General features: G+C 71.8%; 54 protein-coding genes and 2 pseudogenes (1 of these 56 only partly in view). 33 read left to right on the top strand and 23 right to left on the bottom strand.

Annotation, left to right across the window (positions count from 1 at the left end):
• Both RV983_RS25070 and RV983_RS25075 read left to right on the top strand, forming a co-directional pair.
• A protein-coding gene (locus RV983_RS25070) for a DUF475 domain-containing protein (protein WP_475987979.1) crosses the window boundary here: on the top strand, window positions 1-838 show its 3' portion. 311 nt of this gene lie to the left of the window's left edge; the window shows 838 of its 1,149 coding nt (coding positions 312-1,149); the start codon falls outside the window, past its left edge; the stop codon is at window positions 836-838.
• 85 nt (window positions 839-923) lie between these two features.
• Window positions 924-1,655, top strand: a complete 732-nt coding sequence (locus RV983_RS25075; protein ID WP_475987980.1) for a TerD family protein — start codon at window positions 924-926, stop codon at window positions 1,653-1,655.
• Between the two features lie 28 nt (window positions 1,656-1,683).
• Here the strand turns inward: RV983_RS25075 and RV983_RS25080 are convergent, their stop codons facing one another.
• Window positions 1,684-2,628 carry a TerD family protein gene (locus RV983_RS25080; RefSeq protein WP_475987981.1) on the bottom strand — a complete coding sequence of 315 codons (945 nt, stop codon included), beginning with the start codon at window positions 2,626-2,628 and terminating at the stop codon, window positions 1,684-1,686.
• Between the two features lie 215 nt (window positions 2,629-2,843).
• Here RV983_RS25080 and RV983_RS25085 point away from each other — a divergent pair, with 215 nt between their 5' ends.
• Genes RV983_RS25085 through RV983_RS25095 form a run of 3 tightly spaced genes read left to right on the top strand, consistent with a single transcriptional unit; the run spans window position 2,844 to window position 7,284 of the window.
• A complete protein-coding gene (locus tag RV983_RS25085) occupies window positions 2,844-4,010 on the top strand; it encodes an HpcH/HpaI aldolase/citrate lyase family protein (protein WP_475987982.1) in 1,167 nt (388 codons plus the stop codon).
• A 29-nt stretch (window positions 4,011-4,039) separates the two neighbouring features.
• Window positions 4,040-6,463 (top strand): phosphoribosyltransferase, encoded by a 2,424-nt coding sequence (locus tag RV983_RS25090; protein ID WP_475987983.1) that lies wholly within the window; start codon window positions 4,040-4,042, stop codon window positions 6,461-6,463.
• Window positions 6,460-7,284: an HAD family hydrolase gene (locus RV983_RS25095; RefSeq protein ID WP_475987984.1), complete on the top strand. Its 825-nt coding sequence runs from the start codon at window positions 6,460-6,462 to the stop codon at window positions 7,282-7,284. The genes RV983_RS25090 and RV983_RS25095 overlap by 4 nt, the downstream gene beginning before the upstream one ends.
• Here RV983_RS25095 and RV983_RS25100 read toward each other — a convergent pair.
• Window positions 7,265-7,900 (bottom strand): nucleoside/nucleotide kinase family protein, encoded by a 636-nt coding sequence (locus tag RV983_RS25100; protein WP_475987985.1) that lies wholly within the window; start codon window positions 7,898-7,900, stop codon window positions 7,265-7,267. The genes RV983_RS25095 and RV983_RS25100 overlap by 20 nt on opposite strands.
• A 25-nt stretch (window positions 7,901-7,925) precedes the next feature.
• Here RV983_RS25100 and RV983_RS25105 point away from each other — a divergent pair, with 25 nt between their 5' ends.
• Together RV983_RS25105 and RV983_RS25110 are read left to right on the top strand one after the other, a co-directional pair.
• Complete coding sequence (locus tag RV983_RS25105) at window positions 7,926-8,585, top strand: O-methyltransferase (RefSeq protein WP_475987986.1); 660 nt, start codon at window positions 7,926-7,928, stop codon at window positions 8,583-8,585.
• 20 nt (window positions 8,586-8,605) lie between these two features.
• Window positions 8,606-8,824, top strand: coding sequence for an FmdB family zinc ribbon protein (locus RV983_RS25110; protein ID WP_319662584.1), 219 nt, complete (start codon window positions 8,606-8,608; stop codon window positions 8,822-8,824).
• Between the two features lie 9 nt (window positions 8,825-8,833).
• Here the strand turns inward: RV983_RS25110 and RV983_RS25115 are convergent, their stop codons facing one another.
• The 3 genes from RV983_RS25115 to RV983_RS25125 all read right to left on the bottom strand — a co-directional run bounded on the left by RV983_RS25115 (window position 8,834) and on the right by RV983_RS25125 (window position 12,578).
• Window positions 8,834-10,078 carry a hypothetical protein gene (locus RV983_RS25115; protein ID WP_475987987.1) on the bottom strand — a complete coding sequence of 415 codons (1,245 nt, stop codon included), beginning with the start codon at window positions 10,076-10,078 and terminating at the stop codon, window positions 8,834-8,836.
• Between the two features lie 89 nt (window positions 10,079-10,167).
• Entirely contained in the window at window positions 10,168-10,938 is a 771-nt protein-coding gene (locus RV983_RS25120; protein WP_475987988.1) for a DUF4097 family beta strand repeat-containing protein, read from the bottom strand.
• A 218-nt stretch (window positions 10,939-11,156) separates the two neighbouring features.
• Window positions 11,157-12,578, bottom strand: a complete 1,422-nt coding sequence (locus tag RV983_RS25125; protein ID WP_475987989.1) for a family 2B encapsulin nanocompartment shell protein — start codon at window positions 12,576-12,578, stop codon at window positions 11,157-11,159.
• A 537-nt stretch (window positions 12,579-13,115) separates the two neighbouring features.
• Here RV983_RS25125 and RV983_RS25130 point away from each other — a divergent pair.
• Together RV983_RS25130 and RV983_RS25135 are read left to right on the top strand one after the other, a co-directional pair.
• Window positions 13,116-13,787 carry a DedA family protein gene (locus tag RV983_RS25130; protein ID WP_475987990.1) on the top strand — a complete coding sequence of 224 codons (672 nt, stop codon included), beginning with the start codon at window positions 13,116-13,118 and terminating at the stop codon, window positions 13,785-13,787.
• A gap of 106 nt (window positions 13,788-13,893) precedes the next feature.
• Window positions 13,894-14,523, top strand: a complete 630-nt coding sequence (locus RV983_RS25135; RefSeq protein WP_475987991.1) for a hypothetical protein — start codon at window positions 13,894-13,896, stop codon at window positions 14,521-14,523.
• Between the two features lie 14 nt (window positions 14,524-14,537).
• On the opposite strand, the gene RV983_RS25140 is transcribed toward RV983_RS25135, so the two are convergent.
• Window positions 14,538-14,804 carry a DUF2087 domain-containing protein gene (locus tag RV983_RS25140; protein ID WP_475987992.1) on the bottom strand — a complete coding sequence of 89 codons (267 nt, stop codon included), beginning with the start codon at window positions 14,802-14,804 and terminating at the stop codon, window positions 14,538-14,540.
• 97 nt (window positions 14,805-14,901) lie between these two features.
• Between RV983_RS25140 and RV983_RS25145 the strand changes: the two genes are divergently transcribed.
• The 3 genes from RV983_RS25145 to RV983_RS25155 all read left to right on the top strand — a co-directional run bounded on the left by RV983_RS25145 (window position 14,902) and on the right by RV983_RS25155 (window position 16,320).
• The gene (locus tag RV983_RS25145) at window positions 14,902-15,222 is read left to right on the top strand and encodes an antibiotic biosynthesis monooxygenase family protein (RefSeq protein ID WP_475987993.1); all 321 of its coding nucleotides are present in this window, start codon (window positions 14,902-14,904) and stop codon (window positions 15,220-15,222) included.
• Between the two features lie 112 nt (window positions 15,223-15,334).
• The gene (locus RV983_RS25150; protein ID WP_475987994.1) at window positions 15,335-15,808 is read left to right on the top strand and encodes a hypothetical protein; all 474 of its coding nucleotides are present in this window, start codon (window positions 15,335-15,337) and stop codon (window positions 15,806-15,808) included.
• Entirely contained in the window at window positions 15,805-16,320 is a 516-nt protein-coding gene (locus tag RV983_RS25155; protein WP_475987995.1) for an HAD domain-containing protein, read from the top strand. The genes RV983_RS25150 and RV983_RS25155 overlap by 4 nt, the downstream gene beginning before the upstream one ends.
• A 10-nt stretch (window positions 16,321-16,330) precedes the next feature.
• Here RV983_RS25155 and RV983_RS25160 read toward each other — a convergent pair whose 3' ends face one another.
• Window positions 16,331-18,394, bottom strand: coding sequence for an MFS transporter (locus RV983_RS25160; protein WP_475987996.1), 2,064 nt, complete (start codon window positions 18,392-18,394; stop codon window positions 16,331-16,333).
• 182 nt (window positions 18,395-18,576) lie between these two features.
• Here RV983_RS25160 and RV983_RS25165 point away from each other — a divergent pair, with 182 nt between their 5' ends.
• From RV983_RS25165 to RV983_RS25185, 5 genes are all read left to right on the top strand, one after another.
• A complete protein-coding gene (locus tag RV983_RS25165) occupies window positions 18,577-19,473 on the top strand; it encodes a peptidoglycan-binding domain-containing protein (RefSeq protein ID WP_475987997.1) in 897 nt (298 codons plus the stop codon).
• Between the two features lie 99 nt (window positions 19,474-19,572).
• Window positions 19,573-20,085, top strand: coding sequence for a hypothetical protein (locus RV983_RS25170; RefSeq protein ID WP_475990448.1), 513 nt, complete (start codon window positions 19,573-19,575; stop codon window positions 20,083-20,085).
• A 250-nt stretch (window positions 20,086-20,335) separates the two neighbouring features.
• A complete protein-coding gene (locus RV983_RS25175) occupies window positions 20,336-21,283 on the top strand; it encodes an SDR family NAD(P)-dependent oxidoreductase (protein WP_475987998.1) in 948 nt (315 codons plus the stop codon).
• A gap of 116 nt (window positions 21,284-21,399) precedes the next feature.
• Window positions 21,400-22,059 (top strand): HAD-IA family hydrolase, encoded by a 660-nt coding sequence (locus tag RV983_RS25180; protein ID WP_475987999.1) that lies wholly within the window; start codon window positions 21,400-21,402, stop codon window positions 22,057-22,059.
• Window positions 22,060-22,124: 65 nt separating this feature from the next.
• Window positions 22,125-22,859: a Mut7-C RNAse domain-containing protein gene (locus tag RV983_RS25185; RefSeq protein WP_475988000.1), complete on the top strand. Its 735-nt coding sequence runs from the start codon at window positions 22,125-22,127 to the stop codon at window positions 22,857-22,859.
• Between the two features lie 471 nt (window positions 22,860-23,330).
• On the opposite strand, the gene RV983_RS25190 is transcribed toward RV983_RS25185, so the two are convergent.
• Window positions 23,331-23,912 carry a TMEM165/GDT1 family protein gene (locus RV983_RS25190; protein WP_475988001.1) on the bottom strand — a complete coding sequence of 194 codons (582 nt, stop codon included), beginning with the start codon at window positions 23,910-23,912 and terminating at the stop codon, window positions 23,331-23,333.
• A 555-nt stretch (window positions 23,913-24,467) separates the two neighbouring features.
• Between RV983_RS25190 and RV983_RS25195 the strand changes: the two genes are divergently transcribed.
• The 4 genes and pseudogenes from RV983_RS25195 (at window position 24,468) to RV983_RS25210 (ending at window position 29,166) form a co-directional block, all read left to right on the top strand.
• Window positions 24,468-25,139 carry an HNH endonuclease family protein gene (locus RV983_RS25195; protein WP_475988002.1) on the top strand — a complete coding sequence of 224 codons (672 nt, stop codon included), beginning with the start codon at window positions 24,468-24,470 and terminating at the stop codon, window positions 25,137-25,139.
• A gap of 113 nt (window positions 25,140-25,252) precedes the next feature.
• A pseudogene (locus tag RV983_RS25200) lies at window positions 25,253-26,886 on the top strand (alkaline phosphatase D family protein).
• A 21-nt stretch (window positions 26,887-26,907) separates the two neighbouring features.
• Window positions 26,908-27,543: a helix-turn-helix domain-containing protein gene (locus tag RV983_RS25205; RefSeq protein ID WP_475988003.1), complete on the top strand. Its 636-nt coding sequence runs from the start codon at window positions 26,908-26,910 to the stop codon at window positions 27,541-27,543.
• A 504-nt stretch (window positions 27,544-28,047) separates the two neighbouring features.
• Entirely contained in the window at window positions 28,048-29,166 is a 1,119-nt protein-coding gene (locus RV983_RS25210) for a ricin-type beta-trefoil lectin domain protein (protein ID WP_475988004.1), read from the top strand.
• A 75-nt stretch (window positions 29,167-29,241) separates the two neighbouring features.
• Here RV983_RS25210 and RV983_RS25215 read toward each other — a convergent pair whose 3' ends face one another.
• On the bottom strand, window positions 29,242-30,438 hold the full coding sequence (locus RV983_RS25215; protein WP_475988005.1) for an epoxide hydrolase family protein: 1,197 nt from the start codon (window positions 30,436-30,438) through the stop codon (window positions 29,242-29,244).
• Between the two features lie 258 nt (window positions 30,439-30,696).
• On the opposite strand from RV983_RS25215, the gene RV983_RS25220 reads away from it, so the two are divergent.
• Window positions 30,697-33,501, top strand: a complete 2,805-nt coding sequence (locus RV983_RS25220; RefSeq protein WP_475988006.1) for a helix-turn-helix transcriptional regulator — start codon at window positions 30,697-30,699, stop codon at window positions 33,499-33,501.
• Window positions 33,502-33,531: 30 nt separating this feature from the next.
• Here RV983_RS25220 and RV983_RS25225 read toward each other — a convergent pair whose 3' ends face one another.
• Window positions 33,532-35,205 (bottom strand): substrate-binding domain-containing protein, encoded by a 1,674-nt coding sequence (locus tag RV983_RS25225; protein WP_475988007.1) that lies wholly within the window; start codon window positions 35,203-35,205, stop codon window positions 33,532-33,534.
• Between the two features lie 292 nt (window positions 35,206-35,497).
• Window positions 35,498-37,603, bottom strand: a complete 2,106-nt coding sequence (locus RV983_RS25230; RefSeq protein ID WP_475988008.1) for a restriction endonuclease — start codon at window positions 37,601-37,603, stop codon at window positions 35,498-35,500.
• 335 nt (window positions 37,604-37,938) lie between these two features.
• On the opposite strand from RV983_RS25230, the gene RV983_RS25235 reads away from it, so the two are divergent.
• Window positions 37,939-38,226 (top strand): hypothetical protein, encoded by a 288-nt coding sequence (locus RV983_RS25235; protein WP_475988009.1) that lies wholly within the window; start codon window positions 37,939-37,941, stop codon window positions 38,224-38,226.
• 131 nt (window positions 38,227-38,357) lie between these two features.
• Here RV983_RS25235 and RV983_RS25240 read toward each other — a convergent pair whose 3' ends face one another.
• The 5 genes from RV983_RS25240 to RV983_RS25260 all read right to left on the bottom strand — a co-directional run bounded on the left by RV983_RS25240 (window position 38,358) and on the right by RV983_RS25260 (window position 41,953).
• On the bottom strand, window positions 38,358-38,927 hold the full coding sequence (locus tag RV983_RS25240) for a GNAT family N-acetyltransferase (protein WP_475988010.1): 570 nt from the start codon (window positions 38,925-38,927) through the stop codon (window positions 38,358-38,360).
• Window positions 38,928-39,244: 317 nt separating this feature from the next.
• On the bottom strand, window positions 39,245-39,517 hold the full coding sequence (locus RV983_RS25245) for a hypothetical protein (RefSeq protein WP_475988011.1): 273 nt from the start codon (window positions 39,515-39,517) through the stop codon (window positions 39,245-39,247).
• Between the two features lie 867 nt (window positions 39,518-40,384).
• Window positions 40,385-40,972 carry a hypothetical protein gene (locus RV983_RS25250; RefSeq protein ID WP_475988012.1) on the bottom strand — a complete coding sequence of 196 codons (588 nt, stop codon included), beginning with the start codon at window positions 40,970-40,972 and terminating at the stop codon, window positions 40,385-40,387.
• A complete protein-coding gene (locus RV983_RS25255) occupies window positions 40,969-41,484 on the bottom strand; it encodes an RNA polymerase sigma factor (RefSeq protein ID WP_475988013.1) in 516 nt (171 codons plus the stop codon). Before RV983_RS25255 ends, RV983_RS25250 begins: the two co-directional genes overlap by 4 nt.
• A gap of 136 nt (window positions 41,485-41,620) precedes the next feature.
• Window positions 41,621-41,953 carry a hypothetical protein gene (locus tag RV983_RS25260; RefSeq protein WP_475988014.1) on the bottom strand — a complete coding sequence of 111 codons (333 nt, stop codon included), beginning with the start codon at window positions 41,951-41,953 and terminating at the stop codon, window positions 41,621-41,623.
• A gap of 319 nt (window positions 41,954-42,272) precedes the next feature.
• Here RV983_RS25260 and RV983_RS25265 point away from each other — a divergent pair, with 319 nt between their 5' ends.
• From RV983_RS25265 to cutA, 5 genes and pseudogenes are all read left to right on the top strand, one after another.
• A complete protein-coding gene (locus RV983_RS25265) occupies window positions 42,273-43,931 on the top strand; it encodes a YVTN family beta-propeller repeat protein (protein ID WP_475988015.1) in 1,659 nt (552 codons plus the stop codon).
• Window positions 43,932-43,976: 45 nt separating this feature from the next.
• Window positions 43,977-44,345 (top strand): annotated as a pseudogene (locus RV983_RS25270) (putative phage holin); the annotation flags it as partial.
• A 127-nt stretch (window positions 44,346-44,472) separates the two neighbouring features.
• Window positions 44,473-45,000, top strand: a complete 528-nt coding sequence (locus RV983_RS25275; RefSeq protein ID WP_475988016.1) for a hypothetical protein — start codon at window positions 44,473-44,475, stop codon at window positions 44,998-45,000.
• A gap of 959 nt (window positions 45,001-45,959) precedes the next feature.
• Window positions 45,960-46,406 carry a hypothetical protein gene (locus tag RV983_RS25280; protein WP_475988017.1) on the top strand — a complete coding sequence of 149 codons (447 nt, stop codon included), beginning with the start codon at window positions 45,960-45,962 and terminating at the stop codon, window positions 46,404-46,406.
• Window positions 46,407-46,540: 134 nt separating this feature from the next.
• Entirely contained in the window at window positions 46,541-46,873 is a 333-nt protein-coding gene (cutA, locus tag RV983_RS25285) for a divalent-cation tolerance protein CutA (RefSeq protein ID WP_475988018.1), read from the top strand.
• Window position 46,874: 1 nt separating this feature from the next.
• On the opposite strand, the gene RV983_RS25290 is transcribed toward cutA, so the two are convergent.
• Together RV983_RS25290 and RV983_RS25295 are read right to left on the bottom strand one after the other, a co-directional pair.
• Window positions 46,875-47,183, bottom strand: a complete 309-nt coding sequence (locus RV983_RS25290; RefSeq protein WP_475988019.1) for a hypothetical protein — start codon at window positions 47,181-47,183, stop codon at window positions 46,875-46,877.
• Window positions 47,184-47,312: 129 nt separating this feature from the next.
• Window positions 47,313-48,167: a twin-arginine translocation signal domain-containing protein gene (locus RV983_RS25295; RefSeq protein ID WP_475988020.1), complete on the bottom strand. Its 855-nt coding sequence runs from the start codon at window positions 48,165-48,167 to the stop codon at window positions 47,313-47,315.
• 231 nt (window positions 48,168-48,398) lie between these two features.
• Here RV983_RS25295 and RV983_RS25300 point away from each other — a divergent pair, with 231 nt between their 5' ends.
• The 4 genes from RV983_RS25300 to RV983_RS25315 all read left to right on the top strand — a co-directional run bounded on the left by RV983_RS25300 (window position 48,399) and on the right by RV983_RS25315 (window position 50,864).
• Window positions 48,399-48,761 (top strand): recombinase family protein, encoded by a 363-nt coding sequence (locus RV983_RS25300; protein WP_475988021.1) that lies wholly within the window; start codon window positions 48,399-48,401, stop codon window positions 48,759-48,761.
• A 181-nt stretch (window positions 48,762-48,942) separates the two neighbouring features.
• Window positions 48,943-49,920: a radical SAM protein gene (locus tag RV983_RS25305; RefSeq protein ID WP_475988022.1), complete on the top strand. Its 978-nt coding sequence runs from the start codon at window positions 48,943-48,945 to the stop codon at window positions 49,918-49,920.
• The gene (locus RV983_RS25310) at window positions 49,917-50,093 is read left to right on the top strand and encodes a hypothetical protein (protein ID WP_475988023.1); all 177 of its coding nucleotides are present in this window, start codon (window positions 49,917-49,919) and stop codon (window positions 50,091-50,093) included. Before RV983_RS25305 ends, RV983_RS25310 begins: the two co-directional genes overlap by 4 nt.
• Window positions 50,094-50,168: 75 nt before the next feature.
• The gene (locus tag RV983_RS25315; RefSeq protein WP_475988024.1) at window positions 50,169-50,864 is read left to right on the top strand and encodes a hypothetical protein; all 696 of its coding nucleotides are present in this window, start codon (window positions 50,169-50,171) and stop codon (window positions 50,862-50,864) included.
• Window positions 50,865-51,317: 453 nt separating this feature from the next.
• On the opposite strand, the gene RV983_RS25320 is transcribed toward RV983_RS25315, so the two are convergent.
• From RV983_RS25320 to RV983_RS25340, 5 genes are all read right to left on the bottom strand, one after another.
• Window positions 51,318-51,656, bottom strand: a complete 339-nt coding sequence (locus tag RV983_RS25320; RefSeq protein ID WP_475988025.1) for an Imm51 family immunity protein — start codon at window positions 51,654-51,656, stop codon at window positions 51,318-51,320.
• A gap of 257 nt (window positions 51,657-51,913) precedes the next feature.
• A complete protein-coding gene (locus RV983_RS25325) occupies window positions 51,914-52,153 on the bottom strand; it encodes a hypothetical protein (protein WP_475988026.1) in 240 nt (79 codons plus the stop codon).
• 269 nt (window positions 52,154-52,422) lie between these two features.
• Window positions 52,423-52,872 carry a hypothetical protein gene (locus RV983_RS25330; protein WP_475988027.1) on the bottom strand — a complete coding sequence of 150 codons (450 nt, stop codon included), beginning with the start codon at window positions 52,870-52,872 and terminating at the stop codon, window positions 52,423-52,425.
• A 339-nt stretch (window positions 52,873-53,211) separates the two neighbouring features.
• Window positions 53,212-53,418 (bottom strand): Imm32 family immunity protein, encoded by a 207-nt coding sequence (locus RV983_RS25335; RefSeq protein WP_319133891.1) that lies wholly within the window; start codon window positions 53,416-53,418, stop codon window positions 53,212-53,214.
• Between the two features lie 416 nt (window positions 53,419-53,834).
• On the bottom strand, window positions 53,835-54,149 hold the full coding sequence (locus RV983_RS25340; RefSeq protein WP_475988028.1) for a hypothetical protein: 315 nt from the start codon (window positions 54,147-54,149) through the stop codon (window positions 53,835-53,837).
• 307 nt (window positions 54,150-54,456) lie between these two features.
• Between RV983_RS25340 and RV983_RS25345 the strand changes: the two genes are divergently transcribed.
• Window positions 54,457-55,626, top strand: coding sequence for a tyrosine-type recombinase/integrase (locus RV983_RS25345; protein ID WP_475988029.1), 1,170 nt, complete (start codon window positions 54,457-54,459; stop codon window positions 55,624-55,626).
• Window positions 55,627-55,632: the final 6 nt, after the last annotated feature.

Consider the following 55,632-nt stretch of genomic DNA (forward strand, 5'->3'; position numbering starts at 1 on the left):
CGCGGACAAGTACGAGCACCTGGTGACCTCCGCGCACCCGGCGATCGCCGCGTTCGGCGGGATGTTCCTGCTGATGATCTTCCTTGACTTCATCTTCGAGAGCCGTGAGCACACCTGGCTGTCCTGGCTGGAGCGCCCGCTGTCCAAGCTCGGCAAGCTGGACATGCTCTCGGTGGTCGTCGCCCTGGTCACGCTGCTGGTCGCCGCCACCACCGTGGCCACCGCGGTGGCCCACGGCGGCGGCGACAAGACCTCCACCGTGCTGCTCGCGGGCATCGGCGGTCTGATCACCTATCTCATCGTCGGCGGCATCTCCAGCTACTTCGAGGACCGCCTGGACGAAGAGGCGGACGAGGCGGACCAGGAGCTGGAGGAGGTGGCCGGCGGCGGCAAGCCGAGCGGCAGCGGCTCCAGCGCCGTGGGCCTGGCCGGCAAGGCGGCCTTCTTCCTGTTCCTCTACCTCGAGGTCATCGACGCCTCGTTCTCCTTCGACGGCGTCATCGGCGCGTTCGCCATCTCCAACGACATCTTCATCATCGCGCTCGGCCTCGGCATCGGCGCCATGTACATCCGGTCGCTCACCGTCTACCTGGTCCGCAAGGGCACCCTGGACGACTACGTCTACCTGGAGCACGGCGCGCACTACGCCATCGGCGCCCTGGCCGTCATCCTCCTGGTCACCATCAAGTACGAGATCAACGAGGTCATCACCGGCCTCGTCGGCGTCGTCCTGATCGGCGCCTCCTACTGGTCGTCGGTGGTGCGAAACCGCCGTCTCGGGGAAAGCTCCGAGCAGCGGGACGACAACGACAAGACGGAAGTGACGAGCGGGGTCTGAGCCCCGGCGCACGACCGGTCCGGGCCGCCGCCCTCCGCCCGCCGGGCGGAGGGCGGCGGTACGTCAGGGGAGGGGCGGAGCACACATGTGGAACTTTCTGCGGCCCAGCGGCGGCTTCGACGTGCAGTTCGACATCGCGAACGTGCACACCATCGAGCTCACCCGGCGCCATCAGGTCGTCTCGCTCACCAAACAGGGCGCGGCCGTCGGCAATCTGCGGATCAACCTGTCCTGGCAGATGCGCACCTCCGACACCGGTGGCTGGAACCAGCGCGGCGGCTCCTGGCTGAGCCGCCAGATGCATCTGTTCAAGCCCGAGCCGGTGCAGGCGGCCGGTCCCGCCATGGTCAACGTCGACCTCGACCTGGCCTGCATGTACGAACTCGCCGACGGCACCAAGGGCGTCGTCCAGCCGCTCGGCAACTTCCTCGGGGACCTGGACGCCCCGCCGTACATCCAGATGAGCGGGGACGACCGCTTCGGCGGCTCCTCGGGCGAGACGCTCTACATCAACCTCGACAAGCGCGACGAGCTCAAGCGCATGCTCGTCTTCGTCTACATCTACGACGGCACGCCGGCCTTCGACCGCACCCACGCCAAGGTGGAGATCTTCCCCAGCTCCGGACCGCGCATCGAGATCCCGCTCAACGAGCGCGAGCCGCAGGCCCGGTCCTGCGCCGTCGTGCTCATCGAGAACAAGAAGGGCGACCTGACCGTGCGCCGCGAGGTCAAGTACGTCTACGGCTTCCAGGCCGAACTCGACCGGCTCTACGGCTGGGGGCTGCAGTGGGGCCGCGGCTACAAGAGCAAGGTATGACGCGGCCCGCCCCGGCGGCGGCCCGCGGTCAGCGGCGCTCCTGGAACTGCGGGCCCTGCGGGGGCAGTGTGACGTCCCGCCGCGGCTGGGGATATCCGTAGGCGGGGCCGGGCGCGGCCGCTGTGGCGGCCGGCTGCTGCGGGTAGCCGTAGGCGGGGGCGGGCACGGTGTGCTCGGGCTGCTGCGGGTAGCCGTAGGCGGGAGCCGGCAGCGTCGGCTGGGGCTGCTGCGGGTAGCCGTACGCCGGCTGGGCGGCCTGAGTGGCCTGAGTGGCCTGGGTGGCGGGGGCCGGGGCCTGCAAGGTGTAGGCCTCGGGCTCGGCGGTCATCCGGACCGTGGGCGGTACCGGCACCGGCTGCGGCAGCGAGGTCACCTCGCCGTCCGGCCGCGGCTGCTGCTGCGGCGGGGTCTCGACCAGGTCGCCCTCGTCCACGGCGATCCCGAACTCGGTCGCCAGGCCCTCGAGCCCGGACACGTACCCCTGCCCCAGCGCGCGGAACTTCCAGCCGCCGGAGCGCCGGTACAGCTCGCCGCAGATCAGCGCCGACTCGTCACCGGTGTCCGGGACGACGTCGAAGAACGCCAGCGGCTCGCCCTCGGAGCCGGCCGTCGCGGCGACGTCGTACAGCAGAACCCGCAGGTCCGAGACGAGCGCGAAGGGACCGCCGTCGGAGGAGGCCGCGATCACCACCCGCTCGACGCTCGGGTCGAGCGCGGACAGGTCCACCTCGACCGCGTCGGTCAGCCCGGCCGGCTCGCTGCGCTTGGGCAGGTGCCGCGCCACGCCCGCCGGGTGCCGGGGCTGGTTGTAGAAGACGAAGTCCTCGTCCGAGCGCACCCGCCCGTCCGTCCCGACCAGCAGCGCCGACGCGTCGACGTCCGGAATCCCCGCGCCCGGGCTCCAGCGCAGTACCGCCCGCACGCCCGAAGCCGGCACGGGGATGTTCGAGCCCTTTACCATCGCCTGCGTCATGCCCGTCATCCTGCCCTCCCAAGGGCCGCGGTCACAACGCGGGGCACGGCGGCGCCGCCCGTCACGGGTGGGCCGACATCCCGCAGACTCGATGGGGTTACCTGATTTTCATATGCGACGGGAACGACCCGGGTGGCCTCACACGTACGATAATCGGCCACGGCGTCGGGGGACGCTTCCCGCCCCACCACCCACCACCTGCCACGGGGGAACGTATGCGCCACTTCGCGCACCTCGCGCCGGACGTACGGAACGAACTCTTCCACCGGGAGCCCGGAGAGTTCACCGCCGACTCGCCGGCCGCCATGCTTGCCGTCGCCCTGGGGGCTACCCTCTACAGCCCGGCGACCCGTGCGAGCCTTGCGGAGGACATCCTCAAGCAGTCAGCCCGCGGGGTCGTCTCGATGGTGCTGTGCCTGGAGGACTCGATAGACGACGGCGAGGTCGTCGCGGGCGAGGAGAACCTGGTTCTCCAGTTCGGCGCGCTGGCCGCCCGCATCGGCGACGCCGACCCGCCCCTGCTCTTCATACGCGTCCGCACCCCGGAGCAGATCACCGACCTGGTGCGCCGCCTCGGCGACACGGCGCGCCTGCTCTCCGGGTTCGTGCTCCCCAAGTTCACCGAGGAGTCCGGCGTCCCCTTTCTGGAGGCGCTCGCCGTCGCCGAAGGCCTGTGCGGCCGCCGTCTGTTCGCGATGCCGGTGCTGGAGTCGCCGCAGCTGCTGCACCTGGAGTCGCGCACCGAGACGCTGTACGGGATAGCGCGGACCGTCGACAAGTACCGCGAGCGGGTGCTCGCGCTGCGCCTGGGCGTCACCGACTTCTGCTCCGCCTACGGGCTGCGCCGCTCGCCCGACATGACCGCCTACGACGTCCGCATCGTGGCCTCCGTCATCGCCGACGTCGTCAATGTCCTCGGCCGCGCCGACGGCACCGGCTTCACGATCACCGGCCCGGTGTGGGAGTACTTCCGGCACTCCGAGCGGATGTTCAAGCCGCTGCTGCGGCACAGCCCCTTCGTGCCCGAGGCCGTCGACCTGCGCGACGCCCTCATCCAGCGCGACATGGACGGCCTGCTCCGCGAGATCGAGCTCGACCGCACCAACGGACTGCAGGGCAAGACCTGCATCCATCCCTCGCACGTGCAGCCCGTGCACGCGCTGAACGTCGTCTCCCACGAGGAGTGGACCGACGCCGCGGACATCCTCCACGAGGACCGCAGCGGCGGCGGCGTCCTGAGGTCGGCCTACACCAACAAGATGAACGAGGTGAAGCCGCACCGCGCCTGGGCCGAGCGCACCGTGCGGCGTGCCGAGGTCTTCGGCGTGGCGCGGGAGGAGACCAACTTCGTGGAACTCCTGGCCGCGTGCGTGCCGTCATGACCGGCGCCCACCGGGAAAGGGCCGTCCCCATGGCAGCAGAGTCCGTCTGGTCCGGGCAATGGGTCGCCGACCGCCTCGGTATCGCCCTGCGCGGTGAGGGACTGAGCGGTCTGCTGGGCCTCGCCCTGCGCCGCAACCCCAAGCGCGCGCACCTGCTCGTCTCCAATGTGCTGGGCAAGCACGTCCCGCAGCGGCCCGGGGCCGTCTACGCGGCCGGGCACGGGCTCGGCGTGCGCGTGCGCGAACTGCTCGGGGCGGACGCGGCGGCGCGCGCGGTCGTGCTCGGCTACGCGGAGACCGCGACCGGCCTCGGCCACGCCGTCGCCGACGGCCTCGGCACCGCCCCCTACCTGCACTCCACCCGGCGCCCGGTGCCCAAAGTGACCCCGGTGGGCGGATTCGAGGAGGAGCACAGCCACGCCACCTCCCACCTGCTGCTGCCCGAGGACCCCGCGCTGCTCGCGGGGGACGGGCCGCTGGTCCTCGTCGACGACGAGTTCTCCACCGGGCGCACCGTGCTCAACACGGTCCGCGCGCTGCACGCGCGCTACCCGCGGGACCGGTACGTGGTGGTGGCCCTGGTCGACATGCGCTCGCCCGCCGACCGGGACCGGCTCGCCGCCGTCGCCGCGGAATTGGGCGCCGCGGTCGACCTGGTCGCTCTCGCCTCGGGCGGCGTCGAACTCCCCGAGGACGTGCTGGAGCGCGGCCGGGCCCTGGTCGCCGAGCACGGCGGGGACGCCCCCGCCGCGCACCCGGCGGCGCCCGGCGGCCGCCCGCTGCCGGAGCGCGTACCCCTGGACTGGCCGGCCGGCGTGCCCGACGGCGGCCGGCACGGCTTCACGCCCGCCCACCGCGCGCGCCTGGAGGCGGCCCTCCCGGCGATGGCCGCCCCGCTGGCGGCACGGGCGGCGGGCGCGGCGGCCGGCGGGCGGATCCTGGTGCTGGGCAACGAGGAGCTGATGTACGCCCCGCTGCGTCTGGCCCAGGCCCTTCAGGAGGCGCTGCCGCACGCGGAGGTCCGCTTCTCCACCACCACGCGCTCGCCCGTGCTCGCGGTCGACGACCCCGGGTACGCGATCCGCACCCGGATCGTCTTCCCCGACCACGACGCGCCCGCCGACGGCCCCGGCGAGCGCTACGCGTACAACGTCGCCGGCGCCGGCTTCGACACGATCGTCGCGGTCGTGGACAGCGCAGCGGACACGCCCGCGCTGCACGCCCCCGAAGGGCTGCTCGCGCGGCTCGCCGAACACACAGAAAGGCTCCTGCTCGCCGTGGTGCCCAGTTACGAACCCCGCACCTCCCCGGGGCTCCCGGAGCCGCTGCGCGGCCCCGCGTTCTCCTCCTACGCCCCCGAAGAGGTCGGCTGGCTGCTCAAGGACCTGTCGGACGTGGAGCTGGAGGCCCCGACCGAGGAACGCGAGGAGGCCATCCAGAGCGGCGGCGCCCACTACGCGGAGTCGCTGCCCGAGGAGTACCTGCCGAGCGCGGAGTACCAGGAGCTGTTCCGGGCCGCCCTGGAGGAGTCCGCGGACCGGATCGCCCGCGCCGTCGGGGCCGTCACCGACCTGGTGCTCGCCGAGCGCGGCCCGGACGCGGTACTGGTGTCGCTGGCCCGCGCGGGCACGCCCGTCGGCGTGCTGATGCGCCGCTGGGCCCGGCACGCCCACGGCCTGGAACTGCCGCACTACGCGGTCTCCATCGTGCGCGGCCGCGGCATCGACACCACCGCGCTGCGCTGGCTGGCCGAGCGCCACGACCCGGCGCGGGTGGTCTTCGTGGACGGCTGGACCGGCAAGGGCGCGATCACCCGCGAACTGGCCGAGGCCGTCGCCCCCTTCGGGAACTTCGACCCGGAGATCGCGGTGCTCGCCGACCCCGGGTCCTGCGTGCGCACCTACGGCACCCGGGACGACTTCCTGATCCCGTCCGCGTGCCTCAACTCCACCGTCTCCGGCCTGATCTCGCGCACCGTGCTGCGCTCCGACCTGATCGGCCCGGACGACTTCCACGGCGCGAAGTTCTACCGCGAGCTGGCCGGCTCGGACGTCTCCACCCTCTTCCTCGACACGGTCGCCGCCCGCTTCGGCGACGTGGCCGAGGACGTGGCCCGCGACCTCAAGGAGCTCCAGGCCGCCGACCGCACGCCCACCTGGGAGGGCTGGAAGGCCGTGGAGCGGATCAGCGAGGAGTACGGCATCGGGGACGTCAACCTGGTCAAGCCCGGCGTCGGCGAGACCACCCGGGTCCTGCTGCGCCGCGTGCCCTGGCGGGTGCTCGCCCGCCGCGGGGCCGGCGCCGACCTGGCCCACATCCGGCTGCTCGCCGAGCAGCGGGGCGTCCCGGTGGAGGAGGTGGACGACCTGCCGTACTCGTGCGTAGGGCTGATCCACCCGCGCTTCACCCGGGGCGCGACCGGTACCGACGGAAAGGCCGTGACGGCCCAGTGAAGCAGCGTCCGGACCAGCGCACGCTCGTCGCGAGCGACCTCGACCGCACCCTCGTCTACTCCCCTTCGGCGCTCGCCCTCACCGTGCCCGACGAGGACGCGCCCCGCCTGCTGTGCGTGGAGGTCCACGAGGGACGGCCGCTGTCCTTCATGACCGAGACCGCCGCCGGCCTGCTCCAGAAGCTGGCCGCGGTCGCCGAGTTCGTCCCCGCCACCACGCGCACCCGCAAGCAGTACCGGCGGATCAACCTGCCCGGCCCGGTGCCGCGTTACGCGATCTGCGCCAACGGCGGGCACATCCTCGTCAAGGGCCACACCGACCACGAGTGGAACGCCGAGATGCGCCGCCGCCTCGCCGAGGGGTGCGCGCCGCTGGACGAGGTGCGGGCATACATGGCGCGCACTTCCGACGAGTCCTGGCTGCGCAAGGAGCGGGTGGCCGAGGACCTGTTCGTCTACCTCGTCGTCGAGCGCTCCCTGCTGCCCGAGAACTGGGTGAAGGAGCTGGCCGAGTGGGCCGAGGAGCGGGGGTGGACGGTGTCGCTCCAGGGGCGCAAGATCTACGCCGTGCCCCGGCCGCTCACCAAGTCCGCCGCGCTGGCCGAGGTCGTCCGGCGCACCGGCGCCGAGCACGTCCTGGCGGCAGGCGACTCCCTCCTGGACGCGGACCTGCTGCTGGCCGCGCACACCGGCTGGCGCCCGGGCCACGGCGAACTCGCCGACTCCGGCTGGTCCGCCCCGCACATCGACGCGCTCGCCCTGGCGGGCGCGGCAGCGGGCGAGGAGATCCTGCGCCGGATGCTCAGCGTGTCCCGTCGCTGAGCCGCAGCACCCGGGTGGCCGCGCTGCGCGTCGATTCGACGCGCAGCGCGTTCGGCCGCTCGCTGGCCTCGATGAAGGCCCGCGCCTCGTCCTCGCTGCGACCCCCCGTCACATGCCGTACGAGCAGCCGCTCCTCGCGCACCGCCGGCTCGGTCTCCAGGAACCACAGCTCGTCCAGCAGGTCCCGCACCTCGTGCCAGCCCGGGCCGTCGTCGGCGAGGTAGTTCCCCTCGGTCACCACCAGCCGGACGCCCTCCGGCACCGCGATGCCCGCCGCCAACGGCTCGTCCAGCGCCCGGTCGAAGTCCGGCACGTAGACCGTGCGGTCCTGTGCCGCGCGCAGCCGCCGCAGCAGATGGACGTAGCCGTCCACGTCGAAGGTCTCCGGCGCGCCCTTGCGCCCGCGCAGCCCCAGCCGGTCCAGCTGGGCGTTGGAGAGGTGGAAGCCGTCCATCGGGACCTGCGCGGCCGTGCCCGCGCCGAGCCGCGCGTTCACCCCGTCCACCAGCGACCTGGCCAGCGTCGACTTGCCCGCGGCGGGAGCCCCGGCAACGCCCAGCAGCACCCGCCTGCCTGGCATGCTGGGCACCAAGGCGACGGCGTCATCCACGTACATGCCCGCCACCTTAAGAGGAGCAGTCGTGAACGAGACCAAGAACCCCCCTCTCACCCCCGAGCTCTACGCCTACGTGCTGGACCACAACCCGCCCCTGGACCCCGTCCAGCGCGAGCTGGTCGAGGTCACCCACCAGCGCTTCGGCGGCGCGGCGGGCATGCAGTCCGCGCAGGAACAGGGGCCGCTGCTGGCCTTCCTGGTCTGTCTCCTGGGCGCCCGGAACATCGTCGAGGTCGGTACCTTCACCGGCTTCTCGGCCCTGTCCATGGCGCAGGCACTGCCCGCAGGGGGACGCCTGCTCGCCTGCGACATCTCCGAGGAGTGGACGGCCGTCGCCCGCGAGGCGTGGGCCAAGGCGGGGGTGGAGGACCGCATCGACCTGCGGATCGCGCCCGCCCTCGACACGCTCCGGGCGCTGCCCGAGGAGCCCGCGATCGACCTGGTCTACCTGGACGCCGACAAGGAGAACTACGTCGCCTACTGGGAGGAGCTCGTGCCCCGCATGCGGCCGGGCGGGGTCATCGCGGCCGACAACACCCTCTTCCACGGCCAGGTGGCCGACCCCATCGCGGTCGGCGCCGCCGCGGCCATCCGGGCGTTCAACGACCACGTCGCGGCCGACCCGCGCGTCGAGGCCCTGCTGCTGACGGTCGCCGACGGGCTGACCTTGGCGCGCAAGCGGTGAGCTCTGGCTAACCTGTGCTCATGCCCCGATACGAATACCGCTGCCGGTCCTGCGGCACCACCTTCGAGCTGAACCGGCCCATGGCCGAGTCCTCCTCCCCGGCGCAGTGCCCGTCCGGGCACGACGACACCGTCAAGCTCCTGTCGGCCGTCGCGGTCGGCGGTACCGCCTCCGCCGCGGGAGCCGCCACCGGCCCGTCCGGCGGCGGTGGTTGCTGCGGCGGCGGTTGCTGCGGCTGACGCTTCGCGTCAGCCGCGGCCGGCGGCGCGGTCCTCGCGGATGGCGGTGACGACCTGCGCGGCGGCATCGCGTACGGCCGCCAGTTCCTGGAGGAAGTGCCACCAGTCCGGGTGGCGGCCCTCCAGAGCGGCGACCGCGCGGTCGAGGCGGGCGACGGCGTCGTCGAGAGGGCGCGCGTGACGCGCTTCCGGGGTCGTGCGCCCCTGCATGGCCAGGCGCTGGGCGTCGCGGAGGGCGAAGCGGGTGCGCTCGATCTCGCCCTGGGGGTCCTTGCTGACCTCGTTGAGCCGGCGCAGCCGGTCCCCGGCGGCGGAGACGGCGCTGTCGGCGTTGTCGAGCTGCGCCCGCACGGTCGCCAGGAGCGCCGTGGCGTCCGGCCAGCGCTGCTCCTCGCGGGCCTTCGCGGCCTCCACGAGTTTCTGCTCGGCGTGCCCGACGGCCTCGGCGGCCCGCTGTGGGACCTGCTGGAGGTCCTCCCAGCAGGCCATGGAGAATCGCCGCCGCAGCTCGCTGAGGACCGGTGTGACGCCCTCGCTGCGGGTGGCCAGCGCCTGTGTACGGGTGCGCAGCGAGACAAGGCGCTTGTCGATCTCGCGGGCCCGCTCGGGGAGCCGTTCGGCCTCGGCGCGGATGCCCTCCGCGGTACGCAGGACCTCGTCGGCGCGGCGGATCGTCTCCTGGACGCCGTGCCGGCCGGCGCCCTGGTTGAGTTTGGTCAGTTCCGGGCCGAGCGCGGCGAGCCGGGCGGCCAGGTCGTCCGCGCGCAGCCCGGACGCGCGTACCGCGTCCAGGGCGTTGGAGGCGGCCAGCAGGGCCTGCCGGGCGCGCTCGACCGCCGGGGCGAGGCGGGCGAGCTGGGTCTCGGCCTTCTCCAGCAGCGGCGTCAGGTTGCGGGCGAAGGTGTCGAGGTCCGTCCTGGCGCGGGTCAGCTCGTCCTTGGCGCGGGTCAGCTCCGTGCGGGCACGGGCCGCGGTCGAGGCGTCCAGCTCGTCGTGGTCCAGGTCGTAGGCGTCGACGGCCGCGATGTAGCCGGCGCTGACCTCGTCGATGCGTTCGCCCAGCGCGCGGAAGTCCGCCACGGCGCGCCGGGCGGCCGGGGTGTCGTCGACGGCGGTGACCGTCTCTATGGAGATCACGAGGTCGCGCTGAGCGGTGTCGAGCTCGTAGAAAGCCTGCGCGGCGGCGTCCTTCGCGGCCTGGGCGTCGGCGCGCAGATTGTCCCCGCGCCGCCACCACGAGCGTGCCGTCGTCACAGTCGCCCTCTCCCGCAGGTCCGCCGCCGGTGGTTGTCCGCTCCAGTCTCCCACCCGGCAGGGACGAATACACGGGCCGGTCGGTTGCGTCAGCCGGCGGGTGCCTCGACGACGTTCACCGAACCGTCGGAGGTCCGGATCGTGACCTTGCGGGGGCTGCTGTCGTCGCGCGGCACGGCGACACGGACGTGCCCGTCACCGGAGCCGGCGCTGACCCGGTAGGTCTGCTTGGGGAGGGACACCCGGACCGCGCCGTCGCCGCTGGCGGCCTCGACGCTGTCGGGGGCCCGCACGAACGCCAGCGTCAGCGAACCGTCCGAGGTGTGCGCGGTGACCCGGCGGGAGCCCAGGCCCGTCGCCTCGATCCGCCCGTCGCCGCTGGACAGCTCCAGGGGGCCGGTCACGTCGCTGACCCGGACCGAGCCGTCCTTGGTGCTGAGCGTGAGCGGGGTGCTGAAACCACTGGCCTCCACGCGGCCGTCCCCGTTGGTCACCGTGACGGTCACACCGCGCGGCACCAGTACCTCGTGCCGGGCGGAGCAGTTGTCCATCACGCCCCGGCAGTCGGCCCGGAACTTGAGGGTGTGGCCGTCCATCGACCAGGTGGCCTTCGGGGTGTCGCCGAGCACGGACCAGCCGTCGAACCAGCGGGTGACCTCGATGTTTTTGACGTCGGCGGGCCTGACCACGACCGCGCTGTCCGCGGCGTCGATGGTCAGCCGGCTGCCGGAGAGCGCGAAGTCGCGCTTTTCTGGCCGGGTGTCGTCGGAGGCGTCCGCGCAGGCGGAGGCCGTCATGGCGAGTGCCACCGCGCCGGCGGCGGCGGTCAGGGTCCTGAGGGTGCCGTTGCGTTTCGTCATGTCAAAAACGGTACGGAGAGCGCCGCGGAGCCGGAATCAGGCCGCCCACCGGATGCGGGGTGGGGCAAACCCCCGCCCGGCGCGGGGGCCAACGGCCGTGCGCGCGGCGGACGGTGGGCCGCGTGGGGCCACCGTCCGCCGCGAGCACGCGCCGCCGCTCCCGGGGACCGCGGTCGCGCGGTCCCCGGACGCCGGCAGGGCGGGTGGGCCGGTGCCGCCTACTCCCCGCGGCGGGCGATCTCGACGTTCTCCAGGACGCCGAGGGCGTCGGGGACCAGGACGGCCGCCGAGTAGTAGGCGCTGACGAGGTAGGAGATGATCGCCTTCTCGTCGATGCCCATGAAGCGGACGGACAGCCCCGGCTCGTACTCGTCCGGAAGTCCCGTCTGGTGCAGGCCGATCACGCCCTGGTTGTCCTCGCCGGTGCGCAGCACCAGGATCGAGGTGGTGTTCTCCTTCGTGATCGGGATCTTGTTGCACGGCAGGATCGGCAGGCCGCGCCAGGAGGGCACATGGTTGCCGTGCAGATCGACGGTGTGCGGCACGAGGCCGCGGCTGTTGAACTCGCGGCCGATGGCGGAGATGGCGCGCGGGTGCGCCAGCAGGTACTGGGCGCCGCGGCGGCGGCTGATGAGCTCGTCGAGGTCGTCCGGGGTGGGAGCGCCGGCGTGGGTGGTGATGCGCTGCCGGTAGTCGGCGTTGTTCAGCAGCCCGAACTCGCGGTTGTTGATCAGCTCGTGCTCCTGGCGCTCGCGCAGCGCCTCGATGGTGAGCTTCAACTGCTGCTCGACCTGGTTGTAGGGCTGGTTGTACAGGTCGGCGACGCGACTGTGCACCCGCAGCACGGTCTGCGCGACGCTCAGCTCGTACTCGCGCGGTGAGAGTTCGTAGTCCACGAACGTGCCGGGCAGTTCGTGCTCGCCGATGTGGCCGGAGGCGAGGGCGATCGCCTTCTCGCCGTACTTGTTCTGTGCCTGCTGGGTGCCGCTGACAAAGCCGGCGACGTGCTCGCGCAGTCCGTCGGACTGCTGCATCAGGGCCTGGAAGGCCTGGCGCGGCAGCGCGAGTGCGGTCACGGTGGTGGCGGCCTTGGCGGTGTAGTCCCAGGTGGCGTCGGCGCCGGCCAGCCCCTCGGAGCCGAAGTGGTCGCCGTCGGCGATGGTGCCGACCACGCCCTGGCCGTCCCACTTGGTGGGGGCCAGCTTGTTGATCTTTCCGTGGGCGACCAGGAAGACGTGGTCGGCCGGCTGCCCGGCGGAGACGATCACTTCCCCGGGCGCGAACTCCCGTTGCTCGAACTGACCGGCCAGCGCCGCGAGCACGGCGCCGTCGTCGAATCCGCGCAGCAGGGGCAGTTCGCCGAGCTCCGCGGGGATCACCCGCACCTGGGGGCCGGTCTGGACGAAGTCGACGCGCCCGTCACCCACCGAGTAGCTCAGCCGCCGGTTGACCCGGTACGCGCCGCCCGCCGCCTGGACCCACGGCAGTACCTTCAGCAGCCAGCGCGAGGTGATTCCCTGCATCTGCGGCGCGGATTTGGTGGTCGTCGCCAAATTCCGCGCCGCAGCGGTGCTCAGACTCTGCTGAGACTGGTCGTTCCCTGTCGCCGACTCCGACGCGACACCCGGCTCAACCGTCATGAATGGTCCTTCCCTTGCGGCCTCATGGCCCACGCGCTCAAATGCGTGGTTAATGCAAACAATTCACCGTGAAACGACGTTCTCTGTGGAAGCCCCCCTGCCCTCGGCCGCTGTCCTCACGGAAGCTACCCAGTGGACAGAGCGGACTGCACTCACTCGAATGGATGAGAATCCGGAATGAGTGACTTGGGTAGATCTGTGGGCTTCCGGTCGTCCTTCAGCCCTCGGGCCGCCACATCGCGACCGCGGACGGGGCCGCACCGGGCGGCGGAGCATCGGTTGAGGTCAGGGCCTCGCGGCAGGCCCGCGAAACGGGGAGATCCCAGGGTGATCAAGCTGACTCCCCGGTAATTCGCGTGCTATTCCCCAACCCCGCCATCGATGATGAGGAAAACGTCACGCGCCCCCGGGGGGATCCTCGGAGCGTCTCTGGCGTACGCTGTACGGCTGAGGGCGGGTCGCAGAAGAACCGCTTCTGCGCGATACCGCCACACACCCCGGAGGGCGCCGCGCACCAGAGGGAGAGAGGAGAACGCGGTGCTGACCGGAGCGGGCTCGCTGTTCGACTCACCGTGGATCTACGCCCTGGTCGCCGCGTCCATCGTGCTCGATGTCTTCGTGCCGGTGATGCCCAGCGGTGTGCTGCTCATCTCGGCCGCCACCGCCGGTACCGCCGCCGGAGGCACCAACGGCATCCTCGGCGTGATCGTCCTGCTGCTGTGCGCCGCCACCGCCTCCACCCTGGGCGATCTGGCCGCGTACCGGCTGGCCTGGCGCGGCGGCGACTGGCTCGACCACCGGGTCGCCAACTCCCGCCGGCTGTCCACCGCCCAGGAGGTCCTCGGCGCGGTCCTGGCCCGCGGCGGCGGCACGCTCGTCGTGCTGGCCCGCTTCGCGCCGGCCGGCCGTTCGGTGGTCAGCCTCACCGCCGGTGCCTCGCACCGCAGGGTCCGCGAATTCCTGCCCTGGTCCGCCCTGGCGAGCCTGGTCTGGGCCGCGTACAGCGTCGGCCTCGGCTACGCGGGCGGCCAGTGGCTCGGCGCCGGCTGGCTCGGCACCGCCACCTCCGCCGTGGCCCTCGTCGGCTCCGGCTCGATCGCCGCGTACGTCTTCCAGCGCGAGCGCCGCACCCATCCCGTGGTGCCCGTCACCCTGCCCGTCCAGGCCACGGCCACCCCCGACCGGACGGCGGTCGCGGAGGCCCACTGAGGCCCCGTCCGCCGATGGCGACGCCCTGGCACCCGTGCAAACATCATTACGGGCATCGCCGGTGCCGGGGGCGGCAGCAGCACGGATGCACGGACGGAGGCCCCGGATGCGATTCGGGCCGCTCAACGGCCTGGTGGCCGTGATCCTCGCCGCCATCGCCTTCGCCCTCCAGGGGGACACTCCCGGCGTCGGCAGTTCCGGCTTCACGGTCCGCCTCTTCTACACCCGGCACGACACCGCTCAGGGCGTCGGCCTGTACCTGCTCCTGGTCGCCGGGATCTTCCTGGTCTTCTTCGCCGGGAGCCTGCGCCACGCGCTCGCCACGACCGACCGCTCCGGCTGGCTGCCCGACGTCGCCCTCGCCGGCGGCGCGCTCGCCGCCCTCGGCTTCTGGATCAGCGCCGGGCTCACCCTCTGCCTCGTCGAGGCCGCCGGCGAGCAGATGGTCGGCGGCGGCGCGCTGCAGGCACTCAACGTGCTCAGCGGCGACCTGTTCATGCCGTTCCTCGCCGGGGTGGGCGTGATGCTGCTGGCGGCCGGGCTCAGCACGGCCCGCTCCTCAGGGCCGCTGCCGCACTGGCTGGGGTGGATCGCCTTCGTCCTCGGCGTGCTGATGTTCATCCCGTTCGCCGGCTTCATCGGCCTGTGCCTGGCCGGTCTGTGGATCATCGCGGTGAGCGTCTGGCTCGCCGGGCCGCCCCGGCCGCGTCAGCCGCGGGCCGAGCCGGCTCGCTGACGGGCCGGGGCGCTCTAGCGGATCCTGCGGTAGACCGTGCCGTCCGCGGAACGCTCCAGCCGGCCGTCGACGACCAGGTACCGCCGCAGGGCCGCGCAGTCGTCGTGCACCGTGCGCAGCGCGTCGTTGACCTCGGTCTCGTCGTAGTCGCGGCCGGGCCGGAACAGCGTCTCGGCCAGGTGCCGCAGCAGTTGCTCGCGGCGCGCCGCGCGACGGGGGACGACGGTCAGCCGTCCGTCGCGGAACAGGGCGGACACGGCGTGCGCACCGGTCTCGGACACGGCATTCTCCTTCGTACGGACGATTCGGGGACCGCTGCGCAGCCTGACACGCCCGCCCCGGCCCCGGCACCCGAATTCCGGCTGGCACGATGAGGGCATGAGCATCGTGAAGATCAACGCCCTCACCGTCCCGGCGGAGCAGCGCGAGGTCCTGGAGAAGCGCTTCGCCGCCCGCGCGGGCGCCGTGGAGAACTCCGACGGCTTCGAGTGGTTCGAGCTCCTGCGCCCCCTGGAGGGCACCGACCAGTACCTGGTCTACACGCGCTGGCGCAGTGAGGAGGACTTCGAGAACTGGATGTCCGGCTCCATGCGCGAGGCCCACCAGGGCGGCGGCGAGGGCCGCCCGCAGCCCGCGGCGACCGGCTCGACGCTGTGGTCCTTCGAGGTCGTCCAGCAGGCCGCCCCCAAGCAGCCCTGAGGGGCCGGTGCCGTCGCCGCGCCCGCGGTGGTCCCCGCACAACCACCCGGGCCCGGCGCACGGAGCCGGGTCGGTGCCGGACGGGTGGGGATCGTGAGGAGGGGCGCCCGGGATGAGGGTGCTGGAGAAGACGCGGGAGCGGTCGCGGGGCTTCCTGGAGCAGGGGGAGTCCGTCCGGCAGGTGGTCGTGGCCCAGGGCGGGCTGTCCCCGTGGGGGGTCACGGGGATGTTCGCGGGCGCGGGCGCGGGCGCGGTCGTGCTCGGGATCATGGCGCGCGGCCTCGCAGGCGAGGCGCCGTGGCTCGCGTTGCCGTGGCTGCCGATCGGGGGGATCGCGGGGATCGCGGCGGTCCTGGTGACGACGCGGCGCGTCGTGCTGGTGACCGACCGGGCGGTGCTGGTCCCCGCCTGCGGGGGGTCCGGGCCGGCGCGGCCGAAGCGCGTGGTGGCGCGCCTGCCGGACGGGACCCGCGTCGGGCCGCTGAGCGGCACCTACGCGAAGGTGGCGCTCGGCGGGGAACGCCTGTGGATCCACAAGAAGTTCCACGGCGGCGCGACGGCCTCCGGACCCCGGCCCCGCCGGTGAGCGCGTCCTCGGCCCGGCCCCTGCTGTATCTGGACGTGGACGGGCCGCTCAACCCGTACGCGGCGAAGGCGGGCCGCCGGCCGGACGGGTACACCACGCTGCGCGTGCCGCCGGTGGGCCTCGCGACAGGGCCGCTGCGGGTGTGGCTCAACCCGGCGCACGGCCCCGCGCTGCTGGCGCTCGGGTACGAGCTGTGGTGGGCGACCACCTGGATGGCGGAGGCGAACACCTGGATCGGCCCGGTGCTCGGGCTGCCGAGGCTGCCGTACGTCGACTTCACCGACGTGCTGTTCGCGTACCGGCCGGACCTCGTGCACTGGAAGACGCAGACGCTGGTGGCCCACGCCGCCGGCCGCCCGTTCGCCTGGGTGGACGACGAGCAGAGCGCGGCGGACACGGCCTACGTCGCCGAGCACCACGCCGCGCCGGCCCTGCTGCACCACGTCGATCCGCGGGCCGGCCTGCGCGAGCCGGACTTCGCCGCGCTGGCCGCCTTCGCGGAGGACCGCTGACGACGCGTCGTCATGCGGCCCGGCCCGGGTCGTGCCCGGGGCGGTCCCGGTCCTGGCCGCACAGTTCGCCGGTCAGCCGGGTGAGCAGGGCCGCCAGATCGTCATGGCGTTCGGGGTCCCAGTCGCCGAGCAGGTCGGCGAGGAGCTTGCGGCGTGCCTCCGTCAGCAGCGCGGCGACCTCTTGGCCGCGTTCGGTGAGCACCAGCGGGTTCCCCTCCCGCACGGCCAGTCCACGCTCCTCGACCTCCCGGGCGGCGCGCTCGAGGGCGTCCGCCGGGACGGTCGTCTGGCGGGCCAGGTCCACGGGGTCGGCGCTGCGGGCACGGGCCAGGTAGAGCAGCAGCCAGCTGGAGGCGGGTTGCAGGTCGAGCCCGGCCAGCCGGGTGATGCGGATGTACAGGTCGCGGCCGGCCTGGCGGCCGCCGAGGACGCTCAGGCAGCGGGCGATCTCGTCGAGCGAGGAACGGCTGACGGGGTTGGTGCCGATGGTCTCGCTGGCGTCGGGCACGGTGACGGACCGCCGCAGCGGCTCCTCCTTGAGGAACCAGGCCAGGACGAACGCGACCGCGCACACCGGCACCGCCCACAGGAAGATCCCGGTGATGGCGGTGGAGTACGCGTGCAGCACCGGCCCACGCAGGGCGGCCGGGAGCGCGGCGACCCCGCGCGGATCGGCCTGCACGACCGCGGGATCGAAGCCGGGCGGCAGCCTGCGGCCGGAGAGCGCGGCGGTGATCCCGCGGGCCAGGCTGGTGGTGAAGATCGTTCCGAAGATGGAGACGCCGAACGACGCGCCGATGGAACGGAAGAAGGTCGCGCCGGAGGTGGCGGTGCCCAGGTCCTGGTAGCCGACGGCGTTCTGCACGGCGAGGATCAGCACCTGCATCACCAGGCCCAGCCCGAAGCCGAACACCAGCAGGAAGGTGCTCAGCACCCAGACCTCGGTGTACTCGTCGAGCCGGTGCAGCAGGAACAGGCCGACGATGGTGACGCCGGTCCCGGCGATCGGGAAGACCTTGTAGCGCCCGGTGCGCGAGACGATCTGGCCGGAGCCGGTGGAGGCCACCAGCATGCCGATCACCATCGGGATCATGTGCACGCCGGACCAGGTCGGCGAGTAGCCGTGGACGACCTGAAGGAACGTCGGCAGGAAGGTCAGCGCGCCGAACATGGCGAAGCCGACGACGAAGGAGATCACCGAGCAGAGCCAGAAGGTGCGGATCCGGAACAGCCGCGGCGGCAGCACCGGTTCCTCCGCCCGCCGCTCGACAGCCACGAACACCGCGACGAGCAGCACACCCAGCACGGCGAGCCCGATGATCCGCCACGAGTCCCAGGCCCAGGTGGTGCCGCCGAGCGAGGTCACGAGCACCAGGCAGGTCGCCGCGGCCGCCACCACCGCCATGCCCCAGTAGTCGATGCGGTGCGAGGTGCGGCGGACCGGGATGTGCAGCACGGCGGCGATCACGGCGAGCGCGACCAGCCCGATCGGCAGGTTGACGTAGAACACCCAGCGCCAGCTGAGGGTGTCCACGAACAGCCCGCCGAGCAGCGGCCCGAGCACACTGCTGGCGCCGAACACCGCGCCGAAGACGCCCTGGTAGCGCCCGCGTTCACGGGGCGGCACGATGTCGCCGACGATCGCCATCGACAGCGCGATCAGGCCGCCGCCGCCCAGGCCCTGCAACGCCCGGAAGGTGATCAGCTCGCCCATGCTGCGGGACAGGCCGCACAGCGCCGAGCCGATCAGGAAGATCACGATGACGGCCTGGAAGAGCTTCTTCCGGCCGTACATGTCACCGAGCTTGCCCCACAGGGGGGTCGCCGCGGTCGATGCCAGCAGGTAGGCGGTGACCACCCAGGACAGGTGGTCCAGGCCGCCGAGGTCGCTGACGATGGTCGGCAGCGCGGTGGACACGATCGTCTGGTCCAGGGCGGCCAGCAGCAGGCCGAGGGCGAGAGCGCCGATGGCCAGGCGCACCGCCCGCCTGTCGGTGATCTCGGCGGGACCGGCCGCGGCCGGTCCCCCGGGGGCTTCGGTGTCCTCAGTGTCCTCGGTGTCGTCCTGCGCCATGTCACTCCGCTCGGGCACCGGGTGCCCGGCACCGCGTACCCATTACATTTTCACAAAGATTCACACCCATTCCACATCATTCGCGCACTTTGTACGACCGGCGAAGCCCGAGGCGGCTGCGTGGGTGCGGCGGCGTGTCTGCATAATCACTGCGACTGTCAGGACGTCGGGAGGGGGCGCCGGTGGCGTCGCAGGGGCCGGGTTCTCCGGAGGACGAGCACGAGTACGAGTCGCTGCGCGTGCGGCCGTACGTTCCGGGGCCTGACCCCGACGAGCCAGGCGGGGACCCGGGGCCCCTGCCCGCGGCGCTGCGCGAAGCCGCCGAGGAGGACGTCGACTTCATCGACCTCGGCACGGTCTCGTCCTCCGACCGGCTGCCCGTGCCGCTGCCGACGGCCTCGCGTGAACTGGAGCCGTACATACCGGCAGAGGCCGCCACCGCGGCCGGTACCGCACGGCGGGCCGGCCACCGCCGCGGCGCGGGGTCACGCCGGGCAGCGGTGATCGCGGGTGCCGCGGCCGCCGCGGTCGTCCTCGCCGTCGGCGCCGTCCTCCTCACCGGGCACCTGACCCGGGTTCCGGACCGCACCGAGGCCGCCCCGGACCGCGGCGCCTCCGAACCCGCTCTCGAACTGCCGCCCAGCACGCGGCCGACCCCGGCGGCCACCTCGTCGGCGTCCGCCCCTCCGAGCGAGACGCCGTCCACCCTGGCCGCGACCAAGGGGCTGAACTCGGCCGCCGAGTACCAGCCCAGCGCCACGGCGACACCCTCCCAGCCGGACGCCCCGGCCTCCGCCTCCGTGTCCGCCTCGGCCACCGGCGGGGAGCCCGAGCCGCCCAGCAGCACGCCCCCCTCCGTCCCCGCCACGCTCCGGCCCGGCGACACCGGGCCCGCGGTCGTCGAGCTCCAGAACCGTCTCCGCCAGGCCGGCATGTACTACCGCGACGCCGACGGCGAGTACGACCAGGGCGTGAGCCACGCGGTCTCCCGCTTCCAGTACTTCCACAACGTCAAGGGCGACCCCGAGGGCGTCTACGGCCCGAACACCCGCAAGGCCCTGGAGGAGGCGACCGGCTGACCCCCCCCGCGCGCCCCGGCGCGCGGGACTGGCAGGATCTCTCCCGTGGCGATCGACGACTTCGGACTGCTGGGCTTCCAGCTCGTGCTGCTGCGCCGGATGGCCGACCACCGGCCCGAGCTGGTCGAGGAGGCGCTGCGCACGCTCGGCGTGAGCCGCACCGACATGCGGGAGGCCAACCGCCGCTGGCAGGCCTGGGGCCACGCACGCGGCTTCCCGCGCGGGGAGCGGCGCTACCGTGCCGTACTGGGCCCGCCCGAAGCGGTCGCCCAGCGCCGCGTCGGCGACCTGCTCTGCCCTGCCTCCCTGTGGCCCGTGCCGCTCTGGCCGACGCTGCGCTTCGAGGTCCTGTGCGCGCCCGGCGGCAACGCGGTGTGGAACGAGTGGCTGGTGCGCGCCCCCGGCGAGGCGGGCCCGCGGCCCGCCACGGCCGCGGAGATCGAGCCGTGGTCCTGCACGGTCGACGAACTGGCCCACGCCTTCCCGCCCGCGACGCCTCTCGAGGGCGACGCGCCGACGCGGTGGCGGCTGGCGTTCACGGATCCCCTCGACGGGGGGACGCGGATCGCCCACTTCACGTACGGACTGGTGCAGTCCGTGGACCGCGTCTAGGTTTTTCCCCGCCCTCCCGCCCGTGTGCCCTGTGAAGTCCGGGCGCCCCGGCACCCCACGAAACGCGCGCCCCGGCGCCCTGACCGCGCCGGGCGCACGGGAGGGCGGGCGGGAGAAAGTCCGGGTACCCCGGAGGGGGCCTGGCAGGACCCCGTTGCGCGGCCCCCCGGGCCGCCCCCGGTGGTTGCCTGGAGAGCGCGGCCGGGACGCGAAGGACGCCCCCCGCGCATCGTGGAAAGGCACCCCCCTCATGACTGAGACACCCCGTATCACCACGCCCTTCGACGGCCGTTCGACCGCCGCCGAGGCGATCGCCGGCATCGACCTGACCGGCCGCCGCGCCGTCGTCACGGGCGCGGCCTCCGGCATCGGGGCCGAGACCGCCCGGGCGCTGGCCGGGGCCGGCGCGGAGGTGACGCTGGCGGTCCGCGACACCGCGGCGGGCGAGCGGGCGGCGAAGGACATCCGCGCGTCGGCCGGCGACGCCCGGGTGCGTGTCGTACGGCTGGACCTCGCCGACCTCGCGTCGGTCGCGGAGTTCACCTCCGCCTGGCAGGGCCCGCTGCACCTGCTGGTCAACAACGCCGGCGTGATGATGACGCCCGAGACCCGCACGGGGTCCGGCTGGGAGCTGCAGTTCGCGACCAACCACTACGGCCACTTCGCGCTGACGACCGGGCTCCACACGGCACTCGCCGCGGCCGGCGGTGCGCGGGTGGTCGCGCTGAGTTCGGTCGCGCATCTGCGCTCCGGTGTGGACTTCGAGGACCCGCACTTCCTCCGGCAGGCGTACGACCCGTCCGTCGCGTACGCCCGCTCCAAGACGGCCAATGTGCTCTTCGCCGTCGAGGCGCAGCGGCGCTGGGCGGACGACGGCATCACCGTCAACGCCGTGCACCCCGGCGCGATCCTGGAGACGGGGCTGAGCCGCCATCTGAGCCAGGAGGCCCTGGACAACGCGGTCGCGCACGGGGGTTACACCTTCAAGAGCCGCGAACAGGGCGCGGCCACGTCCGTGCTGGTCGCGACCTGGCCGGCGCTCGACGGGATGGGCGGCCGCTACTTCGAGGACGGCAACGAGGCGCTGCCGCACCGGCCCGGCATGTCCGGCGGGGTCGCCGCGCACGCCCTCGACCCGGAGGCGGCCGCGCGGCTGTGGGAGATGTCGGCGGACGCGGTCCTGCCGGCCCTGACCTGAGGGGCCCCCTGGCGCGATACCCGTACGGTTTTGTATCGTGTAGAAACAAAGTGGTTCCGCCCGTTTCCCCTGACCGGCGGGCGGGCCACTTGTCCTGTTCTTCCGAGGGAGCCTTCATGCCGTCGTCCACCACAGTCCCCGCCCGCGCGCTGCTGCTGGACATGGACGGGACCCTGGTGAACTCCGACGCGGTCGTGGAGCGCTGCTGGCGCCGCTGGGCCGCGGAGCACGGCCTGGAGGGCGACGCCGTGATGCGGGTGGTCCACGGCCGTCAGGGCTACGCCACGATGGCCGTGCTGCTCCCGGAGCGCCCCATGGCGGAGAACCTCGCCGACAACAAGCGGCTGCTCGCCGAGGAGACCGCCGACGTCGACGGCGTCGTGCCGATCGCCGGTGCCCCCGCCTTCATGGCCGCGCTGCGGGATCTCCCGCATGCCCTGGTCACCTCGGCGGACGACGCGCTGGCCCACGCCCGCATGGGGGCGGCGGGGCTGCGGCTGCCCGACGTCATGATCACCGCCGAGCGGGTCGGCGCCAGCAAGCCGGACCCCGAGGGCTTCCTCAAGGGCGCCGCGGAGCTCGGCTTCGGCCCGGAGGACTGCGTGGTCTTCGAGGACTCCGAGGTCGGCATCGCCGCCGCCAAGGCCGCCGGCATGCGCGTGGTCGGCGTCGGCCCGCGTGCCGCCGTGCACGCGCCCACCGTGCACGTGGACTCCCTGGAGCAGGTGCGCGTCGAGACCGCCCCGGAGGGCGGCCTCGTCCTGCGCATCGGCTGACGTCCCGGAAGACGCGGCCGGAAAACCTGCGTGTGATCCGTGCGGCGCGGTGACATGCTGGCCGGGTGAGCGGGCCGGAGATCGGGATCAGTTTCGCCTCCGGGCTGCGGCTCTTCGCCGCGGCCCCACGGCGTGAAGGACGTACCAGCGTGGTCACCGACGGGGTGTCCTCGCTCGGGCATGTGGTGGAGTCGCTGGGCGTGCCCCTCACCGAGGTGGGCAGCCTGGTGGTCGACGGCCGCGAAACGCCGTTCTCGCACGTGCCGCGCGCGGGGGAGCATGTGGAGGTCTGCCCCGTCGCCCGGCCCCAGGCGGTGCCGGGCGCGCCCTTGCGCTTCCTGCTCGACGTGCATCTGGGCACCCTGGCGCGGCGGCTGCGGCTGCTCGGCGTCGACGCCGCGTACGAGAGCGAGGACATCGGGGACCCGGCGCTCGCGCGGCGGTCGGCCGCCGAGCGACGCGTGCTGCTCTCCCGGGACCGCGGGCTGCTGCGGCGGCGCGAACTGTGGGCCGGCGCGTACGTCTACAGCGACCAGCCCGAGGAGCAACTGCGCGACGTGCTCAGCCGGTTCGCCCCGGAACTGGCGCCCTGGACGCGCTGCACCGCCTGCAACGGGGAACTGGAGGACGCCGACAAGCACGCGGTCCTGGAGCATCTGGAACAGGGCACCCGGCGCACCTACGACGTCTTCGCGCGCTGCACGGCGTGCCGGCGGCTGTACTGGCGCGGCGCCCACCACGCCCGCCTGGAGGCGATCGTCGAGGACGCGCTGAGCGAGTTCGGCCGCCCGGCCGCCTGACCGCGTCGCGGCCGCGCGCGGCCGGCACCTGCTGAGCACCGCGGCCCACCCCGGCTGCACACGCACCAACCTCCAGACCGCAGGCGCGAGTCTGGGACGCCGGACGCCGGATGCCGGACACCGCACCGGCCGAACCGGTACTCCGCGCCCTCAACGCTGCGCTGCCCTCGCAGGGCGTCGAGCCCGACCGAGCCGCTGCTGTACGCGGCGACCGGCCCCGACGCGGTCGCGGGCGGCTACTACCAGGCCGGGCCGGCGCCTGGGCCTGGTCGGTCCCACGGCCCCGGCCCGCATCACCCGCCGGGCTCAGGACCCCGCGGTCAACACCCGCCTGTGGGCCGAGGCCGAGCGTCTGACCGGTGTCGCCCTCCCCGCCCCGGCCGCCGGGACCGGGGCGCGGAACCGCTCCGGGAGGTGATCCGGGGCCCGCGCCCGCGGTGCGGGCCCCGGGCCGGGGGCCCGGCGCGGGACTCAGCCGGCGAACGCCTCGTACAGGCTGAAGCCGGCCAGCAGCAGCATCACGACCGCCGCGACCTTGGTGATCAGCCGCAGGGGGATGTGCTTCATGAGCGTGCGGCCGCCCAGGATGCCGATCGCGCCGACGGCCCACAGTCCCAGCACGGCGCCGAGCCCGACAGCGACCGGGTCGTCGTAGCGGGCGGCGAGGTTGGCGGTCATGATCTGCGTGAGATCACCGAACTCGGCGACCAGGATCAGCATGAAACCGGCGCCCGAGACCTTCCAGAAGCTCTGGTCGGCCGGGGCCTTGACCTCCTCCTCGCCGTCGTCCTTCTTGAACAGCAGCACGGCCGCGCCCGCGAGGAAGAGCAGGCCCACCACTCCCTGCACCCAGCGGTGGGGGAGCAGGGTCAGCACGCTGCCGGCGGCGATGGCCAGTGCCACGTGGACCAGGAAGGCGGCGGCCACGCCGCAGAAGACGTACGAGGCCCGGTAGCGCGTGCCGAGCATCAGGCCGGCCAGCGCGGTCTTGTCGGGCAACTCGGCCAGGAAGATGACGCCGAAGGTGATGGCGGCGACGGTGAGGCTGAACAACGGACTGTTCCTCTGGGTTCGGGCCGCACCGGGAACTCCGTGAAAGGGGTCGCTTCGGCACGGCAGTGTCTGACACTGCGGCCGAAGGTCTCGCTGGCCCGGTCCGCCGTCGTGCCCTGCGGGCGACGATGACGCGTGTACCGGGCTCCGGGCGCCGGCCTGGCCGTCATCCGTTGTGCCTGAGCACATTCCACCGACTGGTGGACGGGCGACGGACGGGCAGTATGTCGACGGTCCGGCGAGGAGCTACTCCCCTTCTGCTCTCACAAGTCTACCGCTTGCCGGGCGGTGCCCTCCGGGGCGGCCCGGCGGGGGTGCGGGGCCAAGGGGCGGGTCCGGGGAGGGGGTTGGGCGCGGGGCGCGCGGGCTCCGGCCGCCGGTCGGTGTGACCGACACCACATAGGGGCGAGGGGAGCCCGCTCCCGTCACACCCCTCGACATGACGTGTCCATGTCGGCAGGCTGTTACCTGTCGCACGCCCCCACGCAACGTCGCGACACAAGGATGGCCGTCGGCTCCACCGGCCGAACACCCCCACATCCAAGGGAGTTGTCCATGTCCCGGATACGTCTCGCCCTCACGCGCCGCGATGTCTACGCGCGTCGATACGTTGGCCTGCTCGCCGCTCTCACCAGCCTCTTCGCCACCCTCGGCACCCTCAACGGCCCCGCCGCCCAGGCCGCGCTCCCCACGCCCGTCAGCGCCGCCACCGCCCGCGGCTACCTGGCCTCGCTCAAGGTCGCCACCGAGAACCGCGCCGGCTACGACCGCGACCTCTTTCCGCACTGGATCACCATCAGCGGCGCCTGCGACACCCGCGAGACCGTCCTCAAGCGCGACGGCAGCGGCGTGGTCACCAACTCCTCCTGCTCGGCCACCAGCGGCAGCTGGTACTCGGTCTACGACGGCGCCACCTGGACCGCCGCCTCCGACCTCGACATCGACCACCTCGTGCCGCTCGCCGAGGCCTGGGACTCCGGCGCCTCGGCCTGGACCACCGCCCGGCGCCAGTCCTTCGCCAACGACCTCACGCGCCCGCAGCTCATCGCCGTCACCGACAACGTGAACCAGTCCAAGGGCGACCAGGACCCGGCCACGTGGATGCCGTCGCGCACCGCTTACGCCTGCACCTACGTCCGCGCCTGGGTCCAGGTGAAGTACTACTACGGCCTGTCCGTCGACACCGCCGAGAAGAACAAGCTCACCAGCGTCCTCAGCGGCTGCTGACCCCCGCGCCCGGCCGCCGTCCCCCCACCGCCCGGCCGCCGGGACCGCGACCGGGAACTCAGGCCTTCCCTCCGACGTCGGTACCCAGTGACGACGGAGGGGAGGCCGACCGCATGGCAGAGCTGCGCCTGGGCCCGCTGCTCAGATACGTGGACGAGGACACCGCGACCGTCTGGCTGGAGGCCGACCGCCCCGCCACCGCCGAGATCCGCTGCGACGACGGCTCCGCCGGCAGCGAGCGCACCTGGCAGATCGCCGGGCACCACTACGCCATCGTCACCGTCACCGGGCTGCGCCCCGGGGGCAGCACCCCGTACCGGGTCCTGCTCGACGGCCGCGAGGTCTGGCCGCTGCCCGGGTCCTCCTATCCGCCCAGCACCATCGACACCCCCGCCGGCATGAGGACGGCGAACTCCGCGTCGCGTTCGGCTCCTGCCGCTGGGCCGCCGCGCCGCCCGACGAGCCCGACCCGATCGGACCGGACGCGCTCGACACCCTCGCCCACCACATCGCCGGGGGCACCGCGCCCCGCCCCGGGCTGCTCGTCCTGCTCGGCGACCAGATCTACGCCGACGAGACCTCCGCGGCCACCCGCGCCTGGCTCGCCCGGCGCCGCGACCTGAGCGAACCGCCCTGGGACCAGGTCGCCGACTACGAGGAGTACACCCGCCTCTACTACGAGTCCTGGCTCGACCCCGACATCCGCTGGCTGCTGTCCACCGTGCCCAGCTGCATGATTTTCGACGACCACGACGTCATCGACGACTGGAACACCTCCGACACCTGGCGCGCCGCCATGCGCGACACCGCGTGGTGGCACGAGCGCATCGTCGGCGGCCTCGCCTCGTACTGGGTCCACCAGCACCTGGGCAACCTCAGCCCCGCCGAACTCGCGGGCGACGAACTTTTCGCCGCGATACGGGCCGAGGACGACGGCACCGAGGTGCTGCGCGCCTTCGCCGCCCGCGCCGACGCCGACCCCGCGCACAACCGCTGGAGCTACCGCCGCGACCTCGGCCGCACCCGGCTGCTCATGGTCGACTCCCGTGCCGCCCGCGTCCTCGCCGAGGAACGCCGTGCCATGCTCGACCCGGGCGAACTCGACTGGCTGCGCCGGCAGACCCGTCCCGACGGCGCGTTCGACCACCTCCTCATCGGCACGTCGCTGCCCTGGCTGCTCCCGCACGCCGTGCACGACGTCGAGGTCTGGAGCTCCGCCCTCGTCCGCGGCAACCGCGGCCACCGCTGGAGCCACCGCGGCGAACGGCTGCGCCAGGCCGGTGACCTGGAGCACTGGTCCGCGTTCCCCAACTCCTTCGACGACCTGGCCGGCATGCTCACCGCCGCCGCCGACCACCCCGACGCTCCCGCCACCATCTGCGTCCTGTCCGGCGACGTCCACCACGCCTACACCGCGGAGGCCCACCGGCCCGGCACCCCGCTGCCGTCGCGGGTCCTCCAACTGACCTGCTCCCCGGTGCACAACACCATCCCCGGCTTCATGCGCGTGGCCTTCCGGCTCGCCTGGACCCGCCCCGCCCGTCTCCTCGGCCGTGTCCTCACCCGCCACGGGCGCGCCCCCGCGACCTCCCTGACGTGGCGCAAGCTCGGCGGCCCCTGGTTCGGCAACCAGTTGATGACGCTGACCCTGCGGGGACGCAGCGCGCGGCTGCGCCTGGACCAGACGCGGGGCAAGGAGCCGAAGGCGCGGCTGGAGACGGTGCTGGACACCCGGCTCACGGACTGAACGGCTGTAAGGCGAACGGCATTGCCGTTCCCGGGACGGGCGCGGTGGAATGGAGTCGCGGACCAGCCACCCGCGATCGCCGACACCCTCGCCGAGGTGGGCCCCCGGCTCAAGCGCCTGCGCACCCGGCGGGGTGTCACCCTGGCCGGACTGTCCGAGGCCACGGGCATCTCGAAGAGCACGCTGTCCCGGCTGGAGACCGGCGGTCGCCGCCCGAGCCTGGAACTGCTGCTGCCGATCGCCAGGGCACACCGTGTGCCGCTCGACGAGCTGGTCGGCGCCCCCGCGCCGGACGACCCCCGTGTGCGCCTGACCCCGCGCCGGGTCAACGGCAGAACCGTCGTCCCCCTGACCGGCCGACCCGGTGCCCTGCAGGCCTGGAAGGTGATCATCCCCGCCTCCCAGGACGAGCCGGACCCGCGGGTGCACGAGGGGTACGAGTGGCTTTACGCGCTGGCGGGGCGGCTGCGCCTCGTCCTGGCCGACCACGACGTGGTCCTCGGCGCCGGCGAGGGGGCCGAGTTCGACACCCGCCGGCCGCACTGGTTCGGCAGCGCCGGCGATCACCCCGTCGAGATCCTCAGCCTCTTCGGCCGCCAGGGCGAGCGGATGCACGTCCGCGCCGCCCCGCGCCGCCCCGGGCCAGGCGGCGGCTGAACCCGCCTTCCGATCCCGGCGGTCCGTTACGTCCGCTGCCGTGCGCCCCGTTGACGGAGGCCGGCGCCAGGACGGTGTGACACGTGGGCCGTTCCCCTCCACACCGTGGTATCGGGTACGGGGACCGGCGCCGCCCCGGTCTTCGCCTCCCGGCGCGCTCTTGATCCTGCATCACGCCTGTTCGCCGGGGAGATGAGACTACAGTGGCCCGGTCGTGGGACGGAGTTCAGTGGTCGAACACCCTCCCACACCGTGTCAGCGAGCGCCGAGTGCTAGGGTCCCTGTGGCGCTCCCCGAGGCGCCGTATTCCAAGGCACAAGGCGCAGCACGGGCTGGCGTCCCTCGCCGTATCCGCGTCCCCCGGGCAGGAGGGGTCCTCGAACGCCGCCCGGCCGTCCGCGGCCGGCCAGTTCGCCGGCGCGGGGTGGCCGGGACGGATGAGGCGGTGGATCCCCGTCCGTGCGGCCGGCTTCTTCTCGCCACTTCTGATCCTGGAAGGACGCAATGACGGCTTCTCCCAACGACGGGACGGCGGCGGCCGACGAGACCCGGGCGACGCGGTCCGCAGGCTCCACGCCGCTGCCCCGCCGGACGCAGAGGACGACCGCTATCGCCCGGGCAGCCGCCAGTACGAGTGCGACGCCCGCGGACTGGCCGGACGGCCGGACCGCGACGGAGCGCTCCCGGCGGGCCGCGGAGATCCCCGAGGAGCCAAAGGATCCCTCGGGGGAGTCCGGGTCCACGTTCGCCGACGGGTTCGCGGCGGGGCTCGCGTTCGCGCCGCGCCCGGCCGGCGATGAGGCCGGTGACGCCGCTGACGCGGGACCGGCCCGGCAGGCGGGCCCGGCCGCGGCCGGGGACACCGTGGCGCGCGGCGGCCGTCGCGCGCGGTCGCGCAGGAGCGTCCTCATCGGCGTGGTCCTGACCGTGGGCGTCCTCGCCTGCGTCCCGTTCGCCGTGCGCGCCGTGCAGGAGGACAGCCGGGGCGCGGAGTCCGTCGCCATCACCGACGTCGCCTCGGGCGAACAGGCCCCCGGGGAGGCCACGGCCCCCGCGGGTCCGACCGCCCCGGTGTCGCCCTCCGCCACGAACAGCCCGCGGCACTCGCCGGGGGACAGCGCGAACGCCCAGGACAGCGGCGGCGTCACCCCGTCCCCGGACCCGACCATCCAGAAGGCGGGAGGCGCCGGCGGGCTCGGCGGCACCGCGCACCAGCCGACGTCGACCGCCTCGCCGTCCGACACCGTGCCGGACGGGGCCATCCTCAACCCCGCCTCCGGCCGCTGCGTCGACAACAGCACACCGAACAACTCGCCGCTCCAGCTGTGGGACTGCACGGGGAGCGCCCAGCAGACCTGGAAGGTCATGCCCGACACGAGCATCCGGTCCGTGGGCCGGTGCCTGGACGTCGTGGGCGGCTCACGGGACGACGGGGCGGGGATCCAGCTCGCCGACTGCAACGGCACCGGCGCCCAGCAGTTCCGGTTCGACTCCGCGCATCGGCTGGTCAATCTGCAGGCCGACAAGTGCGTCGCCCTCCAGGACACCCCGGGCGTCAACGGCACCAGGCTGCACCTGTGGACCTGCAATGGCACCGCCGGCCAGAGGTGGACCGCCAACTGACCGTCGGCACGCACGCCGAGCACGCCGGGCCCCGCCACGACACTGTGGCGGGGCCGGTGTGGCGGGGCCGGTCGCTTACCGCAGCGATCGCAGGCCGGTGCGGACCTCGTTCACGAAGAGCTCCGGCTGCTCCCAGGCGGCGAAGTGTCCGCCCTTGGGGAGCCGGTTGTAGTGGACGAGGTTGGGGTAGGCCTGCTCGGCCCAGCTCTTGGGCGCCTGGTAGAGCTCGTCGGGGAAGACGCTCACGGCGACCGGGAGCTTGACGCCCTTCACGCCGAAGAACGGTGACGTGTTCTCCGCGTAGAGACGGGCCGCGGAGACCGCGGTGTTCGTCAGCCAGAACAGCGTGATGTTGTCCAGCACGTCGTCCCGGGACAGTCCCTCGGTCACTCCGTCGAAGGCCCGGGTGATCATCGCCAGGCTGGCGGCGTCGTGGTCGAGCATGAAGGCGGCCAGACCGACGGGGGAATCCGCCAGCGCGGTCAGCGACTGCGGGCGTGAGCCCATTATGTAGGCGTAGTAGACGTGCCGGTACACGAAGTCCAGTTGCCCGACGGCCGCCTTCTCCTCGTCGTTGGCGAGAACGACGTCCGCCGGCAGCGGGTTGCCGGCGATGATCGCGGCCTCGATGGCCGGCGGGATCACCTTGGGCATGTTGGTGTGGATACCGACCAGGCCCTCGGGCTCCTGCACGCCCATGAGGTCCGTGACGACCGCGCCCCAGTCGCCGCCCTGCGCGGCGTACTTGGTGTAGCCCAGGCGCTTCATCAGCTCACCCCAGGCGCTCGCGATGCGCTCAGGACCCCAGCCCTTCGCGGTCGGCTTGCCCGAGAAGCCGTAGCCGGGCATCGACGGGATCACCACATGGAAGGCGTCCGACGCGTCCCCGCCGTGCGCGGTGGGGTTCGTCAGCGGATCGATGATCTTCAGCTGCTCGATGATCGAGCCGGGCCACCCGTGCGTGACGATCAGCGGCAGGGCGTTCTCGTGCCGGGAGCGGATGTGGAGGAAGTGGACGTCCAGCCCGTCGATCTCGGTGATGAAATGCGGCACGGCCTTCAGCTTCGCCTCGACCTTGCGCCAGTCGTAATCGGAGGCCCAGTAGCGTGCGAGCTCCTGAATCGTCGAGAGCTGCGTGCCCTGCGACTGATCTGCGACGGTTTCCCTCTCGGGCCAGCGCGTCGCCACGATCCGCGCGCGCAGGTCCTCGAGTGCCGCGTCGGGGAACTCGAACGTGAACGGGCGGATCGCCGTCTCGGGGGTCACAGGCATGTGTTTCTCCTTGTAGTCGTCGGCGGCTCGATGCCGCCGACCTGTCCACGATGGAGCGGGCCGGTGCGTGTCGCCCCAGGGGAAACCCCGGGGTCTGCCCCGGGGCCGGATCCCCGGGAGCAGGAGGGCCCCCGGCCCCGACAGCGGACGAATTGCACAAGGGGAATAAAATGTGCGTATCGGGCGAGCCTGCACGGGTCCGCCCGGCCGGCCGCATCGGCCGTACCAGGCACCAGGAGCGGATCAGGAAGTCGATCCATGGCCGCACCCGTCATCGATACGCAGGTCGCACTGCACGGCCGGGGCCCGGAGCTGGCCGCACTGGAGCGAGCGCTGACCACGGCAGGGGCGGGTAGCAGCGCCGTCCTGGTGCTGCGCGGCGAGGCGGGGATCGGCAAGACCGCCTTGCTGGACCATGCCGCGCGGCGGGCCGCCGGGTTCCGTACCGTCGGGGTGGCAGGCGTCGAGTCGGAGATGGAGCTCCCGTTCGCGAGCCTCCACCAGTTCTGCGCCCCCGTGCTGGACCGGCTTCGCGAGCTGCCCGGACCGCAGCGGGACGCCTTGTCCGTGGCGCTCGGTCTGCGGGAGGGCGAGGGGGAGCGGAAGGGGGCGGCGCCGCACCGGTTCCTGGTGGGCCTGGCCGTACTCGACCTCCTGGCCCGGGCCGCCGAGGACCGGCCGCTGCTCTGCCTCGTCGACGACGCGCAGTGGCTGGACGACGCGTCCAGGCAGGCCCTGGCATTCGTCGCCAGGCGGCTGAAGGCCGAATCGATCGCCCTGGTCTTCGCCGTGCGGGAGCCCGACGGCGACCGCGCCCTGGCCGGTCTGCCGGAGCAGTTCGTCGGGGGTCTCAGCGAGCGCGAGGCACGGGCCCTGCTCGCCTCGGTCGTGAACGTGCCGCTGGACCCGCTGGTACGGGACCGGATCGTCGCCGAGGCGCACGGCAACCCCATGGCCCTGCTGCAATGGCCCAGCGCACTCGCTCCCGCCGAGCTGGCGGGCGGATTCTGGCTTCCCGATTGGCGACCCGTGGCGAGTTGCATCGAGAGCGCCCTCCACCAGCGGGTCCGTTCCCTGCCGCAGGACAGCCGGAGGCTTCTGCTGACCGCTGCGGCGGAGCCGACCGGCGACGTGGGCCTGCTGTGGCGCGCGGCCGCTCTGCAGGGGATACCGGCGGACGCCGCCGCCCCCGCCGAGACCGCGGGACTGGTGGTGTTGGGCGCCAGGGTGCGGTTCCACCACCCCCTGGTGCGTTCGGCCGTCTACCGGAAGGCGCCCGTGCCCGATCGCCGGGCGGTGCACCGGGCCCTGGCCGAGGCCACCGATCCGCTTCTCGATCCCGATCGCAGGGCGTGGCACCGCGCGTACGCGGCCGCCCGGCCCGAAGAGAGCGTCGCCGTCGACCTGGAGCGCTCGGCGGACCGCGCCCAGGGGAGGGGCGGAGCCGCCGCGGCCGCCTCGTTCCTCCGGCGGGCGGCGGAGCTGACTCCGGATCCCGCCCGCCGTGGCGCCCGCGCGCTTGTCGCCGCCCAGGCCGCCATCGACGCCGGCGGTGCCGACCAGGCCCACGACCTGCTGGCGGTCACGGAGGCGTGTCCGCTCGACGACCTGCAGCGCGCCCGGCTGGAGCGGCTGCGGGCCCGGCTGGTTTTCTCGCAGGTACGGGGCGGCGACGCACCCGGGCTGCTGCTCGCCGCCGCAGAACGGCTCGCGCCGCTCGACACCGCCCTGGCTCGTGACACCTTGCTGGAGGCGTTCGGTGCGGCCATGTTCGCGGGCCGGCTGAGCGCGGGACCCGGGCTGCGCGAGGTGGCCGAGGCGGCCCGCGCGGTACCGCCGCCGTCGTCCCCGCCGCGGGTGGTCGACGTCCTCCTGGACAGCATGGCCGGCCTGATCATGGAGGGGCGCACCGCCGACGCCGAGGCTGTCCGCCGTACGCTGCACGCCGTTCGGCAGGAGCAGGGGGCCGGCGCCGCGGATCCGGACAGACGCTGGTTGTGGCTGGCGTGCCGGGTGACACCGGAGCCCCTCGCGCCGGAACTGTGGGACGACGACGCGTGGCAGGAGCTGGCCACCGGGACCGTGGGCATCGCCCGCGAGGCGGGGGCGCTCGCCGTCCTCCCGATGGCGCTGACGTACCAGGCGTGCTTCCACGTGTTCACCGGCGAGTTCGACACCGCGGCGGCCCTGATCGACGAGGCGACGACGATCTCGGAGGCGGTGGGTGGCGTGCCCATGATGTACACCTCACTGCTGCTCGCCGCCTGGCGCGGCCACGAGTCCCCGGCACGGGACCTCATCCGGGTCACCGCGGAAGAGGTGGCCGCCCGCGGCGAGGGACGCGCGCTCAGCCTGACCGAGTACGCCACCGCGGTTCTCGACAACGGCCTCGGCCACTACGAGGCCGCCCTCGCCGCGGCGACGCACGTCTGCCGGTACGAGGACCCGGGATTCTTCGGGTGGGCCCTGTTCGAACTGATCGAGGCCGCCGCCCGCAGCGGGCGACCGGAGGCCGCCGCGTCGGCGCTGGACAAGCTCTCGCAACGCACCCGTGCCGGCGGCACCGAGTGGGCGCTCGGCGTGGAGGCCTGCTCACGCGCGCTGCTGAGCGACGACCGGGCCGCCGACGCGCTCTACCGGGAGGCGACCGAGCGCCTCGCGCACTGCCGGATCGCCGTCCATCTGGCCCGCGCCCGTCTGTTGTACGGCGAATGGCTGCGCCGCCAGAACCGCCGCCAGGAGGGCCGCACCCAACTGCGCTCCGCGCACGAGACGTTCAGCCGGATCGGTGCTCAGAGCTTTGCCGAACGCGCCCGCCGGGAGCTTCTGGCGACAGGGGAGACCGTACGGAAGCGGGCCGTCGGCACCGCCACCGAACTCACCAGCCAGGAGTCCCAGGTCGCCGGGCTGGCCAGGGACGGACACACCAACAGCGAGATCGCCGCCCAGTTGTTCATCAGCCCGCGCACCGTGGAATGGCACCTCGGCAACGTGTTCGCCAAGCTCGGAGTCAGCTCTCGCAGACAACTCCGCTCGGTGCTCTCCCGTCCTGATCCCTCCTAGGACGCGCGCGGACGGTGCTGCGGACGGGCGTCAGATGACGGTCAGGGTGAGGACCGCGGTGTAGGTGCCGGGCGGGGTGGAGGTGGGTGCGTCGAGGTCGAGTCCGGCGCCGACGTCCGTGGTGCCGGGGCCGGTGCCGGTGGCCAGCGTCCGGATGTCCTTGAGTCCGGTGCCGTCGCCGGGGGTGATGGGGGTGCCCGGTGTGACGGTCCGGGTGCTGCCGCGGTGGACGACGGTGGGGGCCCAGGTGAGGTGGCTCGCGTCGATGGTGTTGCCGGCCGGGTCCGTGAAGTCGCCGGCCTGGGCGGTGGCGGTCCAGCCGATGTTGCCGGGGCGGGTGTCGGTGACGGTGACCGGGGTCATCTGCCCGGAGGTGTGCAGGTACTCGCCCGACGGGTCGAGCACCGGAGTCGGCAACTCCACGTGCGGACTGCCCGCGACGGAGATCACCAGCGCACCGGGCTCCAGCGTCGTCGTGACCGTCGCCATCCGCCTGCCCGGCGTACCGCTGTCGCACGGCGGGCCGCCCACCCGGTCGCACGCCCGCGGCTGGGGAGCGTTCTGGAGTTCCCCGGCGGACGCGGCGACGCAGTCCGACGTGTCGACCTCGCTGAGCGAGGCACCCGGAATGCGGTGCACCGCACCGAGACCGGCCCCCACCAGATGGGGCGGCAGGGGAGCGCTGTCCAGGCCCCCTGCCCCGCCCCGGTGGTACAGGGCATAGGAGGCGAAGGAGCCGAGCGTCTGTCCCTTCGCGGTGGTGAATCCGGCGGCCGTCGTCGTCGGGACGATCAGGTGACCGACGAGCGGAAGCGGGTAGGTCCGCGGGTCAGGGGAGGTGTACGCGGCGGTGACGTCGACGAGGCCGGAGGGGCCGACCGGGGCCGTGGAGAGCCCGATCGCCACGGCGCCGCCGTCGGGCTTCGTGTAGTAGCCCGAGGTGTTCAGCAGACTGGCCAGGGGAATCCCCGCCGCCGGCGCGTAGCCCGACTCGACGTAGGTGATGGCACCGTCGGGGCCGCTGTTGCCGACGTAGCCGGTCACGCCGAATGAGCCGGCCACGGATGCGTCCCCCGGCACCGTCGGGAAGGTCGCGGTCGTGCCGCATCCCGGGCCCCGCCCGGCCGCCGAGCAGTAGGCACCCCACACCGCCGGTTGTGCGGCCGACAGCCACTGGGTCAGTCCGGCCGTGGTGGCGTTGTTGTCGGCTCGGACGACCGGGATGATCGCGGTGTCCGGCAACCTGGTTCTCGGGTTGTCCGCCTGGATCCTCGGATCGTTCCACCGGGTGATGGTCCGGGTGAAGATCCCCGCCACGGTCGCGCCGGAGAGCCGCAGATCGGTGACGCGCCTGTGGTTGACCGTCACCTTGTAGGCAAGGCCGATACCGCCCGCCACGACGGGAACATAGGCGAACGGCCTGGTGGGCGGCGGATCGGTGAATCCGTCCTCGTCCAGTCCGTACGGCAGCTCCGAGGCGGCGAAGTCCACGCTGCCGGAGCGGAACTGGCTCCGTCCGTCGATGGAACCGGTCCCGCTGTAGCGGACCGTGCCGTAGCCGTACCTCTGGACCGAGGCCCCCCACTGTTCGATCGGGTTCCGCGCCCACGTCGAACCGGCACCGGAGATCGGTGCGCCGGTGTCCGCCTGGGCGGGCGAGGCGCCGTTGAGCGCGACGACGAACACCGCGGTCGCCGTGGCCACCGTGCCCCTCAGCCCGTGCCGAACCCATGTCCGCGAGGAACTGCTCGGTGCTGCCGCCCGGTTCGACCGTGCCATCGTCCGCCCTCTTCGTTCCGGAGCACGGTCCCCGTGCCCACGCGAAATCCGGGACCGCCTCCCCAGGACCCCGGCCGCATCCGCGCAAGGATGTGCGTCGCGGGGCAACCGGGGGCGAAGGGAAAGTGAAGGACGAACGAACGCGCCGGCGCCGGGCCTCAATTGACTTGCCATCACCTGTCGGGGGCCGGTGCGGGCCCTGCGGACACCACCGCGGCTAGGCCACCTCGATGCCGTACTCCTGGACCAGGGCCTCCAGGCCACCGGTGTAGCCCTTGCCGCCGATGACGAAGTCCCAGTCGCCGGCGGCGCGGCGCCGGAACGAGCCGAGGACCAGCGCGGTCTCCCCGGGGCGTCCGTCGGACACCTCCAGGCGGTCGAGTTCGGCTCCCGAGGAGTCCAGGAGCCGGATGCCCGCATCGGTGAAACCGGACAGGTCCGCCTGGGGGTTGACGACGGGATCCACCGCCGCGACCAGGACGAGCCGGTCCGCCGGCTCCGGCAGCGCGTCGAAGGCGACACGGATCGCCGCCTTGTCGGGGGCGGCGTCGACGGCCGAGCGGACCGATCCCTCCGGGGTCCGGGGGTTGTTGTAGAAGACGAAGTGGTCGTCGCTCAGCACCCGGGATCCCCGGCAGACGAGCGCGCAGATGTCCAGGGCGACACCGCCCGACCACGACATGCCCAACACGTTGTGCTCGACGGGCTGTTCCACGGCCGGCACCGCGGGCGCCGGATCCGGCGCCGGCTGCGGGGCCGACCCGCCGTCGCCCAGCCTGCCGCGGAGCCCGTGGCGGTGCAGCAGATCGACCAGTTCGCTTCCGGACACCAGCTCCAGCGGCTTGCCGTTCGCGAACGTACGGGAACCCGGGCCGAACCCGGAGGTGGTCACGAGCACGCCCTTGTTGGCGCCGGCGTCCTGCACGGTGCCGTACAGATCACGGACGGCGGTCGGCGGCACCGTGTTCCGGTAGCGCTTCACCTGTACGACGATCTTCCCTCCCCGTATGGGGGTGGGGTCGTCGGCCTCGACGTCGACACCGCCGTCGTTCGAGCGCTGTGTCGTCACCGCGCGCATCCCCATGGCCCGGAACAGGTCCGCGACCAGCGACTCGAAGGCGATCGGATCCATGGTGTACAGGTCCGGCTCGTCGTCCCCTCCGTGCGTGACGACGTTCCCGCCGACATCGCCGGGCAGCCGGCCCGGCCTGACCGCGGCGCGCTGGTCGGGACGCGCGGAGAGCTGCCCGCGGAGGCCGTCCACGAGGCAGTCCACCGCGTTCACCTGCTCCAGGTTCAGCGCGGTGAAGGCCGGGCGCGCGGCCATCACGGTCGCCAGGACGATCTCGGCGCGCCGGCCGGTCGCCGGATCGTGGTCGTCCACGAAGCCGTTCAGCGCCACCGATTCGAGGGCCCCGAACTCATCGGCCGCGAAGAGGTCGCGCAGCACCAGCAGCACGCACTGCGCCAGCACGTCGCGGTACAGCGCCCGCCGCTGGGCGACCGGGCGGCCCGTCTCCTTGTCCTGGTCGGCGGACGGCACGTAGCGCACCGACTTCGCCTCCGGGACGATGTCGTACTTCGGCAGTTCCCAGTTCACCACCAGCTGCCGCCCGGACGGGTCGTAGGCGGCGGTCAGCTGCCGCGGCATCGACTCGGGCCACGCCGAGGACGCGTACAGCGCCGCGGAGAAGAAATCCACGACCGCTTCGGGATTCGCGTTGCGCAGTGCCGTGGTCATCTCCGCCATCGCGGCGTTGTGACGGCGTATCTCCGCCAGTCGGGCGCCCGCCCACTGGTCGTACTGCTGCCGGTACGCGCCCAGTTGCCGCTGCCGTTCGGCTTCGGCGGCCTGGGCGGCGTGCCAGTCGCGCTCGAACCGTGCCCGCGCCTCGTCCTGCGCCTGGGCGCGCCGATGCGCCCCCAGACCCCAACCGCCCTGCGCCTGGTACTGGTTCGGGTCCGGCATCGGGAGGGGAAGGGCCAGCTGACCGGGGGCGAACGCCTCGACCTGCTCCGGCCGGGTGAGCGAGGCCGAACGGAATGCCGGGGCCCGGCAGCCTGCGGCCAGCAGCGCCCCCAGGGACGCCACCTGCGCGTCCAGTTCCTCGGTACGCCGGCGTGCGTCCGCCTCCCGATGCCGCCGGTACGCGGCCTGCTGTTCGCGATGACCACGCGCCATGTCGCGCTCGTAGGCGCGCTGCTGCCGCTCCGCATCCCTCTCACGCTGCACCTGCGAGCGCAGCTGCGCCTGCCGCTGCCGCTGCTGCTGGCGCTGCGCCTCGGCCCAGATCCCGGCCAACCCGCTGGAACGACGATTCATGGCGGTAAAGGTCCTCCCCCGGGACATCGTTGTCCCACACACAACCGTTCGCCGGCTCCCCACCAGCAATAACCGGACACCCTAGTCGGTATCCGGCCTCACTCCCACGGGCTTGGCACTCGCTTTGACCTGTCCTCGCGGCTGTCTTTCCCCGCGTCTTCCCGGCTGCCCCGGTCCGGGCGCGCCACGCGTCCCGTGGCGGCCCGCGCACGGGGCGGCCCATCCGCCCGGTAAGGCCGTCTGTCGTCAAGCTGCCGCTCGGGCCCCGGCCTCCGGGGGCGACATATGCCCATGGCAAACTGCCGGCCCTCGAAGAGTAGGGGAGGGGTCTTCACATGCAGCGGGTCAAAGGTGCCGCACCGGATCTCGGCAAGCCGGATCCTTGGGCCAGGTTCCGTGGGCTCACATGGTGGCAGTGGGTGCTGTCGGTGCTGCCGCTGGGTCTGTTCATCGGCGGAGCCCTGGGCGCGGGCATCGCCTGCCTCGGCGTCGCCGCGAACACCACCATCGCCAGGAAGCGCTTCCCGGCACCGCTCAAGGCGCTCGCCATGACCGGTGTCGTCCTGGCCGCCTGCCTCGTCTGGCTCCTGGCCGCCGGAGCGATCAACGCCCTGGTGAGCTGAGGCCGCGCACCCAGCAGGCCACTCCGGCGATGCGGGTACCCGCAGCACCGGTTTTGCGAGCAGGTTGACGAGCAACGGCAAGTGCAGCCCACAGGAGGGCGGTTGGCGCCCACCGGCCGGAGAGCGCCGGGTCAGTTCCGGCCTCGACGTCCGCCGTGCTGGGCGTCCGCCGTCATCCGCCAGATGACATCGACCCCCACTTCGCCGGGAGCGGAAGGCCCTTCGGGCACGTGGATGCGCTCGACCTCGGTGAAACCCAGGCGGAGGGCGACGGCTCCACTGGCCCGGTTCGCCGCATCGTGATGGATCTCGATGCGGTCGATGTCCGCCAGCCGGAAGCCCTCGTGGACAAGAGCTGCCGCGGCCGCCGTGGCGAGCCCTTGCCCCGTCCAACGAGGGTGGATCCAGTAGCCGATGTCCAGGCCGCCCGCACCGATGCGGCGATGGAGCCCACAACTGCCGATCACCGCGGCACCCGAGATGATCGCATAGCCGAAGGCTTGCCCGTGCTCCCACTCGTCGTGGGTCCGGGTCAGGAATTCGGCGGTCTGCCGTCTGCCGTGGTCGGCCGCCCAGGGCATCCACGGCACGAGGTGGTCCAGGGATTCCTCGGTCGCCTGGTGCAGGGCGTCGAGATCGGTGTCGTGCCACCGGCGCAGTTCGACCTGGTCGGCACGGAGAATTTCGGCAGGCTCTTCCATGTGCGGATGATCTCGTGGCCCGGCTGAGGCCTACAACGCATTATCGGCGGACAGCCGACAGCCGATGGAGGTGGCCGCGGGCGTCGCTGACATCCCTCCACGGCACAGCGGTCCCCCAGTGCTCGACAACCCAGGTGCCGCCGATCACGCCCCGTCACCATCCGGTTTGCGGCTCGCCCAGCACCTCGCTGCCGATGTGCGCGGCGAGCTTCCGGGCCCGGGCCAGGTCCCCGAGCCTGTCCGCGTGCACGTAGAGGTGTGAGGCGGTCGGCCGCTCCGCGGCGTGACGGACGCGGTGCCTAGGCCGGCGGAGACCGTCACGGCGGGTTGGCCGCGGCTCGGCAGGCACCGGTCGCGGCACCGCCCGGCACGCCGGCCCCGGTCAGGGCGTTCACGCAGCCCCGCAGGTCACCGTGCACACCCTGGGTGCACGCCATTCTGACGGCGTCCGAGATCTCGACGCCCGTTTGCTGGACCATGTTCGTGCAGGCCGGGATGTCCGCGTGGGCGGTGGGGACGGCGAAAGCGCCGCCGCCGAGTGCGAGGGTCAGACCGGTGAGGACACCGGCGTAACGGACCGACATACGCATGGGAGGCACCTGCTCTCCGGGGCTGGTCGGGGATTCCGAGGCGCCGAGCAGCGGTGACGAGCGGTGCAGGACCGTGGACCCAGGCCCCCGTACGCGCCTGCTCGGCAGGACCACCCCTCCTTTGTCCGACACTAGAGCAGCCCACCGCCGCGCGCACTCCGGTCCTGCGGCGGCGGCCCCGGTGGGCCTTCCACGGGCCGGAAACGGCGCGGACGGGGTGGTCCGCCCCCGCCCGGGCGGGGAAGAGAGCACTGCCACGACGCCCGGGTGCTCCCCTGGGCTCCCGGAGCCGATGACGGCTCGATCCGTTCCGGACCCTCCGTCGAACCGCCCGCCCGTGCCCGCCGGCGCACGAGCCGCCGGCCGACCTCTAGGATGAGTCATGCGTACGAATCCGGCGCATTCCGGGCCGAGTTGGCACCGGCGACGCGGAGCGGCACTGGCTTCCCTGCTGGTCGCGGCGCCCTCGGCTGGACGGCGTTCGCGCTGAGCGTGCACGCGATGGGTACGACCCCTCTGGACCCGGACAGCGCGACCGATGCCGATCTGGCCCGGTTCGGCGCCGCCGTGATGGCCGTCACCGCGGCGGTGGCCTCCGGCCTGTGGTGGCGCCACTGGGCGACCGTACGCCGGCCGGTCATCGGCGGCTGGGCGTGTGCGGCGTTCGCCGTCTCCGCCATCCACTCGATGTTCCTCGAACCGGTGATCGTGTTCGCCTCCTGGGGCAGGAAGGCCCCGGCGATCGCGTTCACGTGCGCGGTGCTCGCGGGCGGTGTACGGGAGGCCGCCTCGGTGACGGCACCGGCCGCCGGCCGCACGAACTCGCCGATCCGGTGTCCGGCTGACGACGCGGCGTCCTGCTCGTCCTCAACCGCTCGCGACGGGTTTGGAGCCGATGGCCGCGCAAGCCGCCTGGTCCGTGGGGTAGCCGTCCGCCGGATAGACGACCGGCGCGCCGAAACCCCCATGCCGTGTGGAGCCGGAGGACGTGCCGCGATCGGGCTGCGGGATCGGGAGGTAGCACGCTGCGAACCGGGCCGGCTGCGGCCTGCCCTGCCACATCTGACCCCAGCCCGCCGCGCAGGAACGAGTGGGGTCATGCGGATCGAAGTCCTTCGTCACCTCAGAGGGCGGTTCACTGAGGTCTGCCTCGACCGTCAACGTGCGCGCGCACATGAACCTGTTCCCGTCCTCCCCCCAGGGTCCGAGCGTCGCGACGGCTGCCGTGGTGGCACCCCCGAACAGTACGGCCGCGACCCCGCCCACCAGGAACAGGCGGCGTCGACGCCGGCTACGGTCGGTGGGGGACGGTTCCTCGGTGCGTCGCAGAATGTCGTGCAGCACGCTCCGGCCCGCGGCGGACGCCGCCCAGCCGTCGGTGCCGTCGTCGGGGCGCACGGCCCGGACGGCGGCGAGATCGGGCGCGTGCCGGGGCTTGCCGGCGGTCTTCCTCATGCTGACTCCCGCGGGGCGAAGTGAGGGTGCCGGCGCGTGCCGGGGACGGGATGCGCGTGGTCAGCGTCTGTCAGTGCGGCCCTGAAGCGTTTCCGTGCGCGGTGCAGGCGTACGGCGAAGGCGGCGGCGGTGCAGCCCATGACCACGGTCGCTTGGCGGGCCGTCAGGTCGTGCCAGGCGCTCAGCAACAGCGCCTCCCGATCCGGCTCGGAGAGCGCCAGCAGGGCGGCGGCCACCTCGGAGCGGGTCCCTGTCGCGTCCGCGATCTCCGCAGTCCCCGGCCGGTCGGCCAACGCCGCCATGCGCGCGGTCGCCGCGAGATACCGCTGGTCGGACCGTACCCGGTTGGCCAGGAGCCGCCGGGCCGAGGCGAGCAGCCACGGCAGGGCGTCATCAGGAACGGAGCCGGACTTGTGCCAGGCGAGCACAAAGGTCTCCGAAAGGATCTCCTGGGCTGTCTCCCGGTCCGTGCGGTGCCGCAGATATCCGAGGACCCGGTCGGCATGAGCCATGTAGAGAGCCTCAAGCGCCTGGTGCCCGGCGGGGTCACCGACGGCTGTTCGTCGTCGCTTCACTGCACCTCCGTGATGTCTGTCCGTCAACCAGGAGATGTACGGCCGGGCCTGATTTCTTACCGCCCGGGACGACTCACTCTGCCGGGCCCGAGGCGGTCCCCGGGCCGGCGGTGCGGGGGGCGGCGTCGGCGAGTGCGCTGGCGAGCATTGCCGAGACAGCGAACACCCCGATCCCATCGTTGAGTACGGGCGCGACGTAGCGGGGCCAGTCCCTCTTGTTGAGCTCGTGCTGAGGTGGAAGGTCCGGAGACGGTGCGTCGAAATACATCTCCCACTCGACGACGGCGTCGTCTGCACAGAAGTCATGGCAGGCCAGCGATGTGAATGCCGGCCCGGGACCTTTGAGTCGGGTCTTGGCGGCAGTCTCGTCATCGGCAGCGAGGAAGAAGAATATGTCTGTGCTCACCCCGGCATGATGGCAGGTCGCGGGCGGGCGCTGCCTGCTTTGTGCCAGGCGGAAGCGTTCCGTCCTGAGCTCATGAGAGAAATCCCGGGAAGCGGTCACGTTCAGAGCATTCCGGCTGGCAGAGCACCGTGGCGGCCCAAAGGATGTGCATTGACGGCAGGCGGGGCGCTCTTTACTGCTCAGCCGTCGCAATTCATCATGACGGCTCCCAAGAGCCGACCGGCCTGGAGGAACAATGTCCCTCATCCGCCCTGAGCTCATATCCGGCGGCGTCTTCGCAGATTTACACCGTAGCGCACGGCACCAGTGGCTCACCCGGTTGAGCGTCATCCTGGCAGCGCTTTCCCTCGCCCTCCTACCCACTGCTGCTCCTCACGCCTCCGCAGCAACACACAAAGACCTGCTCCACCATCGCTTGAACCCCGCGCGCGGATCTGAGGTGCCCGCTGTGCAGGGGCGTGTGGCCGCGCCGTTGAGCGCGGCGTTCTCCACGGTGACGATCCCGGCGGGCACGACCCCGCTGGCGGTGGCGGTGGCGCCGAACGGCAACGTCTACGTCGGCAACGCCAATTCGAACAACATGACGGTGATCAACAGCACCACGAACACCGTCCTGGCCACCGTCCCCGTCGGCTCGAGCCCGGCCATGGTGGCGGTGGCGGCGAATGGCAACGTCTACGTCACCAACCAAAGCTCGAACAACGTAACAGTGATCGACAGTACCAATAACACGGTCCTGGCCACCGTCCCCGTCGGCGGGGGCCCGTTCGCGTTGGCGGTGGCGCCCAACGGCAGGGTCTACGTCGCCAACTCGACCTCGAACAACGTGACGGTGATCGACAGTACCAATAACACGGTCCTGGCCACCGTCCCCGTCGGCGCGGTCCCGGACGCGGTGGCGGTGGCGCCCAACGGCAGGGTCTACGTCGCCAACCGAAACGCGGGCACCGTAACGGTGATCGACAGCGCCACGAACACCGTCCTGACCACCCTCCCCTCCGGCGGGTTCCCGGGCGCGGCGGCGGTGGCGCCCAACGGCAACGTCTACATCGCCAACCAGACCTCGAACAACGTGACGGTGATCGACAGTGCCACGAACACCGTCCTGGCCACCGTCCCTGCCGGCACGGTCCCGGGGGTGCTCGCGGTGGCGCCGAACGGCAACGTCTACGTCACCAACACCGTCTCGAACAACGTGACGGTGATCGACAGTGCCACGAACACCGTCCTGGCCACCGTCGCCACCGGCGGGGGCCCGTTCGGAATAGCGGTGGCGCCGACCGGCAAGGTCTACGTCGGCAACTCGAATTCGAACAACGTGACGGTGATCGACAGTGCCACGAACACCGTCCTGACCACCGTCCCCGTCGGCGCGTTCCCGTTCTACGTGGCGGCGGCGCAGAACAGCAACGTCTACGTCACCAACGCCAATTCGGCGAACGTGACGGAGATTTCGCCATTGACGGTGACGACCTCACCCACGTCGCCGACGTGCGGGCAACCGGTGACGTTCAGCATTTCCGGGGGCACTCCGAACGGGACAGCGGTGGTGGACTTCGGGGACGGCAGCCCCACGGTCAACGTCGCCCTGGACGCCACCGGGAGCGGGCAGACCAGCCACACCTACGCCGCCGGTACGTTCACCGCGACCGTGAACGGCAACCCCACCTCCGTCACCGTGTCGACGGGATCCGGCGGGCAGTGCTGTCGCGGTTGGTCCCACGCGGGCGATGGCGCGAAGACTTCGCGGTCACCCCGACCGCACTGCTGCGCCGACACCGGCAACTGGTCAAACGGAGATGGACCTTCGCCCAGCGCCGTCGCCCCGGCCGCCCATCCATCACCCCGGCCGTCAAGCGGCTCACCCTGCGATTGGCCCGGGAAAACAGCAGCTGGGGCCACCGCGGCACCCGGTGCGTCCACCTCGCCGACATCACCGCCCAGCGGACCACGCAGCAGGCCAGGAACTTCGCCATGACGTCGGAATGCCGGATGGAAGAGTTTCGCTTCCTCCTCCGGGATCGTCGAGCCGCGGAACCTGTACCGCTCGTTCACGCGCGTCGCCGGCAGCGCCGGTCTTCGCGTGATCCGGCTGCATGACGCCCGGCACGGCTGCGCCACGCTGGCCGCGGCCCGCTTCGTCGCGATCTACCACCTGCGGGCGCCCTGGCGTTCGACCGCGACAGGCCGCCACATCATGACCCTCGTCGCCGTCCTCGGCGTCCTCGGCCTCTACACGATCCTCATCACCATCTGGCCCGAGGGGCTCCTCGCCGACATCCTCCGCGCCGTCCGCAGCACGATCCTCCTCGTCATGGCCGTGCTCATCAGCGGCTTCACGCGCATGGTCACCGACGCTCAGCGCAAGGAGCGCGACCGGCCGCCCGAGTAGTGCGAACCCTCCCGCACCCGCCCCCCACCGCCCTCGGGCGGTGGGGGGGGGTCTTTCCGTATTTTCACCCGCATTGTCAGTACCCGCCCGTACCGTCGGCATCAGACCCAGTGATCAGGGAGCGCCGATGCTCGAGACGACGACCGACGACGACGTCCTCACACCGGAGCAGGCGTGCGCCGTCCTCGACTCGGCCGACGGCGTCGAGGAGACCGCGCTAGCCGAGCTCGCGCTGCGCGTGGGCCTGCGCGGCCGCGAAATCCTCGACCTGGTCCTCGACGACCCGGCCGAGCAGCAGCTCACCGTCGTCCACCGCTTCCATGAGCGGCGCATCGCTATCGCCCCTGCCGCGGGCCGCGCGGTCGCCGCTCAGGCGGAGGCCGCCGGCGTCGGCCCGGGCGAGCGGCTCTTCCCCGACATGACCGAGTACCGCCTCGTCCAGCGCATTCACGGTGTGTGCACGGACGCCGGCGTCCTGTTCGTCCCGCTGCCTGTCCTGCGACGGACGGCCATCTCGAGCGCCCTGGACTACGAGGTCTCCCTCGCCGACGCGCAGGCGTACTTCGGCTTCACCGTCGACGGCGTCCTCCCCGACCTCCGGCGCGGCGCCGATGTCCGGATCGCCGAGATCCTTGAGCAGGCCTATTGCCCCTGACCGACAAACGATCGGTATGGTCGAGATCGGATCGCGCCGCGCTCGCCCCCCCTGTGCGACGGATCCCCAGGCCCCGCCGTACATCCCCCCCCGTGCGGCGGGGCTGTTTGCTACCTACGGTCCGGGCGGCACCGCTGCCAGGGCGTAACGTCCTCCATGCCGCGGGCGACCTCTATCTCCTGCCGGCCCAGCCACCCGTCGCCTGGAACCTCGCAGTCGCCGCGGTGCAGCACGCCGCGGCCATATCCCGCGCCGCTCGGGTCCGGGACGCTCTGCAGGCGCCAGCGCAGGCCCCTGGCGCTCGGCGTCCCGGAGGGGCTCGCGGCCGCGGTGCGGTCGGTGCGGCTGCGCGAGAGTGCCGGAGCGGTCCACAGGGCGGCGCGCAGGGCGTGGCGCAGGCCCGGATTCCGGGCGCCGCGCGGGGCCGCGCTGGACCCTGGCGATCTTGGCGTCCACCGCGGCAAGCTGCAAGCGCAGGTAGGTACGGAGCACCTGCAGGCGCTCCAAATCCGGCGGCAACTCGCTCATATGTTCGACTTTAGTGGGAGGGGGCCCAACCCCCAAGACGGACATCTGAGTTCCTGGGCCGCCGCCCGGGGTGGGCAATCGCCGCAGTGGAGCATCCCACGGCCCCTTCTGATGCCGCTCCGGTATGGGATGTGAGTCATCCGCCCAGCCCGGCCCGCCCCGACTCGCGCTTCTGACCCACGGTCCGTGCGCGGCGCGAGTGACTTCTCCGGCCCTGATGCGCCGCTGGCGCAGGCCGCGGAGAGGCCTTGGCGACGACCGGCCGCAATCGTGTTCTGGGTCCACGGGAGAGCCAGGTAGGCACCGAATCGGGCACAAGGGTGAGGCGTCACTTCCAGCCAGACGCTCACCGAGAGGTTGACCGCACCCGTTCAGGGGCCCATGATCCTCGATCAAGTAAACGACACTGGAACAAACGTGAGGCAAACTCTATGAAGACGAATCTGAGGAACCGCGTCATAACGTTTCTGGCGGCTGGTGCCCTCGTTGGCGGCACCTCTCTCACGCTTGGAGCGGGCAACGCGGCGGCAGCCGACTTCACCTTCTCAAAGCACGACGACGGGGGAGGGTTCTTCAGTATCGGCGCCTACTACGGCGGCACCTACGCGGGCGCCATGACGTGGAACGCTGACCCCGTGAGCAACTACCCCGGCGACGCGTTTCGGGTGGTGGACGTGCTTGGCGACGGGTACGGCATCGAGGCGCGCATGGTCGACCCGTCGACGGGACGTGTCGCCACCACACGTGGCCACAGCGCCACCTACTTCAGCGCCTGGAACACCGGGGATCTGACGGAGGGCACCCCGGTCTTCATCCAACTCTGTTTTGTCAAGGGCCTCGCTGAGCACTGCAGCATCGCCTACGAGGGCCACGCGTAAGCACGCGCAGGCTACCTGATCTCAACCAGCTCACGTGGATCCGCACTTGCTCGGGCGCATGAAGCGCGAGCCTGTTCGCGGGCGCCTCAAGGACGTCGGGGGTGCAACCTGGCCGGGCGGATACGCTCCCCGGCATGGCTGACCACCTCGAAGTATCGACAGCAACGGAGACCCGCGAGCAGGCCGTGGCGCTGGCTCGGTCAGCAGTGGGAGAACGGTTGGCGGCCGGCGCCCAGATCATCGGCCCGGTGATCTCCGCGTTCTGGCACGACGGCCAGTTCGGGACGGGCGAGGAGTGGAAGCTCCTCATGACGACCTCGGCGGAGCGTTACCCCGCCCTGGAAGCCCACCTGTTGAAACACCATCCCTGGGGCAACCCCCAGGTCTCGGCGACCGCGATCGTCGCCGGCTCGGATGGCTGCCTGCGCTGGATCAGCGACAGCACCACGCCGCGCCCCGGCGAGTAGGTCAGGCGAGCGCCTTGTCCAGCACCTCGGCGACCACGGGCAGCGTCCGGTGGCCGTCGAGCTGCTGCAGGACAGGCTCGAGGCGCTGCCGCGGCCGGACCGACGCCACCCCGGCGGACAGATCGAGGGCGCGGCCAGTCACCGCGGCCGCCTGCTCGACCTCACCGGCGGCAAGGTAGGAGTCCGCGAGCCACGACAAGTACAGCGCCTTGTCCCGGGCGTGCCGGTCGTCGTACGCCTCGAGCGCCTTCTCCAGGACGGGCACGGCGCGCAGCGGCCGGCGGAGCTCGGTCCAGCACCGGCCGGTCATGATGGCGAGCTCGGTGCTGTCGACCCACGCCGACCAATCCGGCTGCGGACCGGAGACCTCGTCGAGGGCGGCGCGCGCGGTCTCCAGCGAACTCCTCGCGAGGGACGCGTTGCCCGCGACCGCGTAGGCTCAGGCGAGCCGCTCGAAGAGGAGAGCACGCACACCCGGCGCGGCGTCCGGTCCGGCGGTCGCGCACGACCGGGCGGCGATCTCGATGGCCGCCTGGCGGTCGTTGCCGAGGGCCTGGTACGCCAGGAAGGCCAGTGCGTTGCCCGCCAGGCCCGCGTCACCGGCTTCCCCCGCCGCCCTGTGGCTGGCCTCGTACAGGCCGCGCGCCTCGGCGTGGCGGTCGCCGTCGAATGCCGCCCATCCGGCCTGCTGTGCCTGCTCGGCGAGGACGGAGAGCAGGTCGCGCCGGACGGCCTCGGTGCACACGGTGTGCCGGACCGTTGCGCGCGTCCGCTGGTACTCGTCGAGGTAGACCCGGTAGGTGTCCCCGCCGCCGAGGATCTCGTCCAAGCCCCGCAGGCGTGCGGTCCGCCGGCGTAGCTGCTCGGGAGCGTCGGCGCCGACGCGGCGCCCGGCTGTGAGGTGGACCGGCTCCGGGAGCCCGGCAGCGAGTCCGGCGCCGGCCACGGCCGAGGCCTTCACCAGGAAGTCCCGGCGCTTGATGTTCTCGGCCGCGTCCTCGGCGGCCTCCCATGCGCGTGGGGCCAGGCCCACCATGCGCCCGGGGATGCGGAACACGTCGGCGATGAGCGCGATCTTCTCGAACGTCGTGATGCGACCGCGGCCACGCGCCAAGGTCCCGACCCTCTCCGGTTTGATGTCGCAGGCCGCGGCGATCCGCGAGTAGCTGATGCCGGCCTCCCTGCGCGCCAGGAGGAAGACCGTACCGAAGTCGTGCTGGCTGAGGGCGGCTTGCATCTCGGGTCGTTCCAGGAGATCCCGAGGCAGCACGGTCGGCGGTACGTAATCGCTCATGAAATGGCCCCGTGCGCTTGGCGTTTGTAACCCGAAGTAAGCGTATCCCCACGATGGGTACCCGTCGGCGGGAAGCGAAGAACGCGCTGCGCGCGGATGGTAAAGCGATCAGTCCCCGGCGGCCGCCTCACACGGCCCCGGGGCGGACCACCTGACGCGGAAGCAGGTAGCCATGGCACAGCGTAGACATTCCGGTCCGGGTGCGTTCGCGGCATTCGGGAAGCGGCCGCGATGACCGGCCGCACGGGGGAGTCGCGTCGGGCTTTGATCTACGTCTGCACTACGCAGTACGGGGACGTCCACCGCGTCAGGGTCGAACTCCGCGACTACGCCCAGCAACGCGGCTGGGAAGTCGTCGGCGAGTACGCCGACCGCAACGGCCTCGCCGCGAACGAGGCCGAACGGCCCCAGTTCCATTTGGCCCGGGCCGCCATCGCCGCGGGCCACGCCGAGGTCTTCCTGACCAAATACCCCACGATGCTTGGGCTCTGCGCAGGCGAGGCCACCGAGACCCCCGACTTCGAGCGGTGGCTCGCCAGCCACGGCGCCGAGGTCTGCACCGCGTGGCGGCCGCGCGAGATGGCCAGCACGTGACCCGCCAACTCGCTCCGACCCTCGACGAACCCGGAGAGCACCCCATGCACGCACTGATCGCTGCCCCTGTCGGGGACGCCCACCTCCTCCTGCACCCTGGCAGCCCGAAGGCCGTCAAGCTCGGCGCGGCCAAGTTCGCCGACCTGCAGAGCGCGGTCCAGGCCGCCGAGGCGGTCCCGTCGTGGCTCGTCGATCCCGTCGCCGCTCCTGGGGTATCGACCTGGCGGGCCACCCCGCGGCCGGCACGGTCCTCGTGCGGGACCCGAGCCCGTACGAATTCAGCCGCGCCACGCACGAGATCAACTTGGGCTGCGACTTCGACTGCGAACACTGCTACCTCGGCGAGAAGAAGTTCGAGGGAGTGGACCTGGCGGGCAAGGAGCGGCTGCTCCTCACCCTGCGGGACGCGGGTGTGATCTGGCTACAGATCACCGGCGGTGAGCCGCTCATCGACCCGCACTTCCCGTTCGTGTACGAGCGCGCCCACGAGCTCGGCATGCAGGTCGAGATCCTGTCCAACGGCTCGCCCCTGCGCAGCGACCGCATCTTCAACCTGCTGGCCAAGTACCCGCCGACGAAGTTGTCCCTGAGCGTGTACGGCGCGACCGCCGAGACGTACGACGGTCTCACCAGGAGGCGCGGCGCCTTCGACCGCTTCACCGAGGGCCTGGCCCGGGTCGTGGACGCCCGGCTGAATCTCGATTTCAGCCTGATCATCACCCGCCGCAACGCGCACGAGCAGGACGCCATGCGCGCGTGGGCGGACGAGCTCGGCATCCCGTACCGCGAGTACGCGAACATCTCGCCCACGATCTACGGCACGGGCGAGACGCTGCCGACCCAGTCGCCCGAACACCTCACCCAGTGGGAGCCCTTCACCGGCTGCCCCGCCGGCGTGACCTTCTTCCACGTCGACCCGCACGGGCGCGCCTCGATCTGCAAGGTCGGCCGTGACCCGTCCATCGACCTCCTCGCCGAGGGCGTGGAAGGTCTCGCCCGACTCGGCGGCATCGCCGAGTCCCTCATGCTTCGCACCGGAGGATGCAGCGGCTGCACGCTGTCCGCCACCTGTCGGGTCTGCCGGCCGATGGCACGCGTCTTCCAGGAGGCGAAGGCACCACTGCAGAACTACTGCCAACACGGAGGTACTACTCCATGACCCCTGCCCTCGCTCTCGCCGAGCGCCCCACGGCCCCGGCCGCGCCGGTACTCGTCGGGCTGTCGCCGACCCGGACAGCCCCGGACCTGGACGCCGTCGTCCTGGTCGACGACGTCGACGCCCTCCTCGCCGGCACCCTGCCGGGCTGCGGCAACGACAACCCCTACCAGTAAGCCGTCTCAGGCCGAGGGGGCTGCGGCTCATGCCGTCGCCCCCTCGGGCCGTTCCCGTCTGGAAAGCTCCTGCCTATGCCGACGCAGCGATTCACCGAGATCCCGGCCGACGCCCTCGGCATCATCGAGACGCTCGCCGGACCCGTCCTCAAGGCCGTCACTGTTTCCACCGGCCTGAACAGTGAGATCGCCGCCCGCATCTACAACGACGTCGGCGCCATCGTGTTCGTGAAGGGCATGCGGGTCGATCATCCCCGGGTGTGGACGCAGGAACGTGAGGCCTCCATCAATCCGTATGTGCGGCCGCTGGCACCCGCGATGCTGTGGCACGTGCTGCATGGCGGGTGGGATCTGCTGTGCTTCGAGGAGATCGACGGCCCTCACGCCAGCTATGCGCCCGGCTCCCCGCACCTGGACCTCGTCGGCGAGGCCGTGCAGACGCTCGCCAGCCTGCCGGCGCCCGACCTCCCGCTGAAGACTAACGGGGACCCTAGACGCACCGGGCACCCAGAACTGGTGGCCCCGTTCACCGGTTGCCCGGTCGCGAGCCCGGCCCCCTCCGCGCGATTCGGAGGGGGCCGGTGCCTTCACAACGTCAGTACGGGGCGGGGTAGGTTCCCGACTCGCCCGACGTACGCCAGATCGAAGCGCAACCCCCCGCAACCCCCTATTCGGGGGCTCTGTCGCGCACGCTACTCCCGGAAGCGGTCGGCGGCGAGGGGGATCCGCCCCCGCCTGCTGGGAGACGAGGCTCTCCAACTCCACTGCTGACCTGGGTAAACCGCTTGATCATCTGGGAGAGATTTGGGAGACGCCACGGCGTAGGGCGCCGTATTCCAAGAGTTTCCGACCGTAGGCCGACCGTGCCACAAGCGAAAGGCCCAGGCCGCCGAATAGCGAGTGACCTGGGCCTTCTTACGCTTCCCACCAGTTCAGACTGGTGGGCGTGGACGGTTTCGAACCGCCGACATCTGCCTTGTGAGCTCGCGCCAGGCTCCTCACGGACTGGCGGAAGGCGCCTGCGCGGGCGGCCTCTCGTCAGTCTTCGGTCGCCCCGCTCCGCAGTGATGCGTTGGCGTTGATGTCATCTGGTGATGTCAGCCGATACGGCGGGCGGAGCGAGTGCCCAGAAGATGCCGGCCGGTCTGCCGGCACCGATCGCCGCTGCGGCAGGATGCTGAGCTTTGTGACCGTCCGCTGTCGTTGCCGTCGGCGTTGCCGTCGTCAGTCGTCGAACTCGAAGCCGTCTGCTTCCGCCAACGCGATCAACTGCCGTGCCCGGTTACCGTCAGTGGCCACGGCACTCATCCGAATGCCCAACTCTTCAAGTGCGCCGGAATCCGTACCGTTGGCGCAGAACATGCCTGCCTCCGAGTCGTAGTCGAAACGCCCTTCGAGCGCCGGCGCCTCAGTACTGACGAGCCGCCGAGCTACGCCTTCCCAGAAGTATCCGTTGGGTTCGTGACCGAGCTCATCGACTACGTCGCGGACAGTCGCGGCTCCGGTGTCCAGCGACAGCGAGTACTCGCCAGGGGAAAACTCAAACAGCCGCATCGGATCCATGGGCGGAGCCTGACAGGTGTCCGCGCCGCACCGCAAAAGTCGGGAGCCAGCTTCGGGGCGGCGGAGTGCCACCGTGTCTGGCAGGGCGAATCGAACCCGCGCTCTGAGCTTGGGAATCACCGGTTTCGAGAGGCACCGATCTCCCCTGACCGGCCCCAACGGGCTGCCTGAACCGCCGCATCGGCACTTGTCGATGACCTCGATTGACCGCGGTTCACCGCCCGATCGGGCACGCATCGGGCACGGGTCAAGCCCGGTTACTCGTTGTCGGACAACCAGCCCTGTGCGTACGCGACGGCTGCGTTCGTCAGTTCGTCCGTGCGCTCCCCCGTCGCCGCAACCTCCCACTGTCCGACTGGTGCGTCAAACAGCCTCGACACGACGATGAGCAGTCCCTCCGGGCCGATGCCCTCGAACTCGACGCTCCAGCGGTCGAGCAGTATGTCTGTGACCCCTACAACGTAGTAAGGCCGGCCAGCCAGCGTCACATCTCCCACAGCGGCACCTCCCGAGCCGAACGTACCTGGACGCTGCGTCCAGCAACACCGCTTTAGGAGCGAGGTGGGACGGCCCTTGTCCTGACCTGGGGTTCCATGCCCTGGGCGGAGTCCGGCAGCACGTACCCTGGTGCACCTCTATTCCCCGTGGGACCCCGCTCGTTCTGGCAGGGATGTGGCACGACCGCTCTTCGTCTCAAAACGGCCGTCCCCGTGGTTCCCCACTGATTCCCGTCCGGTGAGGCGCGCGCGAACCCCTCACTGCCCTGTCAAAGCGGGTCGACTCCCCATATCTCGATGGGCTCGTACGCTCCGTCTCGGAAGTCGAAGATTGTCACGTCGGTGTCGTGGATGTCGCGGAAGTGGCCCCCGTAGCCGGGCCGCGCGATGTGCGGGGCGAGCAGGTCCAACAGGCTCCGAAGGTAGAGCATCGAGTCGTCAACCCAATGATTGCGTGCGAAAAGTTCCCATTCATACAGCTCCCCATGGTTCGTGAACTCTTGCACCTCGCGGTGCAGGGACACGGCGTCTCCACCGGGCAGACGGCGGTTGGCGTAGCTGTCGGGGACCAGCAGTGGGTACAGCTGTCCGTCTTGGTCGTCGAGACCATCGGGAAAGTCGGCGTCCATGCCCAGATGCCATCGCAGTGCGGCCATTACCCATTCAGGGGTGTCGTCGCTCAAGTAGCAGGAGAGGACGACTTCGTAGCGAGTGCTCATGGACGGCATTGTGTATGGCGGGACTGACACCAACATCGAGTGCATGCGCGCGCCCCTCGATGCGAACTATGGGCGCGACGGTCGTCGAGGTCTGCTGCAGTCATCGGGTGGCTGCCCAGTGGCGCTGGCGGTTGGCTGCGGCCGTGGTGGTTGCTGTACTTCACTGCTGTATAGCAAGGACTCCGGAGAACCCGCCGCTTTGAGCCGTGATCGAACGATAGTTACACCCAAGCCCGATTGTTCTACAGGCGTCGATCGGCTCCGCTTGTGACCTGCGATGACACAGTGGGTGACCGTCGTCGTCTGGCAACCTCGGACGGCCCAGCGACGACCCCAGGATCAGATCTTGTCATCCCGTTCGAGGATGAGGCTGCCGGAGCCATCTTCGAGGTCGATCCCCGCATCGAGGTGCATGTGATACCCGTCCGCAAGATCCGGACTCGCCAGGCTCTCCAGCCGCTCGGCGAGCGCACGGAGCCCTGCGGCGTTGCCTGCGATCGTGGTTTCCGCACCTGCGGCCATGACTTTGATGCGAGGTTCATCCATGGCGCGCACGGTATCGCGGTCGACGCGTAGAGGCTTTGGGCTGGAGCTGCCATGGGGCGAGAGATCGGGGCCCGTAAGCTGCTCGCGACTCGGGCAGTCTGTTGACCTGCCCGCAATAGCCCGATGTGGGCCCCGATCTTCGAGGCTCGCCCCATGGTGGCTGCCTAAAGCATCGGAGCGCCGGCCGCCCCAGCCAACGCGGTTCTCACCTCATGCCCTCGGCCTACCTCTGCGGGCGCGCGGTCGCGGACGGCGCGCCAAGCGGGGCGCAGACAGGAGCGTGGGCGCGGCCGGACGCGGGCCGCGCGCCCGGCGGAGCGTGAGCGACGCCGGGTGCCTTGATGAAGTAGAGAAAGTCTTACCGCGCTCAGAGCGCTTCATGATCGGCTGAGGGCTGTCCCGCGACTGCTTCAATGTCAGCCGATGATGGGTCCGGCTGCCGACCAGCGCTGGCCACGGGGCCGTTGGTGTCCGGAATCCAGGCGCCGGCCGGCCGCGTCGATGACTGCGTAGTCGCCCACGATCTTGTGCGGGTCACCGTCCTCGTAGAGCCACACGGTGACGCAGCCCTTCGAGATATAGGTGTCGAACCAGACGTCGATCTCCTCCGCCTCAGAACGTACAGTGAGAGCCTCTCCCGGCTTCATCCAGTAGTCCTCGCAGTACGGTTCGATGAAGAGACAGAGGTCGATGTCGCCCTGGTTCTCTATAGGCATACTGTTGCGGCCCACTGGTCCCCCCCCAAGGTCGATGCCCCTGGCGCTGCACACACTAGCCGCATCGCCTTCGGGCCCCGGCGCCCTCCCGTCGAGGGCAAATCCTCAGGGAGTTCCTCAAGCATCACCCAACGTCAGGCCTCAACTGGAGTCCGACAAACTTCAGAGAGCGATGGGCTTGTACGCCATGGCTCGATCGACGACCTTCTCGGCGGTGAGCGCGGGGTCGAAGTCCCAGAAGATGTAGTCCGAGATGTGCGGGCACCTCAGTCCGCGCTCCAAGGCTGCCAGGAGCTCAGAGGCTTGCGCCTCGTCGGTTGTGTTGCCGCTCAGGAGGCGTTGGACGAAGGGTATTGCCTCGTCCAACGGCGCCGGCACCATCACCAAGCGCAAGGACGGTCGCTATCAGGCCGCCGTTTACGTCCTCCAGCCGGACGGCACTCGGGCCCGGAAGTTCGCCTACGGCAAGACCTGGGCCGAGTGCGACGTCAAGCGCCGGGAGCTGCTGGCCAAGGTGGAGTCCGGCATCCCGGTGCCGACTCGGTCGGCCAGGCTCGGGGAGTGGCTGCCGTACTGGCTGGAGAACGTCATCAAGCCCCGGCGGAAGCGGACCACGTTCGCCAAGTACGAAGTGCACGTCCGGCTCTACCTGGTGCCGCTGCTCGGCTCCAAGAAGCTGGAGGCCCTGAGCGTCGCCGACGTCCGCCGCTTCCTCGCGCGCCTGGAGCAGCAGACCACCCCGGCCACCGCCAAGGAGTCGCACAAGGTGCTGCGTTCCGCGCTCTCCGCCGCCTGCCGCGAGGAACTGATCGCGCGCAATGTGGTGTCGCTCGTCGAGCCGCCACAGGTGGAGCAGCGCGACCTGTCGCCGTGGTCGCTGGACGAGACGCTCGACTTCCTCGCGGCGGCCCGGACGGATCCGCTGTACGCGGCCTTCGTCATCGCCATCGCACTCGGCTTCCGGCGCGGGGAGATCATCGGTCTTCGTTGGCAGGACGTCGACCTGGAGCAGCGCGTGATCCGGGTCCGCAAGCAGCGGCAGCGCGTCCATGGAGAGGTGTACGACGACGACCCCAAGGGACGCCGCCGCAAGCAGTCGCTTCCCCTGCCGGCGATGTGCGTCGCTCCTCTGCGGTGGCAACGGATGCGCCAGGCGGCCATGCGGGAGCGGGCGGGGGAGCAGTGGACCGAGAGCGATTACGTCTTCACCACTCGCACGGGGCGACCGGTCGAGCCGCGGAACCTGTACCGCTCGTTCACGCGCGTCGCCGGCAGCGCCGGTCTTCGCGTGATCCGGCTGCATGACGCCCGGCACGGCTGCGCCACGCTGCTGACCGCCGCCGGCGTCGCGCCCCGCGTGGTGATGGAGATCCTGGGCCACTCCCAGATCGCCATCACGATGAACGTCTACACGCACGTCGTGCAGGACACCCAGCGAGAGGCCTTGAGCCACATGGACCGGCTGCTCCGGAGGCGTCCCGGCCGTGAGTGAGCGTGG

Source organism: Streptomyces sp. RLA123, assembly GCF_056270165.1.

Bases quoted from the DNA above. Each gene is read 5' to 3' on its own strand.
- RV983_RS25075 (WP_475987980.1), top strand. From the start codon at position 924: ATGTGGAACTTTCTGCGGCCCAGCGGCGGCTTCGACGTGCAGTTCGAC.
- RV983_RS25080 (WP_475987981.1), bottom strand. From the start codon at position 2,628: ATGACGCAGGCGATGGTAAAGGGCTCGAACATCCCCGTGCCGGCTTCG.
- RV983_RS25085 (WP_475987982.1), top strand. From the start codon at position 2,844: ATGCGCCACTTCGCGCACCTCGCGCCGGACGTACGGAACGAACTCTTC.
- RV983_RS25090 (WP_475987983.1), top strand. From the start codon at position 4,040: ATGGCAGCAGAGTCCGTCTGGTCCGGGCAATGGGTCGCCGACCGCCTC.
- RV983_RS25100 (WP_475987985.1), bottom strand. From the start codon at position 7,900: ATGTACGTGGATGACGCCGTCGCCTTGGTGCCCAGCATGCCAGGCAGG.
- RV983_RS25110 (WP_319662584.1), top strand. From the start codon at position 8,606: ATGCCCCGATACGAATACCGCTGCCGGTCCTGCGGCACCACCTTCGAG.
- RV983_RS25120 (WP_475987988.1), bottom strand. From the start codon at position 10,938: ATGACGAAACGCAACGGCACCCTCAGGACCCTGACCGCCGCCGCCGGC.
- RV983_RS25125 (WP_475987989.1), bottom strand. From the start codon at position 12,578: ATGACGGTTGAGCCGGGTGTCGCGTCGGAGTCGGCGACAGGGAACGAC.
- RV983_RS25135 (WP_475987991.1), top strand. From the start codon at position 13,894: ATGCGATTCGGGCCGCTCAACGGCCTGGTGGCCGTGATCCTCGCCGCC.
- RV983_RS25145 (WP_475987993.1), top strand. From the start codon at position 14,902: ATGAGCATCGTGAAGATCAACGCCCTCACCGTCCCGGCGGAGCAGCGC.
- RV983_RS25150 (WP_475987994.1), top strand. From the start codon at position 15,335: ATGAGGGTGCTGGAGAAGACGCGGGAGCGGTCGCGGGGCTTCCTGGAG.
- RV983_RS25160 (WP_475987996.1), bottom strand. From the start codon at position 18,394: ATGGCGCAGGACGACACCGAGGACACTGAGGACACCGAAGCCCCCGGG.
- RV983_RS25170 (WP_475990448.1), top strand. From the start codon at position 19,573: ATGGCCGACCACCGGCCCGAGCTGGTCGAGGAGGCGCTGCGCACGCTC.
- RV983_RS25175 (WP_475987998.1), top strand. From the start codon at position 20,336: ATGACTGAGACACCCCGTATCACCACGCCCTTCGACGGCCGTTCGACC.
- RV983_RS25180 (WP_475987999.1), top strand. From the start codon at position 21,400: ATGCCGTCGTCCACCACAGTCCCCGCCCGCGCGCTGCTGCTGGACATG.
- RV983_RS25195 (WP_475988002.1), top strand. From the start codon at position 24,468: ATGTCCCGGATACGTCTCGCCCTCACGCGCCGCGATGTCTACGCGCGT.
- RV983_RS25210 (WP_475988004.1), top strand. From the start codon at position 28,048: ATGACGGCTTCTCCCAACGACGGGACGGCGGCGGCCGACGAGACCCGG.
- RV983_RS25215 (WP_475988005.1), bottom strand. From the start codon at position 30,438: ATGCCTGTGACCCCCGAGACGGCGATCCGCCCGTTCACGTTCGAGTTC.
- RV983_RS25220 (WP_475988006.1), top strand. From the start codon at position 30,697: ATGGCCGCACCCGTCATCGATACGCAGGTCGCACTGCACGGCCGGGGC.
- RV983_RS25230 (WP_475988008.1), bottom strand. From the start codon at position 37,603: ATGAATCGTCGTTCCAGCGGGTTGGCCGGGATCTGGGCCGAGGCGCAG.
- RV983_RS25235 (WP_475988009.1), top strand. From the start codon at position 37,939: ATGCAGCGGGTCAAAGGTGCCGCACCGGATCTCGGCAAGCCGGATCCT.
- RV983_RS25240 (WP_475988010.1), bottom strand. From the start codon at position 38,927: ATGGAAGAGCCTGCCGAAATTCTCCGTGCCGACCAGGTCGAACTGCGC.
- RV983_RS25245 (WP_475988011.1), bottom strand. From the start codon at position 39,517: ATGCGTATGTCGGTCCGTTACGCCGGTGTCCTCACCGGTCTGACCCTC.
- RV983_RS25250 (WP_475988012.1), bottom strand. From the start codon at position 40,972: ATGAGGAAGACCGCCGGCAAGCCCCGGCACGCGCCCGATCTCGCCGCC.
- RV983_RS25255 (WP_475988013.1), bottom strand. From the start codon at position 41,484: ATGGCTCATGCCGACCGGGTCCTCGGATATCTGCGGCACCGCACGGAC.
- RV983_RS25275 (WP_475988016.1), top strand. From the start codon at position 44,473: ATGCTCGAGACGACGACCGACGACGACGTCCTCACACCGGAGCAGGCG.
- RV983_RS25280 (WP_475988017.1), top strand. From the start codon at position 45,960: ATGAAGACGAATCTGAGGAACCGCGTCATAACGTTTCTGGCGGCTGGT.
- cutA (WP_475988018.1), top strand. From the start codon at position 46,541: ATGGCTGACCACCTCGAAGTATCGACAGCAACGGAGACCCGCGAGCAG.
- RV983_RS25290 (WP_475988019.1), bottom strand. From the start codon at position 47,183: ATGACCGGCCGGTGCTGGACCGAGCTCCGCCGGCCGCTGCGCGCCGTG.
- RV983_RS25295 (WP_475988020.1), bottom strand. From the start codon at position 48,167: ATGAGCGATTACGTACCGCCGACCGTGCTGCCTCGGGATCTCCTGGAA.
- RV983_RS25300 (WP_475988021.1), top strand. From the start codon at position 48,399: ATGACCGGCCGCACGGGGGAGTCGCGTCGGGCTTTGATCTACGTCTGC.
- RV983_RS25310 (WP_475988023.1), top strand. From the start codon at position 49,917: ATGACCCCTGCCCTCGCTCTCGCCGAGCGCCCCACGGCCCCGGCCGCG.
- RV983_RS25315 (WP_475988024.1), top strand. From the start codon at position 50,169: ATGCCGACGCAGCGATTCACCGAGATCCCGGCCGACGCCCTCGGCATC.
- RV983_RS25320 (WP_475988025.1), bottom strand. From the start codon at position 51,656: ATGGATCCGATGCGGCTGTTTGAGTTTTCCCCTGGCGAGTACTCGCTG.
- RV983_RS25330 (WP_475988027.1), bottom strand. From the start codon at position 52,872: ATGAGCACTCGCTACGAAGTCGTCCTCTCCTGCTACTTGAGCGACGAC.
- RV983_RS25335 (WP_319133891.1), bottom strand. From the start codon at position 53,418: ATGGATGAACCTCGCATCAAAGTCATGGCCGCAGGTGCGGAAACCACG.